The sequence below is a fragment of the Palleronia pelagia genome (genome assembly GCF_900110115.1).
In the GTDB taxonomy this organism is placed as follows: Bacteria; Pseudomonadota; Alphaproteobacteria; order Rhodobacterales; family Rhodobacteraceae; genus Palleronia; species Palleronia pelagia.
The window spans coordinates 110292-165970 of the sequence record NZ_FOCM01000002.1 but is presented as its reverse complement, the minus strand read 5'-3'; the positions used below and the strand labels follow the sequence as shown (position 1 = coordinate 165970).

Genomic DNA, 55679 nt, shown 5'->3' with positions numbered 1-55679 from the left:
CTGACCGCAGACGAGGTCATACTCCTGCGGGTCCGTCCCGGCGCGCGGCGCCACGGTGATCGGTCGCTTCAGGCCGATGCGCGAGATGTTCTCCACCATCGCCTCGAAGGTGCGCCGATTTCGGACGCGGGGGTTGAGGATCCGGATCCGGTCACAAGGGATCAGGGTCACCTGCTTCTGGCTGGTCGGCTCCATGTCGTCGGGCATCACGCCACCTCCGCGATCCTGGCCCGCGAGGCGAGCGCGTAGAAGAAATCGAGCGTGTTGAACCGGTACGCGTCCAGCGCGAGCCCATTCTGCTCGGCGAATTTCAGCTTCCCGAAGGTCATGTCGATGCTGGGCAGCACGTAGTAGTCGCGCGGTACCTCGTTCACCTCGTCCATGCGCACGGCGATCGTGATGTCGGGAACCAGGCCGGTGTCGAGACGGATGCGCCAGCGCAGCGAGCCGGCCGCCGTCGCCGTGCAGCGGGCCAGCACGATGGACACGGTGAACTCGTCGTTGACGCGAATAAGGTCGGTATCCGGGTCCTGGACAGCCCGCCCGCCGTGCCGCGTGACCCCGGCGATGATCTCGGCCACCACCTGCGGATGCGCCTGTCGCAGAGCGCGGTTGATCTCGATATAGCTGTAGTCGCGGTCTGGCTCGTAGCCGATCAGCCGGTAGGCGCGGAGCAGGCTGCCGAAGCGGCTGCGGTAGGCGCTCGAGGACGGAAGATCATCCTCCTCGTCGATGATCAGCCCCGAGAGCATGCCTTGCCGCTTGAGGATCGCGCGCAAGGCATCGAGAAGTTCTTCGTCGGAGAAATGGCGGCTGCGGGCGTCGACGATTTCCCGAGCCCGCAGGAAAAGGGCCTTGTCGACGATAGCCGGGAACGCGCCCTCCGCTCGGATCCACATATCCCGTGGGTTCACAACACGGCGCTGCTTCAGCTTGAACGACACCTTGTTGAAGACGTTGTTCCCGATGTACTTTTCGTTGGTCAGCACCTGATGGACAGTCGCCCGGGTCCAAGGCCGATCAAGATCGGTCCGGTGTCCTTCCCCGTTGAGGACCTCCGCGATCTCGCTCTCCGGCCGCCCCTCGTTGACGAACATCTCGTACATGCGCTGAACGACCCGCTGCTCCTCCTCGGGGCCGGGCACCAGGATCACGCGGTCGGTCTGGAGGCTTTTTTGCTCGCCGCGCGACAGCTCGCCCTTCGGATTGCCATGCTCGTCGATCAGCACTCGACGCAGGCCGTATCCGGCGGCACCGCCCTGGCGATAGCCGAGTTCCACCAGGCGGCACTGCCCGGCGAAGACCTTCACCGACAGCTCGCGGCTGTACTCGCCGGCCATGACCCGCTTCACGGTTTTCAGGAGGTTCGAGCCGATGCTGCCGTCGTTCTCGAACTGCTCGCCGCAGTAGTGGACCCGGATCCCGGCGCGGGAACAGACGTGCTCGTGATAGGCGCCCTCGTCGGCATCCTGAAACCGGCCCCAGCGGCTGACATCATAAACGAGGATCGCCTTGAAATCGGCCTGGCCGGATTGGACCTCGGCCATCAGGTTCTGCAAGGCCTCCCGGCCATCGAGCCGCAGGCCGGATCGCCCGGAGTCCTCGAAAGTTCGCAGGATCGTCAGGCCGCGGGTTTCGGCATACTTGCGAATGACGTCCAGCTGATTTTCGGTCGAGTATTTCTGGTGGTCTGTCGACATCCGGACGTAGGCGACAGCTGGGACGTCTTGTTCGGCCGCCGTGCTACCCGCTCCTGTGTTGCCGCTTTGACCTGCCATTCACCGTGCCCCTGTTCACAGCGCGAAGCCCCGGCAAGCCCGTTGCGGGTGCCGCGCTGTGCCTCGGCGGGCGGCGAGGCGCATTGGCCCTCTCATGCGTCCATGCGCCGGCGTTCCGGTTCTGCCGTTCATATTCCTCACCTTCGGAAGTGCGGATGCCCGCCGCAGCTTTCCAGACCGGCCCGTCACGGGCGCAGACGGATTCTGCGGTTTTCATGTCTCTCCAGACATTTAGCGGAGAAACACATGAAGATGCGGGTGAAGATGGGCACAGTTGTGCCGAAGATGGGCACATTTGTGCACCCCGAGGATGTTCCGGGCGATTATCGCGCGGCCGTGGCGATGGCGTTGCACGCGGAACTCGGATCGACCCACCGGGCGATCAAGTCCGCCATGAGGTGGACTGGGGCCAGCGAGAGGACGGTGAAATACTGGTTCGCAGGCGAGCGTGGGCCGAGCGGCGAGCACCTGGTGTCGCTCGCGCGGCATTCGGACGTTGTGCTGGTTCTGTTGCTGACGATGGCAGATCGCCTGGTTCTCGAGGATGGAGAAGGGTAGGCAGGACCGCCACCCGGCGAGCGTGCCCCTTGTTTCGTGTTCGATATTGGTTATCTTGAACACACACGACCTAGGGAGAGCGCCATGTCTCGGACCACCACCATGACCGTGCGCGTCAGCGGCGCGCTCAGCGAGTTCGTCGCGACCAATGTCGGCGAGGACGGCGCCTATGAGAACGTCAGCGAGTACATCCGCGATCTGATCCGTCGCGACAAGGAGCGCGTCGAGCGTGAGGCGTTCGATCGGCTGAAGGCCGAGTTGAACCGTGCCTTCGCCGCGCCCGAGGAGAGTTACAAGCCCCTGACGGCCGCCGAGGTGATCGTCCGGAACCGGATCTGAGCGCATGGCGATCCGGATCCAGGAGGCGGCGTCCGTCCGTCTCGACGAAATCTATCGATACACGCGTGACACGTGGGGCGAGGCGCAGGCCGAGACCTACATCACGGGCTTGTTCGCCGCGTTCGAGCAGATCGAAACGCGCGGTGTGCATTCGCTGGCCGTGCCAGCCGAATTCGGAGTGGAGGGGTATTTCTTGCGGTACGAGCGACATTTCGTGTATTGGAGGCACCTGTCGAATGGCGATATCGGCATCGTCACAATCCTTCACGAGCGGATGCACCAGATTGATCGTTTCAAGGAGGATTTCTTCGGATAGAGCTCGACAGACGGCGTCGCGCTGACCATCCTCTGTGGCCATGAACTGGCAATGGCGGACATAATGCTCTTGGTTTGTATCTGTTTTGATCATGCTTTGTTTCTCAATGAGCGCAAGCAAGCGTAGGCACGGGTGTTGAACAGAACCTCCTTGGATTCGCCGATTTCAGAATGGATCCCGACCGCTACTTCCAGCAGAGTTTTCAGGCGCTCCCTTCGCTCCGCCACGAAATTTGATAAATACATTTAAATTCAGGAAGGTGTACTTAAGGTGGCTTACCGCGTCCCCCATTTTGACCGCCAAGCCGAAGCTTGATGCTTGCCGACGTGTAACCTTGACCCTCAACACATGGCTCGCCAACGTGGGAGCATGACGTGCAGAAAGCTAAGAGCCATTGGCAACGCGATAGTTGCTATGACAACCTGCGCTCTTTCCTTGGCCCCGCCGCCGTTACCGGCGCAGCAGATCTCAGGGAACGAGTCATATCGCACATGCACCGCTCAGGATGATCTGGTGTTCGCAGGGTTTTGCGTCGGATACGTTGTTGCTCAGGTGGAAGGGCAAAGCTGGGGTGCTATGCTGGCGTTGAGAGGAACGATGCCCGACGCTAGCGTATCAGACCTTAATTCGGCCATTTCTTCGAGCTTGACGCACTGCACGCCGTCAGAGGCGTCCAACGAGCAGCTGGTTGCGGTAGTGGTGAATTACATGGATGAGTTCCCGGAGCTACGACATGAGTCAGCCCGGTTGATAGTATGGCGCTCGCTGCAAAACGCCTTTCCCTGCCCAGAGTAGCAGGGCACGAGACTTTCACTTTCACTTGCACGGCGACGCACCCCTGGTCGGATTATCCACGCGACTAGTCACGAGCCGTCCATAGGTACGTATGCATGCCGGTTTGCTGCTGGTCGAGTCCATGTACTATATCCGCATCCCGACCAAGTCTTTCGCGAATGGAGCCTACGTTGCGGGTTGCTCCTATCGTGGCGTTCGTTCTGTGACCGATAGGTGACGCGGTGAAAAGCGCTTAGAGCTAAGTTTGAAGGTTCGGCGTTTGTCGATGCAGGTTTTGTTTGGCTGACATGGAGTGAAATCGTGAACCTGATTACGCTTCTCGGAACTGACCTAGCGGTGGCTGCGCCCGCTCTCACCAGCGCGTCTGAAACTCTAATGTCCGGCAGCCGCTTGCACGAGCTGTGCTCGGCTCACCAAGATCAGCTAAGCACTGGATATTGCCTTGGCTACATAATCGGCCAAATCCATGGTCAGATCTGGGGCGCTCTCATAATGCAAGGTCACGCGACACCAACAGATCCGACTCGCAACACATATGAGGTTGCTCGGATGATCGGTATTTGCCTTCCGGGTCGTGTTGAAAGCGCGCAGATGGTCGAGGCTGTCCTTGAGGTGTTGTCGCAAGGCCCGGAGAAAGGCGAGCAAGAGGCTGGCGAACTGATATGGGAGACATTGCGGGTGCAATACCCGTGTGATGAATGACGCAATCAGCCAGAAATGCTCAAGCGCGCTAGACGACTGAGCATATCGGCGCAGGCCAAGTCGCACTGACCTGAGACCCGATCTCCCTCCATTCTTTGGGAGAATCCGTCGGTTGGTATCTGACCTCAAGCGGCCTTGGATTCCAGTCTCGATGTCAATGCAAGTTCCTGCGGCGTGAGATTGCACAGGGACGCCACCGCCGTGTCGGCGGACGCTGCGACGCGCGCTCAGTGCGAGCTCGTGTACCGGTAGTCGAGATCGCCTACGTTCAGCGAGGGGTTGTTCACCCTCTCGATCGACGTGACGGAAAAAGTCGTCATGACGATGTAGGTCCCAACCGCGAGGACCGCCGCGATTGTCGTTCCGGACAGGAAACCGATCATTTCGAAGCCCTCCCTTCGACCTCGTCGAGCCACAGGTCGTGGTGTTCCCGGGCCCAGTTGCGATCGACCTCGCCGTTCCACATGGCCCAGAAGGCGCCCTGCATGCCGACGCTGCCGATATAGATGTGACCGATGAAGATCGCGATCAGCAGCACCGCGAAGACCGCGTGCAGCAGCATCATCCAGCTCATCGCTTCGAGCCCGAGGAAGTAGAACGGGAACAGCAGAAAGAAGCCGGTCACGATCATCGCCCCACCGCCGAGGATCGCCGACCAGAAGATGAGCTTCTGGCCCGCGTTGAACTTGCGGGCCGACGGATGATCGGGCGTGTCGCTGAAGAACCCGCCACCGCGCTTCAGCCACGCGATGTCGAGTTTCGAGGGAATGTTCTTGCTCACCCACATGACGAACATGATCGCCAGGCCCAGGACGAAGGGCGTCACGAAAAGCGCATGCCCCCAGGTCGCCAGCCAGCCGACCGCCCCAAGAAAATCGTGGCCGAAGGGACGGATCAGGGTGTCGCCGTAGGCGATGGAGATGCCGGTCAACGCCAGCAGGATGAAGGACGCCGACGTCATCCAGTGCGTCGCGCGTTCGACGATGTTGAAGCGCTTGACCTTCTTGCCGGACTTGCCTTCCGCGATGGGCACCCGCCCGCGGATCGCCAGGAGCAGGGCGAGCATCAGGGAAAACCCGAGGATCGCGAAGGCCCCGATATGCGTCGCCACGTCGGCCAGGCCGAAGCGCCAGTCGCGGGCGAAGGGACGCTCGAACAGGTTGGCGTTCACGTAGGGCAGGGACGAGACGCCGATGACACGGTCCGACTGGCGCAGGATGGCCGAGGTCTCGTCGCTGGGAATACGCCAGCTTTCGGTCAGGATGCTCTCCGGGTCGTCCATCTCGACACTGTCCAGCAGCACCTCGGGCCCGATCTTGAAGGTCTCACCGGGGCCGTCGGGCGACGGGCCGGTCAGGAAGCGTTCGTTCTGCAGGCGCGTGCGGTTCTGCAAGAGCTGCGATGCCAGGGCGCTGCCGCCGTTTTCCTCGGCATTGACGCCCCATCGCACCTCGGGGGAGGTCCGGTTGAAGCCGTCGAACAGCATCCAGACCTGCACCGCCAGCGCGATCAGCAGCAGCACGGCCGCGATGGCGCCCGCGATACGGTAGCCCGTGAAGTCCTGCCCGCGCACGCGGACCGGTTCGTTCTCGTAGACGCTCATGACCGCTCCTCGGGATAGTATGCCGTCTTCCAGCCCCAAGCGCCGGATCCGTAGCCGCGCGAAATCACGCGCTCCTTGAAGATCTCGCCCACGACCTCGGCGTCTCCGGCCAGCAGCGCGCGGGTGGAACAGACCTCGGCGCAGATCGGCAGCTTGCCCTCGGCGATCCGGTTCGAGCCGTATTTGCGGTATTCCTCCTCGGATCCGTTCTCTTCCGGGCCCCCGGCGCAATAGGTGCACTTGTCCATCGTGCCGCGCGATCCGAACAGCGTGGATTTGGGGAACTGCGGCGCACCGAACGGACAGGCGTAGTAGCAATAGCCGCAGCCGATGCAGGTATCCTTGTCGTGCAGCACCACGCCGATATCGGTCTGGTAAAGGGTCGAGACGGGGCAGACCGCCACGCAAGGCGCGTCGGTGCAGTGCATGCACGAGATCGCCACCGACTTCTCGCCGGGCTCACCGTCGCCGATGGTCACGACCCGGCGGCGCACCATGCCCCAGGGCACTTCGTGCTCGTTCTTGCAGACCGTCGCGCAGGCATTGCACTCGATGCACCGGTCGGTGTCGCAAAGGAATTTCAGTCGGGCCATATTGCCATTTCTCCGGTTGGTCGGATGCGGCACAGGGAGCACTTGGTTTCCTGCATCTGTGTCACGACGTCGTATCCGTAGTTCCAGATCGTGTTCGCCGCCTCGCCCGAGACGTAGGGGGCGGCGCCTTCGGGATAGTTCCCGGTCAGGTCCTCGCCCATCCACATGCCGGCGAAGTGGAATGGCAGGAACACCGTCCCCGAGCCGACGCGGCGGGTCACGAGGGCCGCCACGCGGATCGCGCCCAGCGGGTTCTCGATCCAGACGAACTGTCCGTCCTTGATGCCCGCCGCCTCGGCGTCCGCGGGATTGATCTCGGCGAACATCTGCTGCTGGAACTCGGCCAGCCACTTGTTCGACCGCGTCTCGTCGCCGCCGCCCTCGTACTCGACCAGGCGGCCGGAGGTCAGGATCAGCGGGAATTCGTCGGCGTGGTTCACTTCCTGGATCGACTCGAACAGCATCGGCACACGCCATTTTCGCCGGTCCGGGTAGGTCGCGTATTCCGGAAGAAGGTCGCGGCGGGTGGTGTAGAGCGGCTCGCGATGCAGCGGCACCGCGTCGGGGAAGTTCCAGGCGACCATGCGCGCCTTGCCGTTGCCGTAGGGGGCCAGGCCGTGCGCCAGCATCACGCGCTGGATCCCGCCCGAAAGGTCGGTCTTCCAGTTCACCCGCGCGATCTTGTCCTGCAGGCTCAATTCGCCCTCGGGGTCGCTGCCCGGGTTGTTTTCCAGGTAGGCCTCGATCGCGGTCAGGGCGTTCTCGGGATAGTCGGGGAAGCGTTCCGGCACCGGCGCACGATCCTCGCTGTTCGAGCTGTTACCGCCACCGGCCTGCCAGGCCTCCTCGATCTGGCCGCTCTCGGATCCGCCGGACAGGGCGTCGAAGGCGCGGATCGGGTTTTCGCCCCGGCGCGCCAGTCTTTCGGCCTCGCGCTCGAGGTCGCGGAAGGCGGTCTGTGCCTCGTCCTCGGGCATGTCGAGCAGCCGGAGCGAGAACCGGTCGGCCCCGACCGCCGCGATGACGAGCTTTTCGCGCGAGGTCAGTTCCGACGCCCAGCCAAGCGCGTCGAGCATGCCAACCGTGCCTTCGGGATAGCCGTCGCGGATCTCGGACCCGACGGTGAAGCTGTCCTCGGCCAGCAGGTTCGCGCCCTCGTGTTCCACGCCCCAGCGCGCGCGGAACGGCAGGCCGCCTTCCGTCACGGGTTTAGATGTGTCGTAGAGCAGGGGCGTGCCGCAATGACTTTGCTCCGGCGTGCCCCAGGCGGGCCAGGGCAGGCAGTAGTACTCGCCCTTGACCGGTTCTTCCTTGCCGAGCAGCGTGATGCTGTCGAACTTCTCCTGGTGCTTCATGTGAAGCTTCAGCCGTTCGGGCGACTGGCCGGTGTAGCCGATGGTCCAGGTGCCCTTGTTCAGCTCGCGCAGGATGTCCTCGGCCACCGGCTCGGTGCCCTCGACCGCGATGTTGCGGAACATCCGGTCCTCGAAGCCCAGGGCGCGGGCCAGCAGGTAGGTGATCTCGTAGTCGGTCTTCGACTCCCACAGCGGTTCGAACACTTTGTCGCGCCACTGCACCGAGCGGGACGAGTTCGTGACCGAGCCGTGCATCTCGGCGGTGGTCGCGGCGGGAAGCAGGTAAAGCCCGTCGGTCTTTTCCGACATGATTGCCACCTGAGTGGGGTGCGGATCGATGACGCAAAGCAGTTCGGCGGTATCCAGCGCCTTGCGCTGGTCGGCCCCGCGCGTGATCGAGTTGGCGGCGTGGCCCCAGAAGATCATCGCCTTGACCGGGTGCGGCTGGTCGAGCGCTTCGGGGTCCTCGGTGATCGCGTCCATGTAGCGCGACAGCGGCATGCCGGGACGCTCCATCAGCTCCCGGTCCACGAAGCGGGATTGCAGCCAGTCGTAGCTTTCGCCCCAGACCCGCGACCAGTGCTTCCACGCGCCCTGTTCCAGGCCGTAATAGGCCGGAAGCGTGTCGCAGGCGACGCCGAGGTCGGTCGCGCCCTGCACGTTGTCGTGGCCGCGGAAGATGTTCGCGCCCCCGCCCGAGACGCCCATGTTGCCAAGGACGAGCTGCAGGATCGTCGCCGCGCGGGTCATGGACGACCCGATCGAGTGCTGCGTCAGGCCCATGCACCAGATGAGTGTTCCGGGCCGGTTCTCGGCCAATGTGCGCGCAAGGTTGCGAAGCTGTTCGGCGGGGATGTCGGTGACACGCTCGACTTCCTCTGGCGTCCACTTGTCGGCCTCGGCGCGGACTTCTTCCAGGCCGTAGACGCGCTGGTCGATGTATTCCTTCGCCTCCCAGCCGTTCGCCAGCACCTCGCGCACCAGGCCCATCAGAAGGGCCACGTCCGATCCGGGACGGATGCGGACGTATTCGTGGGCGTGGGCCGCGGTGCGGGTGAAGCGCGGATCGACCACGATCATCTTCGCGCCGTTTTCCTTCGCGTTCAGCAGGTGCAGCAGCGAAACGGGGTGGGCTTCGGCCGGGTTGCCGCCGATGATGAAGATCGATTTCGACTTGCGGATGTCGTTGAAGGTGTTGGTCATTGCGCCGTAGCCCAACGTGTTCGCCACGCCGGCCACGGTCGTCGAATGGCAGATGCGCGCCTGGTGATCGACGTTGTTGGTGCCCCAATAGGCGGCGAACTTGCGGAACAGGTAGCTCTGTTCGTTCGAGAACTTGGCCGATCCCAGCCAGTAGGCGCTGTCGGGGCCGTACTCGTCGCGTATCGCCATGAGGCGCTCGGAGATCTCGGAGATCGCCTGCTCCCAAGAGATCCGGACCCATTCGCCGCCCTCTTTCTTCATGGGATACTTGAGCCGCCGCTCGCCCAGACTGATCTCGCGCATCGCCGCACCCTTGGCGCAGTGGGTGCCCTGGTTGATCGGGCTTTCGAACGACGGCTCCTGGCCCAGCCACGCGCCATTCTCGACCTCGGCCCACATGGAACACCCAACCGAGCAGAACTGGCAGATGGTCTTGTGGTAGGTACGTCCCGTCGGCACCGGCGTGGACTGGTCCTGCGCCTGCACCAGCCCCGCGGGCGTCCCCGAGGCCGCCAGCCCGCCGATGGTCAGGCCGGCGCCGCGTAGGAACCCCCGCCGATCTATGCCCGACGTGTCGACGGAAGGGGGAACCTTGCGGGTCGGGCGGGCGGTGGTCTTGCGCTTCAGCATGGTGGTCTCGTCTTTCAGCCCTTGGCGCTGTCGTAGTAGGCGCGGATATGCGGCGTGTCCTGCAACCGGACTTGCCGGTGATCGGTGATCTCGGTCGGCGCTTCGGCCCGCGCGGGTCCCGAGGCCGCCAGCGCGGGCGCGGCCGCCCCGGCCATCAACAGCGACCTTCGGGTCAGGCCATTGCGATCATTGTCTTTCGCGGATGTCATGGTGCGGTCCCCTTCCGATGCCGGGAGCGCGACGTTTCGGCGCACTTGCAAGGGAAAGACATGGCGGTTCCCAACGGTTCCAAAATTCATCGGCAATTCTGAAAATCGAGGGAACCCATTGCCGGCCCGCGCTTTCTGCAACAGCAATGAAGACGGCCGGGTGATGACAATACTTTCCGAAATTCCGGCACGGATGCGTCGACCGTCCAGCGGGCATCGCATTGTTATTGCGATATTTTCCCTGGGGCTGCTCGCCGGGTGCATGGACAGCCCCGATGTGAATTTCCTCGATCCCGAAGGCTATGTCGCCCAGCAGCAGCGCGTGCATTTCTGGCGCATCGTCGCTTTGATGGGCCTGGTGGTGGGGCCGATTCTGGTCCTGACCCCATTAATCGCATATCGATACCGTTTCAGCGGAAATTCCACATACACGCCGGATTGGCATTTCTCGTGGATTTGGGAAGCCGCGATTTGGGGCGGGCCGATCGTGATCGTCACGATCCTGAGCTATTTCCTCTGGCAGAACACCACGGCCCTGGATCCGTTCGAGCCGCTGCCCATCGACGGTGAGCCGGTGCGGGTCCAGGTCGTGGGCTACGACTGGAAATGGCTGTTCATCTACCCCGACCACGGCATCGCCACCCTGGACGAACTGGTGTTCCCCGAGGGCCGCCCGCTGAACCTGGAACTCACCTCGGAGACAGTCATGCAATCCTTCCACATCCCCGTTCTCGGGGGGCAGGTCTACGCGATGGAAGGGATGGTTTCGAAACTGCACCTCGCCGCGGACCGTCCCGGTGTGTTCCGCGGGCGCAACACGCAATACAACGGCCACGGCTTCCACCGGCAGCAATTCGTCGCCCGCGCCCTGCCGGAGACCGCCTTTTCCGCCTGGCTCGACACGACGTCGTCCGAGGCCCGGCCGTGGAGCGACGCGGTCCACGACCGCATCGCCGAAAGATCGACGCTGCAGGAGATGACCGAGGCCGATGATACCGGCGCCGCCTTCCGCGACGTGCCCGCGGATCTCTTTTCCGGCATCGTCGGGCCCATGGACCGCGACCCCGACTGGCGCAGCCGCGATCGGCGGGACGCGTCCGTCGATGCCGGCCCGGCCGACGGATCCGCCGCGACCGCGACAGGCCAGGCCCCGGATCCCGCCCGATGAGCCTGACCGATTTCATCGACGCCCTGACGGGCCGCATGACGCTCGAGGCGCTTCCGTTCTGGAAGATGGTCCAGAACCCGACGCCGGAAAACATCGTCAACGGCGCGATCGCGACCAGCGTCGCCGCCATTCTCGTGCTCGCGGCGGTCGCCGTGCTGGCGGTGCTGACCTATTTCCGGCTCTGGCGCACGGTCTGGTTCGATTGGCTGACCACCGTCGATCACAAGAAGATCGGCATCATGTACATCGTCCTGTCGTTCGTGATGATGCTGCGCGGCGTGGTCGAGGCCAATTTCATGCGGGCCAACCAGGCCGTGGGCTTCGACGGGGGCTTCCTATCGGCGGACCATTTCGGCGAGCTTTTCACGACCCACGGCACGATCATGATCTTCTTCGTGGCGATGCCGTTCCTGTCTGGGGTCATCAACTACGTCCTGCCGCTCCAGATCGGGGCGCGGGACATGTCGTTCCCGGTCACCAACGCCATCGGGCTGGCGCTTACGGCGTCGGGCGCGATGCTGGTGATGGCGTCGCTGCTGTTCCTGCCGTTCTCGATCGGCGGCTGGACCGGCTATCCGCCGTTCACGGGCAAGGAATATAGCCCCGACGTGGGACCGAACTACTGGATCTGGGCGGTGACGCTGTCGGGCCTGGGCACCACGCTGACCGGCATCAACGTGGCCTGCACGGTCTACAAGAAGCGCTGTCCCGGCATGGATTTCTGGAAGATGCCGCTATTCGTCTGGGCCTCGGTAACCACCGCGATCCTGATGATCTTCGCGCTGCCGCCGCTGACGGTGGCGACCGCCATGCTCGCGCTGGACCGCTACCTGGACTTCCACTTCTTCACGACCGATGCCGGCGGCATTCCGATGCTGTACGCGAACCTCTTCTGGCTGTTCGGCCATCCCGAGGTCTATATCCTGGTCCTGCCCGCCTTCGGTGTCTGGTCCGAGGTCTTTGCCACCTTCTCGGGCAAGACGCTCTATGCCTACCGGACGCTGGTCTGGGCGACGCTGTCCATCGCCGTGATCTCGTTCCTGGTCTGGGTGCACCATTTCTTCACCATGGGGCAGAGCGCCGGCATGAACGCGGTTTTCGGCATCGCCACGATGCTTGTGGGCGTGCCCACCGGCGTGAAGATCTACGACTGGCTGCTGACGATGTATCGCGGGCGCGTGCGGATCACGACGCCCATGGTCTACGCGCTGGGCTTCGTCATGCTGTTCGTCATCGGTGGCGCATCCGGCATCCTGCTGGCCAATCCGAGCATCGACTACCAGGTCCACAACTCGGTCTTCCTGGTGGCGCATTTCCACAACATGGTGATCCCGGGCACGCTGTTCGGGATGCTGGGCGCCTACAGCTTCTGGTTCCCCAAGGCGTTCGGGTTCATGCTGGACGACTGGTGGGGCAAGCTGGCGGCATCGCTCTGGATCGTGGGGTTCATGCTGGCGTTCTTCCCGCTTTACGCCGTGGGTCTGTTGGGCCTGCCGCGCCGGTCGGTCGCCTATTCCGAAGCGTCCTATACGCCCTATACCGTGGTCGCCATGCTGGGGGCGCTGGTCGTGCTGGCCGCGCTGGGCGCGATGTTCTGGCAGCTTTACATCAGCATCCGCAACCGTGACGCGCTGAACGTCTACGCGGGCGATCCGTGGGACGGGCGCACGCTGGAATGGTCGATCTCGTCGCCGCCGCCGGTCTACAACTTCGCCGTCGGTCCCGAGGTCTTCGCGCGCGATGCCTTCTGGGAAGAGAAGCGGGCCGGTCATGCCTACCAGATCCCCGATCAATGGGAGGATATCGAGCTGCCCGCCAATTCCTGGCTGGCGCCCATCCTGTTCTTCTCCAGCTTCACCCTGACGTTCGGACTGGTCTGGCACATGTGGTGGCTCGTGATCCTGTCGCTTCTTGTCGTGGTGGGAGCGCTTGTTGCCCGCAGCTTCGTCATCGACCGTGAGCGTGTCATCCCGGCAGACGTCGTCCGCGAGGAGCACCTGCGCTGGCTCAAGGCCGTGCGCGAGGCGCCGAGCGCGCCGCGCGAGCTCGAGGTCGCGCCGGGCAACTGGGGCCGCCCGCAAAGCGAAGCGGGGGTTCCGGAATGAGCCAGGCACGTCATCCCGGCCTGAAGCTCGGCCATGAACACGATCCCGGATCGGGCGAGGTCGAGGCCCTCGTTTTCGGCTTCTGGATCTTCATGATGAGCGATCTGCTCATCTTCGGCTGCGTCTTCGCCACCTATGTCGTCATGCTGCCGCAGGTCGCGGACGGCCCAAGCGCCGCCGAGCTGTTCCACCTGCGCGGACCGCTGATCGAGACCACGCTGCTGCTGGCCTCCAGCGTCACCATCGGATTCGCCTTGCTTGAAACGAAGCACCGCGCCGACCAGCGCCGCACCACGCTATGGCTGGCGGTGACCTTCCTGCTGGGGGCGGGGTTCCTCTTCAGTTCCACGCATTCGCTGCTCGGGCACCTGGAGAACGGCGCGGGCCCGTCGCGCAGCGCTTTCTTGTCGGCCTACTGGCTGCTGGTCCCGCTGCATGCGCTGCATGTCGCCGTCGGGTGTCTCTGGATCGCCGTGGCGGCGGCACAGGTCTGGATACGCGGGTTCGACTGGGTCACCACCGGCGGCCTGCTGCGCTTGTCGATCTACTGGCATTTCCTGGACATCGTCTGGATCGGCATCCTGTCCGTCGTCTACCTGGGAGCGATGATATGAGCCATATGGACAAGATCGACGAGTCGGGCGGCCAGATGGAAAGCCGCGCCGACGAGCAATCATCCTATCTCAGGGGCGGCATCGCCAGCGTCGTACTGACGGTGATCGCGGTCCTTGCCGTGGTGTCCGATGTCCTGCCGGACTGGGCCGCCTGGACCACCATCGCCGTGGCCGGCATCCTCCAGGCGGTCGCGCAGCTTCACTGGTTTTTGCATATCCGTCTCCACGGCCAGGCGTGGGAAGACCTGCAACTGATCTTCTTCACCATCCTGATCCTGGTCCTGATGGTCGGCGGCACGATCTGGGTCATGGGCGACCTGTCCGCGCGCATGATGTGAAGCGGGCCCCCTTGTTTTTGGGGATCACCTTGTCAGCGAAACCTTGCTCTGGGCAGAACAGCTTGTTGATCAGACTTGGGAAGACTGAACGTTCGGGTCTTATCAGGGGAGCTTCGAATGAGGCGTGGCAGGGGGTCTTGTCAGAGTAAGTTCGCTGAGGCGGGGCAGGGCGGTGGCTAGTCTTCGGTGATGATCAAGCTTTCGCCTTTCCGCTACTTCAAGACCAGCCCGGAGATCATCCGGCTGGCGGTGATGCTGTACGTCCGGCCCCTCTGTCGCTTCGCAACGTCGAGGATCTGCTGAATGAACGAGGCATCGATGTCAGCCACGAGACGACCCGCTACAGGTGGCTCAGGTTCGGGCCGATGTTCGCCTCGGAGATCCCCAAGCGCGAAACCAAGGCCATGACGTCCAGCCGCTGGTGCTGGCACCTGGACGGGATCTTTGTGAAGATCAACGGCGATCAGCCCTATCTCTGGCGCGCCGTAGGTCACGGAACCGCACCGCCGCTCCTGCCGATTGGCGCGGTCTCTGTACGGGATAAAGGACAGCACCTCTGTCCTGACAGAGACTAGTTCGCATTCGTCTGACAGCACCAGTCGAAGGGGTGATCCGCGACAGGCTTGGTGTCTGGCAGGTGGTATTATTTGTGGTATCTTTTACTCAATTTGTAAGGAAAACTATATTTTTCATCATACTAAGACTTACATGTGGAGGAAGCCTCCTCCGCCAATATGCCATGCAGATTTTCAGACAAGAGATTGAAAATGAAAAATTCTGTCATGGTTTCGGCAGTCGGGCCCCGTCTCCGATGTGCTGAGGACGGGGCCGGAGGGGATTTTCAGGTGTGGTTCGGGCCGTCGTCGCGGCCGCGGCCCTTTCCGCCCTTGTCGTCACCGGGTGCGTCGTCTGCGCCACGGCCCTTCCCGCCTTTGCGGCCGCCCTTGTCATCGTTCATGTCATGACCGGGGCCGTCATCCGCGCCGCGGCCACGACGGATCTTGACGATCTGGGCATCGCCGCCCGCAGGCAGATCGATGCCGGGCAGCGACAGGTGCGGCGCCGCCGGCGCGGCGTCAGGGGCAAGAGATATCGCGAAGGCAGTCAGAATTGCGGCGGTGAAGCCGGTTTTGAGAATGGTTGTCATCGGGTGGTCCTCCTTTGGGCCAAGGCTCGGCGGCCTGGGCTGGACCCATCTGGCACAACCATGTCCGCCCTGACGACGGGACCCGGACCCCTGCCGCTCAGGCTCGGACCTGCGGAACCGGACCGCTCGACCAGGTGCCGGGAAAGCCTCGGACCTTGGTCCGATGGGGCTTGATTTCGGTATCGCGCCGCCGCCTTCTGACAAGGGGACTTCAGGATGTCGGACGTGGCGACCACAGAGCAGGATTTCAATCCGGCGCGCGGTGCGGGTCTCGCCGCGCCTCTCCCGCGTTGGCTCGCCGCACGGCCGCTGCACCACCGCTTCGCGCTGGCGGGCAGCCTCGTCACGCTTCTCGGCATGGCCGTGATCGGCTCCCTCGTCAGCACGAGCATCGAGACCAGCGTGGTCCGCAATTCCGCCATCTCCAGTGCCGTCTACATGGAGAGCTTCATCGCACCGATGTCGCAGGAACTCGCCGGTTCGGAACGCCTCTCGCCCGAGACCGTCGCACGCATGGACACCCTTCTGAAGCAGCCGCCTCTTTCGGAACGCGTGATCTCCGTAAAGATATGGCGACCGGACGGGCTGCTCGCCTTCAGCAGCGATGCGGACCTGATCGGCCGGACCTTTCCTCCGAGCGAGGATCTCATCGAGGCCTGGCAGGGGGACCTGAATGCGTCCTTCGATGAGCTGGAGGGCGCCGAGAGCCAGCGTGAACGTCAGGCCGGCGTGCCCTTGCTCGAGGTCTACAATCCCATCCACTCCATTCTCTCCGGCAAGATCATCGCCGTCGCGGAATTCTACCTCGACGCAACCGAGCTCGAGGCCGACCTACGCGCCGCACATGCCCGCGCCTGGGCGGTCGTGGCGCTGGTGACGGGCATGACCTTCCTTGCGCTGTTCGGCATTGTCCGGTCGGGCAGCCGCACGATCGAGGACCAGACCCGGCGCCTTACCGCGCAGCTGTCGGAACTCGCCCGCATCTCGGCTCAGAACGAGGCGCTGCGAACGCGGGTCGAGGGCGCCTCGCAGCGCGTGAGCGAGACCAACGAGCGGTACATGCGTCGGGTCAGCGCCGAGTTGCACGACGGCCCGGCACAGGCGCTGGCGCTGGCCTCCCTCCGGCTCGACGCCCTGATGCGGCGGGCCGGCGTGGCGCCGGGCGACCCGGAGGCACAGATGCTGCGCAACTGCCTCGGTGAGGCGCTGCGGGACGTGCGCGACCTTTGCAGCGGGCTGACGCTGCCAGAGCTCGAAGGGCTGTCGGTGGTGGACACGATCGACATCGCCATCCGAGCCCACGAGCGCCGGTCCGGTGTCGCGGTGGCGCGCGCGTTCCGTCGAGAGCCGGTGCTTGTGCGGCCCGCGCCGCATCCGTTCCTGATCTGCATCTACCGCTTCGTGCAGGAGGGGCTGATGAACGCCTTTCGCCACGCGCCGGGCGCAAGGGTCCGGGTCGAGGCGAGCACGGAGGCGGGCCGAGCGGTCATCCAGGTGCAGGACGACGGCCCCGGTTTCGACACCGCCGCGCGCACCCCCGGCGGTTTGGGGCTTCTGGGGCTGCGCGAACGGGTCGAGAGCATCGGCGGCCGGTTCGACATCGAAAGCCGTTCTCAGGGCGGCACGCGGCTGACCATGACCCTGCGCATGGACGCACCCCGTTGACTGCGAAGATCCATATCGTCGTTGCCGACGATCACCCGCTCTTTCGCGGCGGTGTCGTCATGACCCTGCAGGAACACGGCGGTTTCGTCGTTGTCGCGCAGGCAGGCACGGCGGACGAAGCTGTCGCCGCCGTCGAGGCGCACATGCCCGAGGTCATCCTGCTCGACATCTCGATGCCGGGCTCAGGTCTCGCCGCCGCGTCCGAGATCGCGCGCCGCTTTCCGGCCGTGGCCATCGTCATGCTGACCGCCTCGGAGGCTGATGAAGACCTGCTGACTGCGCTGAAGGCGGGGGCACGCGGGTATGCGCTCAAGGGCGTCAGCGAGGACGAGTTGACGGGGATCCTGCAGAGCGTGGCCGGAGGCGCATCCTATGTTCCGCCCGCGCTGGCCGGCCGCGTTCTAGCGGCGCTTCAGGACCGGCGCAGCGCGACTTTGCCCGAGGTCGAAGATCTGACGGATCGCGAGGCGGAAATCCTGCGCCATGTCGCCCACGGACAGAGCAACAAGGAAATCGCCCGCGCGCTCGACCTGCAGGAAAAGACCATCAAGCACTACATGACCAATATCCTGCAAAAGCTGCAGGTGCGAAACCGTGTCGAAGCCGCCATGAAGGCGCGCGATCTTGGCTTGTCCTGACCTCGCCAGCCATATGCGGTCGATCTCTACTCAGCGGGCAAAGATTTAGGTTCGATACCGAGCCGACTGCCCTTAATCCTCTGATGGCGAAAGTCTCACTGAGCAAGCGAAGCGAAAGCCCGGTTTGTCCGCAAACCCCTGGAATGTCAGTAAATCGTGCTGGCCTGCCTCCGCTTCACCGACGCGATCTGTAGATGGCGAGATGATCGAAGGGGGGGGCGAGATCCGAGCGGCTGCCACGACGGCTCGATCCATCGACGCGACCGAGCCCCTCTACGAGGCGCGGAGCCTCCACCTTTCGCTCGGGTATCTACAGAAAAAGCTCGGAAACTTACCGTCGGGCGCACGCTGTGGTACACTTTGCAGGAGCCGCCAGGGGGAGGACGGCATGCTCAGGTCTATCGGATTGATCGCCGGACTTTTGGCGGCCACCGCAAGTGTGGCAGGCGAGAAAGAGACTCTTTGTCAGACGGCAGGTCTCGTCGTGAAGGGCGAGACAACAGAAGCTCGGGACCGCATCTGCCATATTGCAGCACGCGAGATTCCAAAGCTCGCGGCCTGCAACGTCGCCGTGCCCGAGGGGGTCACGATCAAGTTCGAGCATACTTTGCCCGAGGGTTGCATGGGCATCTTCCATTGCGGCGAAGCACTCATCAGCTTGCTACCGCCAGACCTCATGGCCGAATGCCGCGCACCGGAGCGAGCCTTTGTCGACGTGCCGGATAGGCCCTTTTTCGATAGCGTGGTGGTGCATGAGTTGACGCACGCCGCCTACTACACCGTAGAATGCCCGTTCAAGGATTGCCTGGCGACGGCTGAATACGCCGCCTATGCGATGCAGGTCCGGTCACTGCCTCCAGATGCACGCGAGGCGTTCGAGGCGACGTCAGCTTATGATCAGCGCATCGCGCGGGATGAGCTGAACGCGATTTTTTACGCGTTCGCCCCCGACCGCTTTGCACAGAAGGCTTGGCTTCACTTCACTCAGCGAGACGACGGCTGCGAGCTTATAAGACAGATCATGGACGGCGCGGTATTCTTCGACTGGGAGCGTTTTTGACAGGCGCGCCAGCAATTCGTCGCAGCGTAGCTAAGGCGATGATTGAGCGGAAGATCGCGAGTGGATCGCAATCACGACGCGCCACTCTCCAGCGCGAGGAGCCATCGGGATACTTCGTCGCGGGCCCCCGCCATTCGCCAGCGCCAGACGGTATCGCGCGAGACGCCAAGTCCTCGCCCGAACTTGCGGCACGACAGCGGTTCTTCGACCGGGTCCAGCATGTTGCGAACCACTTCGATGAACAGGCCGGGCCGGTGGATGCGGGATACAGGCGAGCCCGTCCGTCCGGCCCAGGTCCGCCCGCAATTCTTGCACCGCCGGCCTCCGCGCCCGCTGCAACGGTCATATATTGGCCACGGGTCCTTAGCCTCGCGGCCGAAATCCGGGAGCCGCCTGAGCGAATCGCGATGTTGTAGGAAGCTGGCGGTGCCTGTATTCCGGCGACCGTGAACCGGCCAATGAAAGCTGGGGTTTGCGCGCGCGGTCAAATCATTCACCGGAGAAGTGTTTGCGATTTTCCACTCTCATCGCGTTGATCTGCGTGCTGTCGGCGGTCGGCCTGACCTACGAAATCGCGGCCGGCCGCGTGCTTGCGCCGTTCTTCGGCACGTCGCTCCTGACCTGGACGGCCGTGATCGCGGTGGTGCTGGCCGGCTTTTCCGTGGGCAGCGCCTGGGGTGGCCTATTGGCCGAGCGGCCCCGCCCCGAGGCCCTGGCCCATGCCCGCCGCGCGCTGATCTGGACCGCCGTGCTAGCGGCGCTGTCGCCAACGCTGCTGGCGCTGGTCTACGCGCTGGGCCTGCGCGGCACCTCCGGCATGCTGCTGAGCGTCGTGGTCGCGTTCTTCCCCGCCTCGGTGCTGGTCACGGTGCCATCGCCCCTGCTGGCCAAGCTGGCCGTCGAGGCGCGGCCGGGGCGCGAGGGATCGTCGCTGGGGCTGGTGTTGGCGGCAGGATCCTTGGGGGCCATCGTGGGGGCAATCGTCGCCGGGTTCGTCACGCTGCCTCTGGTGGGTTCGTCGGCCACCTTCGCGGGCTGTGGCGCGGTGGCGCTGATCTGCGCGGCGCTGCTGCGGGCGCCGGATGCAAGGCCGGACCTCGGCGCGCGGGCGGCCATGCTGACGGCGGCGGTGGTGGTGGCGGCCAGCCTGATGACCGGACCGCTGTGCCGGTTCGAGTCCGGGCTGTCCTGCATCGACGTGGTGCGCCGCGGCGCGACCGTCAGCCTGGTCTCGGATCGCACCCAGCAGGCGGCCGAGCGTGATCTTGCCCCCGGTGCCGATCCGGCCGAAGCTCTGACGCTGGAATATACCCGCTGGCTTTGGCAGCGGATGGCGCAAGACCTGGGCGCGGCGCCGTCGGTCCTGTTCATCGGCGGGGGCGGCTACAGCCTGCCCACGACCTTGCTGGCGACCCGCCCCGCGGCCACGGCCACCGCGGTCGAGATCGATCCGTTGGTCACCGAAGTTGTGCGCGACCACCTGCCGCGCGCCGGAGCCATGATCGACGCGGAAGGGCGGGGCGACATCGCCGAGCCAGCGCCGGACGGCAGGCTGCGCGTGGTTCACGAAGACGGCCGCGTCTTCCTGAACGAGACCGACAGGCGGTTCGACGCCGCGGTGATCGACGCCTTCTCGTCCGGCTCGGTCCCCGCGCATCTTGCGACGGTCGAGACCTACGCCCGGCTGCGCGACATCGTGGATGGGCCGGTCTACGTGAACCTGATCGACCGGCCCGATGGTGATCTGGCACGGGGGGTGCATGCGATCCTGGCGCAGCTTTATCCCCACGTGCAGGCAGCGCAGGGGCCGGTCAGCGGGCGCGGACTGGCCAACATCGTTCTTGCGGCGACCCGGACGCCGCAAGAAGAGCTGGACGCGCCGCCCGAGGGCTACGGCCCTGTCACGCTGTCGGATGCGCGCGCCTTCACCGACGATCGTGGCTGGGTCGGGCACCGCTGAGCCGCGTCAGCGCGCGCAATTGACCTGATCCGCGCGCCGTCCCATCGTCCTGGTGACGCTACGGAAAGGACGGCCATGGCCCAACGTTTCATCCCGCTCTGCACGGTCGCCCTGGGCGGTGCACTGGCGACCGGGGCCGGCGCGCTCGACCTGCGCGCCACCGGAACCTACCAGCTGAACCGCCCCGCCAGCCTGGAATACGACCCGACATTCTGCGGGCTGTGGATCGCGAACGAGGGGCCCGAGGCCATCCTCGTCACGCTTCAGGGGGACGAGTTGCGCCGCATCAGCAGCGATCTCTACCGCATCAAGGCCATCGCGATCGAGGGCGATAACCTGATCGTGGGCGACGGGCTGGGCCGGTTGCAGCGCCTGACCAAGGACGGCGCGCCCTTGGCAGCACCTTTCCGGCTGGGCGGCGGCGCGTCGGATACCGAGGGCATCGCGATCGACGCCGCCGGAGACATCGTGACGGTCGAGGACGACCCCGAGCGGCTGACCTGGTTCACGCCGGACGGCGCGTTGCGCATGCGGATCGACACGATGGATTTCGACCCGCCGATCAGCGAGGCGCAGGGCATCGCCATCGACCCGCGGACCGGTCACCTGCTGATCGTGGATGACTGGGAAGGCTCGAACAGCCTTTACGAGTTCACGGCGGACGGAGAGCTTCTGGGGCAGGCGAGCCTGATCGAGTACGGGACCGACCCCGAAGGCATCGCGATCCGGCCGGGCTCGGACCAGTTGTTCGTGGCCTTCGACGGCGGCGCGCGCATCGTCACGTTCGACTACACGCCGACCCTGCCCGAGGGCGCCGAGCCCCTGCCGCCCGGGGCCGACTGCATGCTGTTCTGAGCAAGGCGCCGCACCTGTCGCGGCCTTTCAGGCCGGTGCGGGCCCCAGCGTATCGCGCCACTTGATCGGGGCTTCCAGCCGGACCCGTTCGCCCGCGCTGTCACCGCCGCGCATGTCCAGAAGCAGGCGGGCGGCGCGGCGGCCCATTTCGCGGTGGGGCACGTGCACGGTGGTCAGCGCGGGGGTCACGATCTCGCACAGCTCGATATCGTCGAAACCGGTGATCGACACTTCGCCCGGCACGTCCAGCCCCATTTCGCGGGCCTGCCGCAGCGCTCCGGCGGCCAGCACGTCGTTGCCGCACAGCACGGCGGTGGGCCGGGGCGTCTGCCGCATCAGCCGGTCGAAGGCCGCTGCCCCGTGGTGAAAGCTGTACTCGGTCTCTTCCAGGGGCATGGCGGCGGGGTCCAGTCCCCGGGCGGCCAGGGCGGAGCGGGCGCCCTCGACCCGCAGGCGGGCGCGGTCGTTGCCGTTGGTCATGGCCGAGATGAAGGCGATCCGACGATGGCCCCGGTCCAGCACTTCCGCCGTCAGGGTGGCCATGGCCGCCCGGTTGTCGAAACCGATGGACGACCGGGGTGCGTCGGGGTCGAAGGCCCAGGTCACCACGTGGGGGATCTGGCGCCGCTCCAGCATGGCGTAGGACTCGGCCGTCCGGTCATGGCCGATCAGCAGCAGCGCATCCGCGCCCCGCGCGATCAGCGACCGGATCTGCTCTTCCTCGGCGGCCGGCCTGTAGCCCGAGCTTGCCACCAGCAGGGTGACGCCCTCGTCCGTCAGCACCTCCTGGAAGGCCTGAAGCCCACGCGCGAAGATCGCGTTCTCCATGGTGGGAATGATGGCACCGAACGTGTTGGTCCGCCGCGCCGCCAGCGCCTGCGCGCCGAAATTCGGCGCATACCCAAGCTCCTGCACCGCTGCCATGACACGCGCGCGCGTCACCGCCGACACCCGCTGCGGCGCGTTCAGGCAGCGCGATACCGTCGCGGTCGAGACGCGCGCGCGCTCGGCCACGTCTTCCAGAGTCGGCACGGGTTTCGATTGTGGTCGGCGGGACGTCACGAGGGCAGGTCCTTTCCGCAATCTCTCGCCACGTGCGATGGAACAGTCGGATCAATGCCGGTCACGAGACATGCGTCGGGCGCTCATGTAAAGGCTTGCCGGATGAAATGTAAGCGCTTACACTTCTCCAGAATCACATGCTTTTCGGGGAGGAGAAGCGGGTGGCCCTTTTGATTTCGATACTGCTTTTTGCCGTCTTCGCGCTGGACGTGGTCCTGGGCGCGACGTCGGGTGCCGAATTCCTGAGCGACGTGCAGGCGATGCTGCTGCTCTTCGCCACCTCGATCGCGTTCACGGTCGCCATCCTGCGGCGCGAACGCGAGGCGGGGAAACGCAAGCCATAACGACCAAGCTGTTCATAGGGAGGAACACCATGAGGAAAGAACTTGGACTGGCGTCGGAAGAGCGGCGCAATTTCCTGAAACTCGCGACGACCGGCAGTTTCACCGCCGCGCTGGTCGCGGGGGCGGGCGGCATGCTCTGGTCGTCCGAGGCCGCAGCCCAGACCGCGCAGGAGGAGCGCGCGCGGGAAGAGGCGGCCGAGCACACCATGACGCTGGCCACCGCCTACGTCCTCGGCGCCTCGCGCAGCTACCCGATCATGCAGCTGGACCTGAAGGAAAACATCCAGAACGCCACGGCCGGCAAGGTCTACGTCAAGCTGGCCCCGGGCGGGCAGCTGGGCGCGGGCGGCGCGCTGGCCCAAGGCGTGCAAAGCGGCACGATCCAGTGCGCTCAGCACTCGCTTTCTAACTTCGCACCCTTCGCCAGCGCGGTGGACCTCATCAACCTTCCCTATTTCTGCGGCTCGAACCAGCGCTTCACCAACCTGGTGACGTCGGACGCGTGGAAATCCGAGGTGCACCCCAAGATCGAAAGCTCGGGCTTCAAGGCGCTGTTCTATGTCGTCATCGATCCGCGCGTCGTCGCCATGCGCAAGGGCGGCGCCGGGCCGGTCCTGACCCCCGGTGACCTGGCGGGCGTGAAATTCCGCGTGCCGGGCAGCCAGATGCTCCAGCAATACTACCGGATGGTGGGCGCCAACCCGACCCCGGTGGCGTGGGGCGAAACCCCGTCGGCGATCAAGCAGGGCGTGGCCGATGCGCTCGATCCGTCGGTGGGCGCGCTGTATGTCTTCGGCTTCAAGGACATTCTCAGCCACGTAACCTTCACGCAGGCCGTGCCGGACAGTCAGGTCTACTCGGTCAACCTTGAGTGGTTCAACAGCCTGCCATCGGACGTGCAGATGGGGATCGAGTGGGCGGGCGAGATGACCGCGCACCAGAACCTGGCCAAGGTGCCGTCGGCCCGCGCCCACGCCATGGCCGAGCTCGAGAAGTCTGGCGTCGAGTTCCACACGCTGAACGACGACCAACTGGCCGAATGGCAGGACGCCGGAGGCTACCAGCGCAGCGAGTGGGACGAGTTCAAGACCGAGCTTGCCGGGTCGATGGAGACGTTCACCAAGCTGGAAGAAGCCGCGGGCACCATGGGCAAGTATTACGTCCACGACGCCTGACGGCAGCGACTGACCCGACCGGTGCGCGGTCCCGTCGCGCGCCGGCAGACGACCCCGAATTCACCCCAACGCCAGGACCACCCGGTCGGGCGCGACGATGGTCGCGTGTCCCGAAACGAAGGAGGCTTGCATGTCCCGCATCCTGTCCGAGCTGAACCGGAACGCCGAAAGATGGCTGCTCCTGGTTTTCTACGTGATGCTCGTCGCGACCATGTCGATCGAGGTGCTGCGGCGCGAGTTGCTGTCCTACTCGTCCATCTGGGGCGAAGAGATCGTCCGCTACAGCTTCATCTACCTCGCCTGGATCGGCGCCGCCGCGGCGGTGAAGGAGCGGGGGCACATCCGCATCGACGTGCTGATGCAGTATGTCGGGCCGCGGGTGAAGGCGGTTCTCTACATCTTCGGCGACCTGGTGATGCTCGGGGTGTCCTTCATCGCGCTCTACTACTCGTATGAAACGGCGCACGTGGCCGCCAAGTTCGGCAACGTGACCCACGGTTTGCGCATCGGGCAGGTCTGGTTCCTGGCCGCCGTGCCCATCGGCTTCTCGCTGGTGGTGCTGCGCCTCATACAATCGCTGATCCGCGACATTCGCGACCTTCGTGACGGCCGGCCCGTCTACGAGGGCGACAAGCTGTTCGACTGAGGAGGACGTCATGCTCTGGCAACAAATGGGCGCCCAGACGGTCGAGCTCGGCTGGGATTTCTACGGCCCGATCCTTCTGTTCGTCTTCCTCGTGGCGCTGGCGGTGCCGGTCTGGGCGGCGATCGGTGCGGCGGCCAGCCTGATGCTGGTGTGGTCCGGCGCGCTGCCGCTGGACCTAGTGGGCGAGAAGCTGTTTTCGGGCATCGACGCCTTCGCGCTGACGGCCGTGCCGCTGTTCATCCTGACGGGCGACGTGCTGGTGCGCACGGGCCTGTCCCGCAAGTTCCTGGACGTGGCCGAGGCGCTGACACAGTTCGCCAAGGGCGGCTTCGGCTCGGCCACGGTGCTGGTCTGCGGCATGTTCGCCGCGATCTCGGGCTCGGATGCGGCGGGCGCGGCGGCGGTGGGGCGCATGACCATCGACCGGCTGGTCGAAAGCGGCTACCCGCGCCCCTATGCCTGCGCTCTGGTGGCCGCGGGCGCCTGCACCGGCATCCTCATCCCGCCGTCGATCGCGTACATCATCATCGGGCTCGTGCTGGGGATCTCGGTGTCGACGCTGTTCCTGGCGGCGGTCATCCCCGGGCTGGCGATCCTGATCTCGATCCTTGCCACCAACATCATCATGAACCGCCTTTACGGCTGGGAGGGGGGCGGCAATATCGGCGCGGGCGAGTATTTCCGGCGGCTGGGATCGTCGCTGAAATCCGGCTGGTATGCCTTCATCGTGCCCGGCATCATCTTCTACGGCATCTTCTCGGGCCGGCTGACGCCGACCGAGGCGGGCGCCACGGCGGTCGTCGTGACCATCATCATGGGCTTTATCCTGGGCACGCTCAAGCTGTCGGATTTCCCGGCGATGCTGGTCAGTTCGGCCAAGGTCAACGGCGTCATCCTGCCTATCATTGCCTTCTCGATCCCGCTGGCCGAGGCGCTGGCGATCATCGGGGTGCCGCAGGGCTTCGTCGCCGTGGCCACGGGCGTCAGCGACGAGCCCTGGGTGCTGATCCTGATGATGATCGCCATCCTGATCGCCTCGGGCTGCGTGATGGAGACGACGCCCAACATCGTGATCCTGGCGCCGATCCTGAAGCCGTTGGCCGACAATATCGGCATGAACGAGATCCAGTTCTGCATCATGATGATCACCGCGCTGGGGGTGGGGTTCATCACGCCGCCGCTGGGGCTCAACCTTTTCGTGGTCGCCGGGCTGACGGGCGAGTCGATCCTGAAGATCGCCTATCGCGCGATCCCCTTCGTGCTGTTCATGCTGCTGGTCACGCTGCTGATCGGCTTCGTGCCCGCGATCTCGACCACGTTCCTTCCCGAGATCTACAAATAGGAGACGTCCGATGGTGCGCGAATACCTGAAGAAAGCCACACTCACCTCGCAAAGCGATGCCGGCGAGACCCAGGCCATCGTGCGCGGCATCCTCGACGACATCGAGGCGGGCGGCGATGCAGCCGCGCTGGAATACGCGGCCAAGTTCGACAAGTACGACGGCAACGTGCTGCTGACCGACGACGAGATCGCCGCCGCCATCGCTCAGGTGCCCGAGCGGCTGAAGCGCGACATCGATTTCAGCCATGCCAACGTGAAACGCTTCGCCGAGGCGCAGAAGAAGACCGTCGCCAATTTCGAGACCGAGGTGCTGCCGGGCCTGATCGCGGGGCAGAAGGCGATCCCGGTGAAGGCGGCGGGGTGCTACGTGCCCGGCGGGCGCTACAGCCATATCGCGTCGGCGATCATGACGGTGACCACCGCCAAGGTCGCGGGCTGCAAGCACATCGTCGCCTGTTCGCCGCCGCGTCCGGGCGTCGGCATCGCGCCGGCCATCGTCTATGCCGCGCATGTCTGCGGCGCCGACAGGATCCTGGCCATGGGCGGGGTGCAGGGCGTGGCGGCGATGACCTTCGGCCTGTTCGGGCTGCCCAGGGCCAACATCCTCGTCGGGCCCGGCAACCAGTTCGTGGCCGAGGCCAAGCGCATCCTTTTCGGCCGGGTGGGCATCGACATGTTCGCGGGCCCCACCGACAGTCTTGTCCTGGCCGACAAGACCGCCGATCCCGAGGTCGTGGCGGTGGATTTGGTGGGGCAGGCCGAGCATGGCTACAATTCGCCCGTCTGGCTGGTGACGGACGACCGCGGAGTCGCCGAGACGGTGATGAAGCGCGTGCCCGAGCTGATCGAGGAGTTGCCCGAGCTCAACCGCGACAACGCTCGCGCGGCCTGGCGCGACTATGCCGAGGTGATCCTGTGTCCCGATCGCGAGGACATGGCCGCGACCTCGGACGAGTATGCACCCGAGCACCTGACCGTGCAGGCGGCTGACCTCGACTGGTGGCTGGACCGACTGGAATGCTACGGCTCGCTGTTCCTGGGCGAGGAGACGACCGTGGCCTTCGGCGACAAGGCTTCGGGCACCAACCACGTACTGCCCACCAGCGGCGCGGCGAATTACACCGGTGGTCTGTCGGTCCACAAGTACATGAAGATCGTCACCTGGCAGCGGTCCACCAGGGAAGGGGCCAAGCCGGTGGCCGAGGCGACGGCGCGCATCTCGCGGCTGGAAGGGATGGAGGGCCACGCCCGCACCGCCGATATCCGGTTGAAGAAATACTTCCCGAACGAAACCTTCGATCTGACGGCGGAGGCCTGAGAAATGGCCGCGCCCGATCTCTTCGGCGTAGCGGGCCGCGTGGCCCTGGTCACCGGCGCAAGCTCGGGGCTGGGGCGCCGCGCGGCCGACACGCTGGCGGGCGCGGGCGCGAAAGTCGTGGGCGTTGCCCGCCGGCGCGAAGCGCTTGGGGACTGGCAGGCCGAGGGGCCCGAGGCGCGCGTCGCCGTGGCGGGCGACGTGGCCGCGCGCGCGGATTTCGATGACCTGGTCGAGCGGATCCGTGCGCCCTTCGGCGCGCCGGAGATCATCGTGAATGCCGCGGGCCTCAATACCCGGCAGGCGGCCGACGACGTGACGGCCGAGGGTTGGGACGCGACGCTGGCGGTGAACCTGTCGGCGCCGTTTTTCCTGGCGCAAGCCTTCGCACCCGAAATGCGAGCAAAGGGCTGGGGCCGGATCGTTAATTTCGCGTCGCTGCAGTCCTTCCGCGCCTTTCCTGGCGGTATCGCCTACGGCGCGTCCAAGGGCGGGGTGGCGCAGCTGACCCGCGCCATGGCGCAGGCGTGGTCGGGCCATGGCATTACCGCCAACGCCATCGGCCCGGGCTTTTTTCCCACCGAACTGACGGCAGCGGTGTTCGACGATCCGGAACGCGCGGCCGGCAACGCGGCGCAGACCTGCGCGGGCCGGAACGGGCGGCCCGAGGACATGGATGGGCCACTGCTCTTTCTATGCTCCGACGCATCGGCTTATGTGACCGGGCAGATCCTGATGGTCGACGGGGGGTTCACCGCGAAATGAAAGCTTTGGTCTATCAAGGTCCCGAGGATCTGGTCTACCGCACCGTGTCCCCGCCACACGTGGCGCACGGCGCGCAGGTCGTCCACATCCAGTCGTCGGGGATCTGCGGGTCGGACATGCACGCCTACCTGGGCCACGACGAACGGCGCCCGCCGCCGCTGATCCTTGGTCACGAGGTGTCGGGCGTTACCGATGGCGGGCGGCGGGTCACCGTCAACCCGCTGGTCGGCTGCGGCGTCTGCCGGGCATGCCAGTCGGGGCGCGACAACCTGTGCCCCAACCGGCAAATCATCTCGATGCCGCCGCGCGAGGGCGGCTTTGCCGAGGCGGTGGCGCTGCCGCCTGACAATCTGATCGACATTCCCGACACGCTCAGCTTCGACCAGGCCGCGCTGGCCGAGCCCATCGCCTGCGGCTGGCACGCGGTGCGGCTGGCGCGCGAGGCGGGCGGCAGCGCGCCCGCGCTGGTCATAGGCGGCGGAACCATCGGTGTCGGCGCGGCGCTGTGCCTCGCCGCGCAGGGCGTGGACGAGATCACGCTGGTCGAACCGTCGGTCACGCGGCGCGACTACCTGGCGCGCCACGTGGGGATCGATGCGCTGGACGCCGCGGCGCTGCACGACACGCCGCGCTTCAACCTGGTCGTCGACGCCGTGGGCATCGCCGCCACCCGCGCCATGGCGTCCAGCCACGTGCGCCCCGGCGGGGTGATCGCCCATATCGGGCTAGGCTCGGCCGAGGGTGGGCTCGATATCCGGCGGATGACGTTGCAGGAAATCACCTTCATCGGCACTTATACCTACACCGCCGCCGACTTCCGCGCGACCGTCGCGGCCATGGGCGAAGGGCGGCTCGGGCGGCTCGACTGGACCGAGACGCGGCCGCTGGCCGAGGGCGCGCGCGCCTTCAGCGATATCCGCGCGGGCACCGTGGCCGCGCCCAAGATCATTTTGAAACCACAACTTCCCGAAGGAGACTGAAATGGCCGAAATCCCCCATCTTCTGGTGCACGCGCACGACGACAACGTGGGCGTCGTCGTCGTCGAGGGCCTGACCGCGGGCACCGACATGCTGTGCTGCGTGACCCACGACAATTCCACCTTCCGCCTGAAGGCCGAGGCCGACGTGCCCATCGGCCACAAGATCGCCCTGAAGGATTTCAAGGCGGGCGACACGGCCATGAAATACGGCGAGGACATCGGCAAGATCGTCGCCGACATCCCCAAGGGCCACCACGTCCACACCCACAACTGCAAGACCAAGCGCTGGTAAGCCGCGCGGCCGCCCCGGCGGCGCGCCATCCCGAGAGGACACTGATATGGCATCGAAATATTCCAACATGACCGTCAAGGCCTACCGGCGCGAGAACGGTCGCGTGGGCGTGCGCAACCACGTCATCATCCTGCCCGTCGACGATATCTCGAACGCCGCCTGCGAGGCGGTGGCGAACAACGTCAAGGGCACGCTGGCCCTGCCGCACGCCTATGGCCGCCTGCAATTCGGCGAGGATCTGGACCTGCATTTCCGCACCATGATCGGCACCGGCGCGAACCCCAACGTCGCCGCCGTGGTCGTCATCGGGATCGAGCCGGGCTGGACCAAGCGCATCGCCGACGGCATCCGCGAGACCGGCAAGCCCGTGGCCGAGTTCAGCATCGAGCAGAAGGGCGATTTCGAAACGATCCGCGCCGCGAGCTGGGCCGCCAAGGAGTTCGTGCACAAGACGACCGAGTACCAGCGCGAAGAGGTCTCGATTTCCGAGCTGTGGGTCTCGACCAAGTGCGGCGAAAGCGACACGACCACCGGCCTCGGATCCTGTCCCACGGTGGGCAACATGTACGACAAGCTGCTGCCCGAGGGCATCACCGGCTTCTTCGGCGAGACCTCCGAGATCACGGGTGCCGAGCACATCTGCAAGACCCGCGCCATCACCGAGGAAGTGGGCGAGCGGTGGTACAAAATGTGGAAGGCCTACCAGGACGACGTCATCTTCGCGCACCAGACCGATGACCTCTCCGACAGCCAGCCCACCAAGGGCAATATCGAGGGCGGCCTGACCACGATCGAGGAAAAGGCGCTGGGCAACCTCGAAAAGATCGGCCGCACGTCGCAATATATCGACATCCTCGGCCCAGCCGAACGGCCGAACTCGGGTCCCGGCCTCTACTTCATGGACAGCTCCTCGGCGGCGGCGGAATGCGTCACGCTGATGGCCGCGGGCGGTGCCGTGATCCACACCTTCCCCACGGGGCAGGGCAACGTGGTGGGCAACCCCATCGTGCCGGTCATCAAGATCACCGCGAACCCGCGCACGGTGCGCACCATGGGCGAGCACGTGGACGTTGACGTGAGCGGTATCCTGCGGCGCGAGATGACCATCGACGAGGCGGGCGACGCGCTGATCGACAGCATCTGCCGCACCGCCAACGGGCGCTTCACCGCGGCCGAGGCGCTGGGTCACCGCGAATTTTCCATGACCAAGCTCTATCGCAGCGCTTGATCCCGCGGGCGGTCGCCCCCACACGCGGGGGCGACTGCAACAGACCTTACGGATGACCCGATGCCCGACCCGATCCGCCTTGGCCTTGCCGAGGCCACCGAGCTTCTGACCCAAGTCTTCGCCGCCTGTGGCTGCACACCGGCCGCCGCGGTGTCGGTGGCCAGCGCGCTGGTCGCGGCCGAGGCCGAGGGGCAGTCGGGCCACGGCTTCAGCCGCGTGTCGGACTATGCTGCCCAGGCGCGCAGCGGCAAGGTCGTCGCCGATGCGCACCCGGTCCTGGAGCGCGCCGACGGCACGGCGCTGACCGTCGACGCGGGCTTCGGCTTCGCCTATCCGGCGCTGGACCTGGCGCTGACCGCGCTGGTCGAAGCCGCGAACACCCACGGCACCGCCTCGGTCGCGATCCGCAATTCGCACCATTGCGGCGCGCTGTCGGTGCAGGTCGAGAAGATCGCGCGGGCCGGGCTGGTGGGGCTGATGGTCGCCAATGCGCCCGCCGCCATCGCGCCCTGGGGCGCGCGCACGCCGATCTTCGGCACCAATCCCATCGCCTTCGCCGCGCCGCGCGCCGGGGGCGCCGCGCCACTGGTCATAGACCTTTCGCTGTCGAAGGTGGCGCGCGGCAAGGTCATGCATGCCCGCAAGTCCGGCCAGCCGATCCCCGAGGGATGGGCCTTCGACTCCGATGGCAATCCCACCACCGATCCCGAGGCCGCGCTGGCCGGCACCATGGCCCCCATCGGGGGCGCGAAGGGCACGGCGCTTGCGCTGATGGTCGAGGTGCTGGCCGCGACCCTAACGGGCGCCAACGCCTCGCGCGAGGCCGGGTCGTTCTTCACCGCCGATGGCGAGCGCCCCGGCACGGGGCAGTTCCTGCTGGCGTTGCGCCCGGGCGATCCGGGCGGGTTCGCGGAGCGGCTCGAGTCGGTTCTGACCGACATTGCCGCGCAGGAGGGCGCCCGTCTGCCCGGCACCCGCCGCGCCACCGCCATCGCCCGGGCCGAGGCCGAGGGCATCGACGTGCCCGCCGCCTACGTGGACGAGGCGCGCGCGCTGGCCAGCAGCCATGGATGACGCCGTAAGAAGTTCGCGTCTCGCCGCGCTGCAGGACCGGGCGCGCGTGGTCTTTCCGGGCCTGCTGGTTGCGCTGCTGATCGCGCTGGCGTCGAAATTCGTGTCGGAGCATTACGGCGCGCCCGCCATGCTTCTGGCGCTGCTATTCGGGATGTCGTTGAATTTTCTCGGGACCGAGGATCGAACGCGCCCGGGCGTCGAATTCGGTGCGCGACAAGTACTGCGTCTGGGGGTGGCCCTTTTGGGCGCAAGGATCAGCGTCGAGCTGTTGTCGAGCCTGGGGGCGACCGTGGTCCTGCTGGTCGTCGCCGGGGTGCTGCTGACCATCAGTTTCGGGATGCTGTCGTCGCGCATTTTCGGCTTCCGCTACCGCTTTGCCTTCCTGTCGGCCGGAGCCGTGGCGATCTGCGGCGCGTCGGCGGCCATGGCCATCGCCGCCGTCCTGCCGCGCGATGACCGGTCGGAACAGCGGCTGATCTTCACCGTGGTGGGCGTGACGCTCCTCTCGACGCTGGCGATGATCGTCTATCCGATCCTCGCGCAGGCCATGGGTATGAGCGACCGTATCACCGGCATCTTCATCGGTGCGACCGTCCACGACGTGGCGCAGGTCGTCGGCGCGGGCTTTTCCGTCAGCCAGGAGGCCGGGGATACCGCGACACTGGTCAAGCTGTTGCGCGTGGTCATGCTGGCGCCGGTCGTGCTGGTCACGACGCTGGTGGTCCGCTCGGTCGCGGGGGCGGAACCGGGGGAGGGCAAGCGCCCGCCGCTGGTGCCGGGCTTCGTTCTGGGCTTCATCGCGCTGGCCGTGCTCGCATCGCTTGGCGCCATCCCAGCGCCAGTGGTCGGCGCGGCCTCCACGGCCTCGGGCTGGCTGCTTCTGGCCGCGATCGGGTCGGTGGGGATGAAAACCATGCCGAAGGACATCATGAACGTGGGCGCGCCCGCGGCCCTGTTCCTCGTGGCCGAGACCGCCTTCCTGGCGGTCTTCATCCTGCTGGGCCTGACGGTCCTGACCGGATCGGCGCCCGGCTGAATCCCTGCGCAAGGAGGCATCGCAGATGTATGGCAGTATCCTGATCGCCGTGGCGCTGGACCACGAAGAGCTGGTCCCCGGCAAGATCGCCCTGGCCCGAAGGCTTCTGGCCGACGGGGGACACATCACGCTTCTGACGGTGCTGGAGAACGTGCCGGGCTTCGTGGCCGAATTCGTGGACATGAAGCCTGAGAACCACCTGCGCGCGAAGGTCCTGCAACGGCTCGAGGCGGCCCATGGCGGCGCGCCGGATATCAAGGTCGCGGTCGAGACCGGCAAGTCGGGCGTGGTGATTTCCCACTATGCCGAAGCGCAGGGCACCGACCTCATCATCGTCGGATCGCACAAGCCCGGGCTACAGGACTACTTCCTCGGCTCGACCGCCGCGCGGGTGGCGCGGCGTGCGCCATGCTCGGTCATGATCTTCCGCGGGGACTGACAAATTGACGAACTGGCGGCACAGGCCGTCCGCGGTCTAGTTGCCGAAGTTCAGGCCAGGCGTGGAGTCGCTCTCGCTGGCCTCCGGTTCCGCCTCGCCGCCGCTCGTGTCTCCACCGCTGCCGCCGAAGTTGAACCCGCCCGTCGCGTCGCCGCTGGTTCCGGCGTCCTCCGCGCCGCTGCTGCTGTCGCCGGAGGTCTCGCCGCCGGCCCCACCGAAGTTGAAGCCGCCGTCACTGCTGCCGGACCCACCGGACGACGTGCTCCCGCCGGACGCCCCGCTCTCGCCGCTCGACGCGCCGCCCCCGAAGTTGAAGCCGCCGGTCGCGTCGTTCGAGCCGTCCGACGAGCTGCTGTCGCCGTCCCCGCCGCCGCCGCCGAAGTTCAGCCCGCCGGTGGGATCACCGCTGGGGGCCGGGGCCGACTGGCGCGCGGCTTCGCGGTCGGACTTGTAGTGGGTGACCAGCGACGGGACCGAGATCACCAGGATGATCAGCAGGAAGTTGATCGCGATGAAGGGCAGCACGCCCTTGTAGATCTCGTTGGTGCGGATGCGCGGCATGGTCTGGCCGGTCTGCTTGTCCTGCCAGTCCTCGGTCGGCGCCACGGATCGAAGGTAGAACAGCGCGAAGCCGAAGGGCGGTGTCAGGAACGAGGTTTGCAGGTTCATCGACAGGATCACGCCGAACCAGATCAGGTCGATGCCCAGCGTATCGGCCACCGGCGCCAGCAGCGGCACCAGGATGAACGCGATCTCGAAGAAATCGAGGAAGCATCCCAGGATGAAGACCACGACGGTCACCACGACGAGGAAGCCGAACTGGCCACCGGGCAGGCCCAGCAACAGCTCTTCCAGCCAGACCTGTCCGTTGACGCCGTAGAAGGTCAGGCCGAAGACCCGCGCGCCGATCAGGATGAACAGCACGAAGGCGCTGAGCTTGGCCGTCGCCTCGACCGCCGAGCGCAGCATGGGGAAGGTCAGCCGCCGCTTGCCGATGGCCAGCAGCAGCGCGCCCACCGCGCCCATGGCACCGCCCTCGGTCGGCGTCGCGATCCCGAGGAAGATCGTGCCCAGCACCAGGAAGATCAGGGCCAGCGGCGGGATCAGGACGATGACCACCGTCTCGGCCAGGCGCGACAGGAGGTTCAGGTTGAAGAAGCGGTTGGCCAGCGCGATGCCGTAGCAGATCAGCACCGAGAAGGCCGAGGCGAAGACGATCCGCGTGGCATTCGCGTACTCGGTGAACAAAACCCACATCCCGAGGTAGTAGAGCACCACCGACAGCACCGCCATGACGACCAGCGACAGGACGCCCGAGCCCAGCTTGCGTTCTTCCGGGGGAAGGGCCGGGACGGCGTCGGGTTTGATGAACGTCAGCAGCAGGATGTAGGCGCAGTAGGCCGCGATGATGATGAGCGCCGGATAGATCGCGCCCAGGTACATGTCGCCGACGCTGACGCCCAGCTGGTCGGCCATGACGATCAGCACCAGACTGGGCGGCACGATCTGCGCCAGGGTGCCCGCCGCCGCGATGGTGCCCGTGGCGGCGGGCGCATCGTAGGAATAGCGCTGCATGATCGGGAGCGAGATCAGGCCCATGGCGATGACCGACGCCGCCACGACCCCGGTGGTCGCCGCCAGAAGCGCGCCCACCAGCACCACCGCGAAGGCCACGCCACCGCGCAGGGGGCCGAACAGCTGGCCCACCGTGTCGAGCAGGTCCTCGGCCATGCCGGATCGTTCGAGGATCAGGCCCATGAAGGTGAAGAACGGGATCGCCAACAGCGTGTCGTTCGACATGATCCCGAAAACCCGTTCAGGCATCGCGCGAAGAAGCGGCCAGAACAGGTTGATTTCGTTCGAGTAATCGGAAAGCCCCACGCCGACCACGAAGTAGAACAGCCCGCCCGCGGCAAGGGTCAGCGCGACCGGGTAGCCGAGGATCAGCATACCCATCACCGAGATGAACATGATCGGGGCGAGGTTGTGTGCGATAAGCTCGATCATGGCCTTACCCCCGGTTTCCGGCTTCTTTCGCCGCGGGCGGCAGGTCGTCTTCCTTCTGCGGCGGATCGGGCAGGTCGAGATGACCGGTCAGCATCGCGGCCTTCTTGATGATCTCCGACACGCCCTGCGCCGCGAGCACGATGAACCCCAGCAGCACCCAGATCTTGGCGGGCCAGCGGACCAGCCCGCCCGCGTTCGAGGATTGCTCGCCGCTGGTGTAGGACGACACGAAGAATGGCCAGGCGAGGTAGACCATCAGCACCGCGAAGGGCATCAGGAACAGGATGTGACAGATCAGGTCGATCCGGACCCGGGCGCGCGGGCTCAGCCGCTGCGACAGCACGTCGACGCGCACATGCTCGTCCTCGCGCAGGGTCCAGGCGGCGCACATCATGAAGACCGCGCCGAACAGGTACCACTGCGCCTCGAGCCAGGCATTGGACGATACATTAAGGGTTTTCCGGATGATCGCGTTGCCGGCCGAGACTAGGACGGCGACGAGGATGAGCCAGGCGAAAGATCGGCCGATGATGCCGTTCACGCGGTCGATGGCACGGGCGATCCCCAGCAGTCCGGACATCAGCGTCTCCTCCCAATTCGTCCGCGCCTGCGCGCGTTTGCCGGGAAAAGGGTGGGCCGCGTCCCGGCTGCGTCAAGGGCGCGCGGGCGGGCACTGGCGCGGGACCGCTGCCATCGCGGATTGCGGGGATTCCGGCTGGAAAGGCGCGGGCCTGACCCTAGGTCGATCGCCATCAATCGAAGCAATTCGCAAGGGAGAGAGCTATGGATCGTCGTCGTTTTCTGAAGACGGCCACGCTGGGCAGCGCGGGGGCCACGGGCCTTGCCGCACCGGCCATCGCACAGGAGAATCCGCAGATCAGCTGGCGGATGACATCATCCTTCCCCAAGTCGCTGGACACCATCTACGGCGGCGGGGCGGACGTGGCGCAATACGTGCGCGAAGCCACCGACGGGGCCTTCGACATCCAGGTCTTCGCGGGGGGCGAGATCGTCCCCGGCCTGCAGGCCGCCGACGCGGTCCAGAACGGCACGGTCGAGATGTGCCACACCGCCGCCTACTACTACGTCGGCAAGTCGCCGACCTGGGCGCTGGGCGGCGTGATCCCCTACGGCCTGAACAACCGGGGCATGAACGCCTGGCTGTATTACGGCGGCGGCCTGGACCAGCTGAACGAGTTCTACGGCAAGAACGGCCTGCATTACCTGCCCGCCGGCAATACCGGCGCGCAGATGGGTGGCTGGTTCCGCAACGAGATCAACAGCCTGGCCGACATGGAAGGCCTGCAGATGCGCATCGGTGGCCTTGCGGGCCGCGTGATGGAGCGCGTGGGCGTGGTGCCGCAGCAGGTCGCGGGCGGTGACATCTACCCGTCGCTGGAGCGTGGGACGATCGACGCCGCCGAATGGGTCGGCCCCTACGATGACCAGAAGCTCGGCTTCTACCAGGTCGCGCCCTATTACTACTATCCCGGCTGGTGGGAGGGGAACCTGACCCTCTGCTGCTTCGTGAACCAGGAACAGTGGGACGGTCTGCCCGACCGCTACAAGGCGCTGCTCCAGAGCGCGAGCCGCGCCGCCAATACCGAGATGATGGCGGAATACGACTACAAGAACCCCACCGCCCTGCGCGAGCTTGTGCAGAACGGCGCGCAGCTGCGCCGCTATCCCGACGAGGTGCTGAACGCGACCTATGACGCGGCGATGGAGCTTTATTCCGAACTGCGCGAGAGCGAGCCCGACTGGGGCCCGATCTACGACAGCATGATGGCGTTCCAGGCCGAGCATTTCTTGTGGCAGCAGGTGTCGGAATCGACCTTCGCCCAGTTCATGCAGGCCAAGCAGAGCGCGGGCGAACTGCCGGCCCAGCAGCAGTAAACCGCGCCCCTGCGCGCGACACCGGCCCCCGGCGCGACTTGCGCCGGGGGCCTTTTTGTTCCTATCGCTGTCGGGGTCACAGCTGGAAGGAACGCGCCATGAAACGATCCCGCATCAACCAGATCATGGCCGAGGGCGACGCGATGATCTCGCGCCACGGCTTCACCCTGCCGCCCTTCGCGCGCTGGTCGCCGGAAACCTTCCGCGACCGGGCCGATGCGGCCGCCCACGTGATCGACAGCCGCTGCGGCTGGGACATCACCGATTACGGACGGGGCGATTTCGACGGGATGGGCCTGTTCCTGTTCACCCTGCGCAACGGCATCCTGTCCGACCTGCAGGGCGGTGGCGGCATGTGCTACGCCGAGAAACTGCTGATCTCGCGCCGCGACCAGCTCAGCCCGCTGCACACCCATGTCATCAAGGCTGAGGACATCATCAACCGGGGCGGCGCGACCCTGGCCGTGCAGCTTTACGGGTCGGACGGCGCGGGCAACCTGGCGCGCGACCGCGGGGGCAGGGTGCTTTGCGACGGCATCGCCCGCGATTTCGCCGCCGGCGAGGTGCTGACCTTCGCGCCGGGCGAAAGCATCACCCTGCGTCCCGGCGACTGGCACGCCTTCTGGGGCGAGGGCGGCGACGTTCTGATCGGCGAGGTCAGCACGGTCAACGACGACGAGACCGACAACATCTTTGCCGAGCCCATCGGCCGGTTCTCGGAGATCGAGGAAGACGAGCCCCCGGTCCACCTACTGGTCAGCGATTACGCCCGCTGGCTGTGATCGAGGTTCTGGAAATCGGTGCGAAACCTGTCAGGGTGGCGCCGAAACACGCGGGGAGGAAAGCGTAACCATGTCACTTCTTTCGGGAAAATTCGCCATCGTCACGGGGGCCGCGTCGCCGCGCGGGCTGGGCAAGGCCACGGCCAGGGCCTTTGCCGATCACGGCGCCACCGTTGCCATCCTGGACCTCGACGAAGGGAACGCGAAGGCCGCGGCGGCCGACCTGGGCGACGGCCATGTCGGGATTGCCTGCAACGTGACCGACAAGGCCGCGTGCGAGGCGGCGGTGGCGCAGTTGCTGGATACCTGGGGCCGCATCGATGTCCTGGTGAACAACGCAGGCATCACCCAGCCCCTGAAGATCATGGAGATCGAGCCCGGCAATTACGACGCGGTGCTGGACGTGAACCTGCGCGGGACGCTTTACATGACGCAGGCCTGCATCCCGGCGATGCGCAAGCAACAGGCGGGCAGCGTCGTCAATCTCAGCTCGGTTTCGGCACAGCGGGGCGGGGGTATCTTCGGCGGACCGCACTATTCGGCCGCGAAGGCTGGCATCCTGGGGCTGACCAAGGCGATGGCACGGGAACTGGCGCCCGACCAGGTGCGGGTGAACGCCATCTGCCCGGGCTTCATCGACACCGACATCACCGCCGGCAAGCTGACCGACGAGATGCGCGCGCAGGTGCTTGCGGGCATTCCCATGGGCCGGGCGGGAACGGCCTCGGACGTGGCGGGCTGCGCGCTGTTCCTGGCCTCGGACCTGTCGGCCTATTGCACCGGGACCGAGGTTGACGTGAACGGCGGTTCGCTCATCCACTAGGGCGTCAGCCACCTGTCTTTTGCAGCAGCGCGATGAGTTCGTTGAACTTTTCGCGCTGCTCTTCCGCGTCACCGGACGCGATGGCGTCGGTCACGCAGTGCCGCGCGTGGTTCTCCAAAAGCAACCGCTCCACCCCTTTCAGGGCCGACCGCACGGCGGCGGTCTGCGCGAGGATATCGACGCAATAGCGGTCGTTCTCGACCATCCTGGCGATACCGCGCACCTGGCCTTCCAGCCGGGCCAGCCGATCCAGCGTCTTTTGCTTGTTTTCCTGCATCCTGGTCCATCCCCGGTCTGCTGCCTGTTGCATATACCTATAGGGGGTATATGTATGCGACAAGAGAGAGTGCAACACGACCGCGAAGGAGATCCCCGTGAAGGACCTGACCGATACGCCCGAGGTCGACAGCCCCGACACCGCCCGCAACAAGAGCCGGGGCGCCGGCAAGACCGCCGCGCTCTACCGGATGGCCATGCCCGGCCACCTGTGCCCCTTCGGCCTGAAGTCGAAATCCCTGCTCGAGCGGAAGGGCTACACGGTCGACGACAACCACCTGACCAGCCGTCCGCATATCGACGCCTTCAAATCAGCGCATGGCGTGCAGACCACGCCGCAGGTCTTCATCGACGGTGAGCGCATCGGCGGATACACCGAGCTGAAGGAACATTTCGGCCAGCGCGTGCTGAAGAAGGGCGAAACGACCTATCGTCCCATCGTGGCGATCTTCGGTTCAACCTTCCTGATGGCGCTGGCGGTGGTGCTGAACCTCTACGAGGGCTTCCCGATCCTGACGTTGGCCAAGTGGTTCTTCGCGATCTCGATGGTGGCGCTGGCGATCCAGAAACTCCAGGACGTGGGCGGCTTCGTGAACGGATTCTTGGGCTACGACCTGCTGGCGCGCCGCTACGTGCCATACGGCTATGCCTATCCGTTCCTGGAACTCTGGGCCGGCGTGGGGATGATGGCCCTCATCGGCACCGGAAGTGCGCTGATCTGGGCGGTGGCGCCCGTGGGCCTGTTCATCGGCACCATCGGCGCGATCAGTGTCATCAAGGCGGTCTATATCGACAAGCGGGAACTGACCTGCGCCTGCGTCGGCGGCGGATCGAACGTGCCGCTGGGCTTCGTATCGCTGTCGGAAAACCTCATCATGATGCTCATGGGCGTCTGGATGCTGGGCGCCTGGGTCGCGGCGTCGTAAACGGCACGGCAAGGGGCGCGCTTTGGCTTGCCGAGCGCGCCCCCCCGAGATGACAAGGCGCAAAACGCCCACCCTTTCGGAGCCTTGCGCCCACATGACATATGCCCTTCGCGTCCGCTGCCCCTCGACCCGCGGTATCGTCGCCGCCGTCTCAACCCTGCTGGCCGAACAGGGCTGCAACATCATCGACAGCGCCCAGTTCGATGACCAGAAGACCGGCAATTTCTTCATGCGCGTCAGCTTCGTGTCCGAGAAGGGCGCCAGCGCCACGGATGTCGAAACGGCCTTCGCCCCGGTGGCGAAGAGCTTCGACATGGAGCTCGAGATCTTCGACGAGGCGATCAAGCGCCGCGCGATCATCATGGTCAGCCGCTTCGGCCACTGCCTGAACGACCTGCTGTATCGCTGGCGCATTGGCGCGCTGCCCATCGACATCGTGGGCGTGATCTCGAACCACCTGGATTACCAGAAGCTGGTGGTGAACCACGACATCCCGTTCCACCACATCCGCGTCACGCCCGAGAACAAACCGCAGGCCGAGGCGCGGATCATGGAAGTGGTCGAGGATACGGACGCCGAGATGGTGGTCCTGGCCCGGTACATGCAAATCCTATCGGACCGCATGTGCCGCGAGATGTCTGGCCGCATCATCAACATCCACCACTCGTTCCTGCCCAGCTTCAAGGGCGCCAACCCCTACAAGCAGGCGTTCGAGCGTGGCGTGAAGCTGATCGGGGCCACCTCGCACTACGTCACCGCCGACCTGGACGAAGGCCCGATCATCGAGCAGGACACGGTGCGCGTCACCCACGCCCAGTCGGCCGGCGACTACGTTTCGCTGGGTCGCGATGTGGAGGCGCAGGTGCTGGCCCGCGCGATCCACGCCCACGCCCATGGCCGCGTCTTCCTGAACGACGACAAGACGGTCGTTTTCCCGCCGCAGCCGGGATCCTTCGTGTCCGAGCGGATGGGCTGAGCCGGGATCAGTCGAAGATCACGACCTGGCGCACGGCCTGCCCTGCGGCGAGCCGTTCGAACCCCTCGTTGATCTCGTCGAGCCGCAGCCGGTGGGTGACCAGCTTTTCCACCGGCAGCTTGCCCTGCATCATCATGCGGGCGAAGCGCGGGATATCGCGCACCGGCACGCAGGATCCCACGTAGGATCCCTTGAGCGTCCTTTCCTCGGCCGTCAGCGATACCGGGGGCAGCGCCATCCGCGCGTCGGGGTGGGGCAGGCCGGCCGTGACGGTCGTGCCGCCGCGCCGGGTGATGTCATAGCCGAATTGCAGGGCAGGGGCCGCGCCCGCCAGCTCCACCGCCAGGTGGACGCCGCCGCCGGTGATCTCGCGCGCGGCCGCGACCGCGTCCGGCGCGGCGGGGTCGATGGCGTGGGTGGCGCCCAGCTCCAGCGCCAGCGCGCGTTTTGCCGGGTCAAGGTCGGCCGCGACGATCTCGCCCGCGCCGGCCGCCACCGCGCCCAGAAGCCCGGCCAGCCCGACGCCGCCGAGCCCCACGATCGCGCAGGCCTCGCCCATGCGCAGCGCGCCCGAGTTCAGCACCGCCCCCACGCCCGTCAGCACCGCGCAGCCCAGCAAAGCGGCGCGGTCCAGCGGGATCTCCTTGTCGATCCTGACGCAGGAGTTCTCCGACAGCACCGCGTGGGTCGAGAACGCCGAGACGCCCAGGTGGTGGTGGATCTTGTCGCCCTCGACCGCGATCCGGCGGTGGCCACCCAGAAGCGTCCCCGCCGCACCGGCCGCCGCGCCCGGTTCGCACAGGGCAGGGCGGCCCTCGGCACAGGGCACGCAGTGGCCACAGGACGCGATGAAGACCGTCACCACGTGGTCGCCGGGCGCCAGCCGCGTGACGTGGGGGCCGACCGCCTCGACCACGCCCGCGCCCTCGTGACCCAGCGCCAGCGGCGTGTCGCGCGCGCGGTCGCCGTTGATGACCGACAGGTCCGAATGGCACAGCCCCGCCGCCGACATCCTAATCCGCACCTCGCCCGGTCCGGGCTCGGCCAGCTCGGCTTCGACCAGCTCCAGCGGGCGGCTCTCGGTATAGGGCCGCGCGGCGCCCCGTTCGCGCAGGATCGTGATGGTCGTCTTCATGGCCCCTCCCGTGGCTCGCCTCGCGGGCATGAAGCCACACTGCCGGCCCCACGGCAATGTCGGCAGAGGGGGCGGAGCCCGTCTCCGAATTTTCCAACATTTCGCCTTGCACCCGCTCGCGCGGGGCAGTATCCCGCCCGCAACGCGCTGGTAGCTCAGTTGGATAGAGTATCTGACTACGAATCAGAGGGTCGGGGGTTCGAATCCTCCCCAGCGCGCCACTTTCCTCTACGAGACGAAATTGAACCCGCCTTCCGGTAGGGTCCGCGTGCCCGCGCTCTTGTGGCGTCGGTATCTCGGTGAAAGGCGGCCACAATGCTGACCGCCCAGCCGCCCTGCCGCGTCTTGGTCAGGCGCCCGGGACCACGCAGAGCATTTCGTAGAGCAGGTTCGCCCCGATCAGCGCGGTGTTGCCCGTGGGGTCGTAGGGGGGCGAGACCTCGACCAGATCGGCGCCCACCAGGTTCAGCCCGGCCATGCCGCGCACGATCTCCAGCGCCTGCCAGGTGCTGAGACCGCCCAGCTCGACCGTGCCGGTGCCGGGGGCGAATGCGGGGTCGAGGCTGTCGATATCGAAGCTCAGGTAGACCGGCGCGTCGCCCACCGTCTCGCGCACCTGCGCCATGAGGGGGGCGAGCGATTTCATCCAGCACTCTTCGGCCTGCACCACCGTCCAGCCCTTGTCGCGGCCCCAGTCGAAATCCTCGGGCGCGTAGCCGGTCCCGCGCAGGCCGATCTGGAACACCTTGTCGTTCTGCAGGCAATCCTCCTCCCACGCGCGGCGGAAGGGACAGCCATGGGCGACGGTTTCGCCGAACATGTGCTCGTTGATATCGGCGTGGGCGTCCACGTGGACCAGCGCCACGGGTCCGTGGCGTTCGCGGATCGCGCGCAGGATCGGCCAGGTCAGCGTGTGATCGCCGCCCAGGGTCAGCGGCACTGCGCCTTGGCCCAGGATCCCGCGGTAATGCTGGGCGATGATCTCCACCGATTTCTTCAGATCGAAGGTGTTGATCGGCACGTCGCCGATATCGGCCACCTGCATCCGGTCGAAGGGCGCGGCGCCCGTGGCCATGTTGTAGGGCCGGATCATCCGGCTTTCGTCGCGGATCTGGCGCGGACCCAGCCGGGTGCCGGGCCGGTTCGACGTGCCGATATCCATGGGCACGCCGACGAAACAGGCGTCGAGCCCCGCCGCATCCTGTTGCGCGGGCAGGCGCATCATCGTCGCGGGGCCGCCGAAGCGGGGCATGTCGTTGCCGCCAAGCGGCTGGTTATAGGCGCTCATGCGTCCTCCATTGCGATCATCCGGGCCAAGGGGCGCATCTGCGCCGCGATGGACCTGCGCAGCTCTTCCAGGGTCATGGCGTCGTTCTTCACGAACTCGATGAAGGCCATGTTCAGGTTGTTGAAGATCAGCTCGCCCAGCGGCACGGGGTCGATCCTGGGCCGCACCTCGCCACGGTCGCGCAGCCGGGCGATGAGGGCGATGACCTGCCCGCGCAGCTTGTCGTCGAGATCGGCGTAACGGCGGCCGTTCGGCGTGTCCGGCGCCTCGATCGAGATCGCCATGGCGGTGCGCCACATCTCCTTGCTGAGGTATTTCAGCGAGTGGTCGTAGTATTGGTGGATCAGCGCCAGGATCGCCGCCTCGACCCCGCGTGGCGGATCTTCGACGATGCCCTGGCCCATGGCGACGACCTCTTCCACCTCGAGCGCGACGGTGGCGATCAGGATGTCGCCCTTGGCGTGGTAGTAGTTGTAGACCGTGCCGACCGACACGTCCGCACGGTCGGCCAGGTCCTCGAGCCGCACGGCACGATAGCCCCGGTCGCGGAACAGCGTCACCGCCGCGTGAAGGATTCGCCGTTCGCGATCCGCCTTCTGCCTATCTCGTAAGCCCGTCACGGGATCTCTCGGTCATTCTGAAACAGAACTCAAAAATAGTGTTGACTACAAAAATGAGGCTGTTCAAGTTTTTTCTCAGGAGCCGCCGAAAGCGCGGTCGAAAGAACCACAGGGAGACGCGAATGACTGCCAAGATTCTTTTCCGATCGGTGGCCACGACCGCGCTGGTCGGCGCCGGCACCGCCGCGACCGCGCAGGACGAACTGAACGCGCTGGTCTGGTGCGACCACACAGACCCCGCGCTGATCGAACCCTTCGAGGCCGAGCACAACGTCACGGTGAACCTGCGCGAATACGAAGGCACCGGCGCGGCCCTCGCGCTGCTGGAGCAATCGCGCCCCGGCGACTGGGACGTCCTGGTGATCGACGGCATCGACGTCTTCCGTGCCATCGACGCGGGCCTTCTGGCCGAGCTGCCGACGGACGAATTGCCGACCGACGCCTTCTTCCCCGAAGTCGTGATGTCCGAGAACAACGGCCGCGACGGCGCAATCTACGCCGTGACCGAGAAGTTCGGCTACAACACGATTTCCTACAATTCGGACGCGGTGGACGCTGCGGACATGGAAAACCTGTCGAGCGTCTGGTCCGAGAAATACGACGGCCGCATCTCGATCTACGACTACTACCTGCCGGTGATGGGCCTTGCCGCGCTGGAGCAGGGGATCGACACCGCCGCCATCGACGCCGCTGCGCTCGAGCCCATCGGCGAGACGTTGTCGCAGATGCGCAGCCGCGCGGCCTCGGTCGCGGGTGTCGTCGCCGCGCAGACGGCGCTGGCCACGGGCGAGGTCGATATCGTCGTGGGCGGTGGCGAATGGCTGACCGCCGTTCTGGCCGAAGAGCGGCCCGAGCTTACATGGACGATCCCCGAGGAAGGCGCCGTGCGCTGGACCCAGTCCATCGGCGTGCTGGCCGACAGCGAGAAGACCGACCTGGCGACCGAGTTCGTCAAATACATCGTCAGCGCCGAAGGACAGGCGCGGCTGGCGACCTCGTCCTGCTTCTGGGGGATGCCGGCCAACGCCGAGGCGGGCGATTTCCTGAGCGACGCGCAGAAGGACGTCCTGCGCTGGGACGACCAGGCCGACTACCTGGCGCGCACGCAGCTGTATCCCGCGCCCGACACCGATCTTGATATCGAGATGCAGGATCTCTGGCTGAACACGCTCCAGCAGTGAGCGCAGGATCCGACCAGGCCAGGGGCTGGGGCTTCGCGGCCCCGGCCTTGCTGTGGACCCTGGCCTTCTTCGTCGTGCCCTTCGTCGTCATGGGCGCGATGAGCCTTGCCACGCTGGACGGCCGCACGCTGGTCTGGGGTCTGCATCTCGACAACTACGCCGAGCTGGCCAGCAAGGCCTACCTGGCGCGGGCGATCTTCGTGTCGCTGGAAATCACCCTGACGGTCACGGTGGTGTCGATCCTGCTGGCCTATCCGCTGGCCTGGATCATCGCCTTCCGGGTGCCGCAGCGCTGGCAGCGGCTGGCGCTGCTGCTGGCGATCCTGCCGTTCTGGACCTCATACGTCGTGCGGTCCTACGCGTGGCTGCTGGTGCTGGCGCGCGAGGGGGTGGTCAACCAGACGATGCTGGGCCTGGGCCTGATTTCCGAGCCGCTGACGCTGGCCAATACCCGCTTCGCCACTGTGACCGGCTTCGTCCACTTCTTCGTCATGCTGCTGACGCTGACGATCTATGCCAACCTGGTGCAGCTTTCGCCGAACTATCGCCGCGCGGCCATGGACCTGGGCGCGAGCGCCTTCCAGACCTTCCGCCACGTGATCCTGCCGCTGACCCTGCCGGGCATCATGACCGGCGCGTTCCTGACCTTCGTGCTGTGCATCGGCGACTATATCACGCCGCAGATCCTGGGCGGCAATACCGAGCTGACGGTGCCGCAGGTCATCATGGTGCAACTCGGGCGCCGCGCCGACTTCCCGCTGGCCGCCGCGCTCGCCATCGTGCTGATGGGCATCGTGACGCTGGCCTACCTTGCCATGGCCCGGTGGCTGCGGCTGGATCGGCTGTGATACGCCACGTCCTTCCCTGGGCCTACGGCCTCGCGGCCTTCGCCTTCATCTACCTGCCCGTGGGCGCGCTGGTGCTGTTCTCGTTCCAGGACGGTTCGCTGCCGGTGCCCCCCTTCGAGGGGCCCAGCCTGCGCTGGTACGCGGACGTTCTAGGCGATGACGATCTCGTCGCGGCGCTACTCCATTCGCTGACGGTCGCGCTGGGCTCGGCCGCCGTCGCGGTGGCGCTGGGGTTCGGCGCGGCCTACGGGCTGGCGCGGCACCACCTTCCGGGCTCCGCCGTCCTGCGGGGGCTGCTGATCGCGCCGTTGACCGTCAGCTACCTGATCGTGGGTCTAGGTCTTCTGATCGTCGTGCAGCGGGTCGGGCTGGGCCTGTCGCTCTGGACCGCGGGGATCGGGCACGTGGTCATCAACCTGCCGCTGTGCTTCGCGATCATCTATGCCTCGATGGGCGCGCAGCAGCAGAACGCCGAGCGTGCCGCGCGCGACCTGGGCGCGGACGAGGCGCGGGTCGTGTTGCTGGTCACCATCCCGATGCTGGCGCCCGCGATCCTGGCCGCCTTCTTCCTGTCGGTGACGCTCAGCTGGGACGAGTTTATCATCGCCTTCCTGCTGACCCGCTTCGACGTGACCCTGCCGGTCGAGATCTGGTCGATGCTGCGCTCGGGCCTGTCGCCGCGGCTGAACGCCATCGGCAGCCTGGTCTTCCTCGTCTCGGTCGCGGCGATCCTCGTCATCGAATTCACCCTGTTCAGGAGGCGTCGCAAATGACCGCGCCCGTCACGCTCGACCGGATCGGACACCGCTACGGCACGGTGCAGGCGCTGCACGGCATCGACCTGACGATCGAGGCGGGCGAATACATCACGCTGCTGGGCCCGTCGGGCTGCGGCAAGACCACGCTCCTGTCGATCCTCGGCGGGTTTCTCGTGCCCAGCGCGGGCAAGGTCCTGATCGGCGGCAGGGACGTGACCGCCGTGCCGCCCGCCAGGCGCCCCACGGCCACGACCTTCCAGGACTACGCACTGTTCCCGCATATGAGCCTGCGCGACAACGTGGGCTTCGGGCTGCGCATGGCCGGCGTGGGACGGCGCGAGAGGGATCGGCGCGCCGAGGAAAAGCTGGACATGGTGGGCCTGAAGCACTCCGCCGGGAGCCGCCCGCACGAACTGTCTGGCGGCCAGCGGCAGCGCGTGGCGCTAGCCCGCGCGCTGGCGGTCGAGCCGGACGTGCTGCTGCTGGACGAGCCTTTGGGCGCGCTGGACCTGAAGCTCAGGCGCGCCATGCAGGACGAGTTGAAGAACATCCAGCGCCGCGTCGGCACCACCTTCGTCCATGTCACCCACGACCAGGAAGAGGCCATGGCCATCGCCGACCGGATCGTCGTGATGAATGCCGGCCGCATCGAGGACGTGGGCCCGCCCGCGCGGATCTATCGCCGCCCTGACAGCCTGTTCGCGGCCGAGTTCATGGGCGAGATGAACCGCTTCCCGGGGCAGGGCGGGGCCGACGCCATCACCACGCCGTTCGGGCGCATCGCGCAGCAGGATCCGCCGGCGGGAGAGCTTGTGCTGTGTGTCCGGCCCGAGGCGATCTGCCCCGGCGCGGGGCAGCTGGCCATCGGGCCGTCCCGCGTGCTGGACGCGGCCTTTTTCGGGACCCATTGCCGGGTCCACGTCCAACCCGAGGCCGCCCCCGAGCTGACGCTGATCGCGCACCTGCCGCCCACGAACCTGCCCGAGCCGGGCGCGATGCTGGACCTGTCGGCCCGCACCGATGATCTGAACATCTTCCGAAAGGAGTGAGCCATGGACCGCGTCGCCGCCCGGGACTGGTACGCCACCGAAACCAGGTCCGACGACATCACCCTGATCCACGAGCCCTTCATCCAGCCGTTCTTCCGCTGCAACATGTGGCACGTCCGCGGGCGCGACCGTGACATGCTGGTGGATAGCGGCATGGGGGTCGTGTCGCTGCGCGAATGGGTGCCGCTGGTCACCGAGCGCGACCTGACGGCGGTCGCCAGCCACACCCATTTCGATCATATCGGCTGCCACCACGAGTTCGCCGACCGGGTGGTTCACCGGCTCGAGGCGGATATCCTCGCCGATCCCGACAATGCCCGGACGCTCGCCGATCCCTACGTGACCGACGATATTTTCGACCGGCTGCCGCCCTTGCCCTACAGCTCGGACACCTACACTGTGAAGGGCGCGCGGGCGACGCGGCTGGTGGATGATGGCGACGTGATCGACCTGGGCGACCGGCATTTCGAAGTCATCCACACGCCCGGCCATTCCCCCGGCGGCATCGCGCTGTGGGAGGCTGCGACCGGCACGCTGATTTCGGGTGATATCGTCTATGACGGCCCGCTGATCGAGGATACCTACCACGCCGATGCCGCGGATTATCATCGCTCGATGGTCCGGCTCTACGACCTGCCGGTGCAGGTCGTGCACGGCGGCCATTTCGCCAGCTACGGGCGTGCGCGCCACCGCGAGATCATCGGCACCTGGCTGAAAGAACGGGAGAAGGCCTGAGCGGCCCTCTCCGGGTCGCGGGCCCTACTTCTCGGGGATCAGCCCGCGCGGGCTGAAACGCAGCACCAGCAGCAGGACGAGGCCCATGGTGAACAGCCGGATATGCGCGGTCGAGGCCAGCAGGTGGTCGCGCAGCGCGCTGCCTTCGGGCAGCGGCGATGCGATCACCGACATGAGCGCCTGGCCCACCGGTTCGACCTGCACCCACAAAAGCCAGATCAGGAACCCGCCCAGCACCGCGCCGAGGTTGGACCCGGAGCCGCCGACGATCACCATCACCCAGACGAGGAAGGTGAAGCGCAGCGGCTGGTACGAACTTGGCGTCAGCTGACCGTCCAGCGTGGTCATCATCGCGCCGGCCAGTCCGCAGACCGCGCTGCCCAGGATGAACACCTGCAGGTGGCGGCGCGTCACGTCCTTGCCCATGGCCCGCGCCGCCGTTTCGTTGTCGCGGATTGCGCGCATCATGCGTCCCCAAGGCGACGCCAGCGCAAGCTGCGCCAGCACGAAGACGATCAGCAGGACGATGGCCAGCAGAATGCCGTAATTGGCCTTCACCCACAGCCCCGAGGCGGTCACGGGATCGAGGCCGAGCGACATCGCGCGCTCGGCGAAGGTGTCCGACTGCTGCAGGTCGACCTCGTATGGCACGGGCCGCGGCAGGCCGATCACGTTCTTGACCCCGCGCGACAGCCAGTCTTCGTTCTTCAGGACCGCGATGATGATCTCGGCGATGCCCAGGGTGGCGATGGCGAGGTAGTCCGAGCGCAAGCCGAGGGCGATCTTGCCGATGATCCACGCGGCGCCGGCAGCCAGCAGACCGCCCACGGGCCAGGCCACTATGACCGGCAGTCCGAGCCCGCCGAGATATCCGGTCGACGCCGAGTCGACGCTTTCGATCGCCTCGACCGCCGGGTCGAAGACCGCGCGGTAAAGGAAGAAGCCGACGAGGATGATCGCGGTGACGGCCACGCCCCGCGTCCGGCCCGACAGGGCCCGCCACGCGAAAATTGCCGCCGCGATGCTGCCGGCGCCCAGCAGCAGCCCGAGGATCACGCGCCCGCCGCCCGCGGCCCAGGCCGCGCCCACCGGCGGCATCGACACCAGGACGGCCGCAAGACCCCCCAGCGCGACGAAGCCCATGACGCCCACGTTGAAGAGGCCCGCAAAGCCCCATTGCAGGTTCACCCCCAGCGCCATCACCGCCGAGACGAGGCCCATGTTCAGGATGACCAGCGCCGTGTTCCAGCTTTGCACCACGCCTGTCAGGACGATCAGCGCGGCGACAAGGCCAAACAGGCCGATATTGCGTGCCGTCTCGCTCATACCGATTTCCCCCGGAAAAGGCCCGTGGGCCGGAACAGAAGCACCACGACAAGGATCATGAAGCTCACCGCGAACTTGTAGTCGGTGGACAGAAGCTGAACGAGCCCGTCGGGCGCCATTTCGTCGGGCAGGGCATAGGTCAGCACCCGTTTCCAGGCGTAGGTTATCGTCACCTCCGAGAACGCGATGACGAAGCCGCCCGCGATGGCGCCCAGCGGGCTGCCCAGCCCGCCCACGATGGCCGCCGCGAAGATCGGCAGCAGCAGCTGGAAATAGGTGAAGGGCTTGAACGACTTGTCGAGTCCGTAGAGCACCCCAGCCAGCGTGGCCAGCGCGGCCACGATGATCCAGGTGACCCGGACCACGTATTCGGGGTTGATGCCCGAAAGCAGCGCCAGGTCCTCGTTGTCGGAAAACGCGCGCATGGACTTGCCGGTGCGGGTGCGGTTCAGGAACCAGAACAGCAGCATCACCGCCGCGATGGCGACGACCAGCGTGATCGCCTGGCTCGACCGCAGGCCAAAGCCTTCCTCGAGTCCGGTCCATTCCTTGAAGTCCCGCACGGTGAACAGGAACCGCGCGCCGTCGTCGAAATTGCGGTCGTCGGGGCCGATGATCAGCCGGGTGATGCCGTTGTAGATGAACATCACGCCCATGGACACGATCACCAGGATCACCGGGTTGGCCTTCTGCGCGCGGTAGAAGCGATAGACGGCCCGGTCGGTGCCCAACAGGAAGGCCGCCGTCACGGCGATCCCCAGCGGCAGCGCCAGCAGCGCCGTGGGCAGCGGGCCCAGCGACACGCCCAGCGCCTGCAGACCCCAGGTGAACAGGATCGTCGCCATCGCCCCGAACGCCATCGAGTCGCCATGGGCGAAGTTCGAGAAGCGCAGGATGCCGTAGATCATCGTCACGCCCAGCGCGCCCAGGCTCAGCTGCGCGGCATAGGCCGTGGCCGGCACGATGACGAAGTTCATCAGAACCATGAAGGCGTTGATCAGGTCCATCTTCAGTCTCCTGTGGCGACGGGGGCGAAGGTACAGCTGCCCGATTGGGTCAGGGCGCGCATGCCGCCATAGACGACGCTGTGTTCGGTGAGGACCGCGTCCCCGTCCGAGCGGACCGAGAACAGGGCGGTCGAGAGCCGCGGGTCGGACAAAGTCTCCGGCGCGGGATCCGCGAGGCGGAAATGTGCGACGAAGCGCAGACCGTCGCGCCAGGCGAACCCGGGGATCTCGACAAGCGGGGCAGTCGCCTGGGCGGGTTGGTCGGGCGCGCGCGCCTCGGCACGGTCGAGATCCCAAATCAGGGCGATGCGTTTGGGCTCCGGAAACCAGCCCTCGCTTTCGGAGCGGTCGAGCAGACAGTCCAGCGACAGCATAGACACGGCGGGAAACGGGTCGGCGACCGATGTCAGCTCGCGCGCCAGCCCCGGCGCCGCGGCGAACGCCACCAGCAGCCCGAGCACCATACGATGTGGCCCTCGACGCATCATCAGCCCCCCAGGAAGCTCCGGCGCACCTCGGCGTCGGCCAGCAGGTCCTTGCCGGTGCCGGTATGCGCGTTGGCGCCCTGCACGAGGACGTACCCGCGGTCGGCGATCTCCAGCGCCTGGCGGGCGTTCTGCTCGACCATCAGGATGGGGATGCCGGTGCGCGCAACCTCGATGATGCGGTCGAAAAGCTCGTCCATGACGATGGGGCTGACGCCGGCGGTGGGCTCATCCAGCATCAGCACCTTCGGCTCGGTCATCAGCGCGCGGCCCACGGCGACCTGCTGGCGCTGGCCGCCCGACAGCTCGCCCGCCATCTGGCGGCGCTTGTCGCGCAGGATCGGGAAGAGGTCATAGACCTGCTCCATGGTGCGGCGGATGTCGTCGCGGCGGATGAAGGCGCCCATCTCGAGGTTTTCCTCGACGCTCATGGACGGGAAGATGTTGCTGGTCTGCGGCACGAAGCCCATGCCCGCGCCCACGCGGTCCTGCGGCGACAGGGCCGAGATGTCGGTGCCATCCAGCACGACGGATCCCTGGCGCAGGTCCAGCATCCCGAAGATGGCCTTCATGGCGGTGGACTTGCCCGCGCCGTTTGGGCCGACGATGACCGCGATCTCGCCCGGGTTCACCGCGATGGTACAATCGTGCAGGATGTCCGGTCCCTTGCCGTAGCCGCCCGACATGTTGCGCCCGGCGAGGAACGCGTTGTCCGTCGCGGGCGTGGTCTCGCCGCTGGTCTCGTGCGCGGGGCTGAGCGTGCTGCCGCCGCGCGGATTGACGATGCTGGCGTCCTTGTTGCCGCGCCCGCCGTAGCCTGCGTCGCTCATGCCGGCACCTCGGTCTTGTTCTTGAGACCGGTGCCCAGGTAGGCCTCGATCACGTCCTCGTTGGCCTTGATCTCGTCCAGCGTGCCCTCGGCCAGGACCTTGCCCTCCGCCATGCAGATCACCGGATCGCAAAGGCGGCCGATGAAATCCATGTCGTGCTCGATCACCACGAAGGTATAGCCGCGCTCGGCGTTCAGCCGCTGGATCGCGTCGCCGATGGTGTTCAGCAGGGTGCGGTTCACGCCCGCGCCGACCTCGTCCAGGAACACGATACGGGCGTCGACCATCATGGTGCGGCCCAGCTCCAGGAGCTTCTTCTGCCCGCCCGAGACCTGTCCGGCCTTGTGGTCGGCCAGGTGCTCGATCGTCAGGAATTCCAGCACCTCGTCGGCCTTGGCGCGCAGGGCGCGTTCCTCGTCGGCGATGCGCTTGCGCCCGAACCAGGTGTTCCAAAGCCGCTCGCCCGACTGGCCCGGGGGCACCATCATCAGGTTCTCGCGGCAGGTCATGGACGAGAACTCGTGCGCGATCTGGAAGGTGCGCAGCAGGCCCTTGTGGAACAGCTCGTGCGGGGGCAGGCCGGTGATGTCCTCGCCCTCCATGGTCACGCGGCCCGAGGTGGGGCCGAGCACGCCCGCGATGACGTTGAACAGGGTGGTCTTGCCCGCGCCGTTCGGGCCGATCAGCCCGGTGATCGACCCCTTCGCGATGGAAAGAGACGCGCCGTCGACGGCGTGGAAGCCGCCAAAGGTCTTGCGCAGGTTTTCGACCACGATCATTCGGCTTGTCCCCATAGCCATCGGGCGGATGCCATCGGGCCCGCCATCATTGGCGGTGTGTTTTATCCGCTCTGGCGCGGTTGTCCATCAATTAGCCGGTCTCCCCGGTCCCGGGCGGGGATGACAAGGTGGCACGGCCGGCCCTAGGCTCGGCGCCACGCCCCATTGCCCGAAAAGGATGCGCCCCATGTTCGACCTGGTCCTTCGCAACGCCACGCTGCCCGACGGACGGCAGGGCCAGGACATCGCCGTCACCAAGGGCCGCATCGCCGCGATCCAGCCCGGCATCACCGCCGAGGCGGGGCAGGTCATCGACGCCGCCGGTCAACTGGTCAGCCCGCCCTTCGTCGACCCGCATTTCCACATGGATGCCACCCTGTCGCTGGGCCTGCCGCGCATGAACCTGTCGGGGACGCTCTTGGAGGGCATCGCGCTCTGGGGCGAATTGCGGCCCATCGTGACGCGGGAGGAACTGGTCGAGCGCGCCATGCGCTACTGCGACCTGGCGGTGACCAAGGGCGTGATGGCGGTGCGCAGCCATGTGGACGTGTCCGACCCGCGCCTCGTGACGGTCGAGGCGCTGCTCGAGGTGCGCGAGCGGGTGGCGCCCTACCTGGAATTGCAGCTCGTGGCCTTTCCGCAGGACGGGTATTACCGCGGCCCCGACGCGGCAGAGGCGCTGGGCCGCGCGCTGGACATGGGCGTGGATATCGTGGGCGGCATCCCGCATTTCGAGCGCACGATGGAAGACGGCGCCGCATCGGTCGAGGCGCTGTGCCGGATCGCCGCCGACCGGGGCCTGCCGGTCGACATGCATTGCGACGAGACCGACGATCCCCTGTCGCGCCATGTCGAGACACTGGCCGCGCAGACGGTGCGCTTCGGGCTGCAGGGGCGGGTGGCCGGATCGCACCTGACCTCGATGCACTCGATGGACAACTACTTTGTCTCGAAGCTGCTGCCCCTGATCGCCGAGTCGGGCATGGCGGTCATCCCCAACCCGCTCATCAACATGATGCTGCAGGGGCGCCACGACACCTATCCCAAACGCCGTGGCCTGACCCGCATCCCGCAGATGATGGAGATGGGGATCCCCGTGGGGCTGGGGCAGGATTGCGTGATGGACCCGTGGTATTCCATGGGCACGGGTGACCTCCTGGACGTGGCGCACATGGCCGTGCACGCGACGCAGATGGGGTCGGTCGCCGACAAGCGCGCGCTGTTCGACGCGGTCACCGTGAACTCGGCCCGGATCATGGGGCTCGAGGGCTACGGGCTGGAGGTCGGGTGCCACGCGGACATGGTCCTGCTGCAGGCCCGAGACCCGGCCGAGGCGATCCGCCTGCGCCCCAATCGCCTGAAGGTTATCCGGCGCGGCCGCGTTGTCGCCGAGACCGCGCCCGAGCAGTCGCGCCTGTCGCTGGAGGGCCGGCCCCCGCTGATCGTCCCGGCCGCCTATGCCCCGCGCCAAGCCGATTGACCAAACGGTCAGGATTTGCCCAAATAACTGGCAGGGCGCGTTTTTGTTCGGCACTCGCACCGGGCCCCGCGCTTGACAGGCCGGGGGTGCCGGGGCCGACTGCGCGCACCAGCGCATCCATGCGCGACATGCCCGGACCGGATCCGGGCCAATAAGGGGAGATTTCCATGACCAGATTGCCGATGAACCGCCGCCGCCTGCTGGGCACCGGGGCCGCCGCGCTGGGGGCCGCGACGCTGGCCACGCCGGGGCTGCTGCGCGCGCAGACCCGCGTGAAGGTCGCGGGCATCCACGCCTCGCCGGTCGAGAACGCCTGGAACTCGGTCCTGCACGCCGCGATGGTGCAGGCCAACGAGGAAGGCGTCATCGACTACACCTTCTCGGAAGGCGTGTCGGGCACCGACTATCCGCGCGCCATGCGCGAATATGCCGAGGCGGGCAACGTCCTGATCGTGGGCGAATCCTACGCGGTCGAGCGCGAGGCGCGGCAGGTCGCGGGCGACTATCCCGACACCGCCTTCCTAATGGGGTCGTCCGGCGAGGCGGCGGGCGACAATTTCGGCGTCTTCGGCACCTGGAACTGGGAGGCCGCGTACCTGTGCGGCATGCTGGCCGGCGCCATGACCGAGACGGGCCAGGTGGGCACCGTCGGCGCGATCCCGATCCCGGAAGTGAACATGCTGATCAACGGCTTCGCCGATGGCGTGAAGGCGGTGAACCCGGACGTCACCCACTCGGTCAGCTTCATCGGCACCTTCTTCGACCCGCCCAAGGCGCGCGAGGCGGGGCTGGCGCAGATCGACAGCGGCGCCGACATCCTGTTCGGCGAACGCATCGGCACGGCGGACGCGGCGGAAGAGCGCGGGATCCGGGCGATCGGCTCGCTCATCAATTACACGCCGCGCTACCCCGAGACCGTCTTCGCCAACGCGCTGTGGTCCTTCCGCCCGCTGATGGACGCCGCGCTGGCCGACGCGGCGGCGGGCAACCCCACCGGCAAGACCTACACGCCGCTGAGCCTGATGGAGGATGGCGGCAACGACATCGCCTATGTCGAAGGCGTCGCCCCGGCCGAGGCCGTGGCGCGCATGGAAGAGGTCCGCGCGGCCATCAAGGCGGGCGAGTTCGAGGTGCCGCGCAATT

58 protein-coding genes, 1 tRNA gene and 1 pseudogene (2 of these 60 cut by a window edge) are annotated in these 55679 nt (G+C 66.3%); 40 read left to right on the top strand and 20 right to left on the bottom strand.

Annotated features, from left to right (window positions below; genetic code table 11):
- Positions 1–207: the 5' portion of a plasmid partitioning protein RepB C-terminal domain-containing protein gene (locus BMX96_RS05075; RefSeq protein WP_091844532.1), read on the bottom strand. Its footprint begins 702 nt before the window's first position; only the first 207 of its 909 coding nucleotides appear in the window; the start codon lies at positions 205–207; its stop codon lies beyond the left edge, outside the window.
- A complete protein-coding gene (locus tag BMX96_RS05070; protein WP_091844531.1) occupies positions 207–1778 on the bottom strand; it encodes a recombinase family protein in 1572 nt (523 codons plus the stop codon). The genes BMX96_RS05075 and BMX96_RS05070 overlap by 1 nt, the downstream gene beginning before the upstream one ends.
- A gap of 246 nt (positions 1779–2024) precedes the next feature.
- On the opposite strand from BMX96_RS05070, the gene BMX96_RS05065 reads away from it, so the two are divergent.
- From BMX96_RS05065 to BMX96_RS19220, 5 genes are all read left to right on the top strand, one after another.
- On the top strand, positions 2025–2336 hold the full coding sequence (locus BMX96_RS05065) for a hypothetical protein (RefSeq protein WP_091844530.1): 312 nt from the start codon (positions 2025–2027) through the stop codon (positions 2334–2336).
- An 84-nt stretch (positions 2337–2420) separates the two neighbouring features.
- Positions 2421–2675 carry a ribbon-helix-helix domain-containing protein gene (locus BMX96_RS05060; RefSeq protein WP_091844529.1) on the top strand — a complete coding sequence of 85 codons (255 nt, stop codon included), beginning with the start codon at positions 2421–2423 and terminating at the stop codon, positions 2673–2675.
- Between the two features lie 4 nt (positions 2676–2679).
- Positions 2680–2991, top strand: coding sequence for a type II toxin-antitoxin system RelE/ParE family toxin (locus BMX96_RS05055; RefSeq protein ID WP_091844528.1), 312 nt, complete (start codon positions 2680–2682; stop codon positions 2989–2991).
- 348 nt (positions 2992–3339) lie between these two features.
- Entirely contained in the window at positions 3340–3786 is a 447-nt protein-coding gene (locus BMX96_RS20165; RefSeq protein WP_407944652.1) for a Rap1a/Tai family immunity protein, read from the top strand.
- Positions 3787–4086: 300 nt separating this feature from the next.
- Positions 4087–4488: a Rap1a/Tai family immunity protein gene (locus BMX96_RS19220; protein WP_139209975.1), complete on the top strand. Its 402-nt coding sequence runs from the start codon at positions 4087–4089 to the stop codon at positions 4486–4488.
- Positions 4489–4715: 227 nt separating this feature from the next.
- On the opposite strand, the gene BMX96_RS19580 is transcribed toward BMX96_RS19220, so the two are convergent.
- The 5 genes from BMX96_RS19580 to BMX96_RS05030 are packed head-to-tail and all read right to left on the bottom strand — an operon-like array spanning position 4716 to position 10081.
- Complete coding sequence (locus BMX96_RS19580; protein WP_175481662.1) at positions 4716–4871, bottom strand: hypothetical protein; 156 nt, start codon at positions 4869–4871, stop codon at positions 4716–4718.
- On the bottom strand, positions 4868–6091 hold the full coding sequence (locus BMX96_RS05050; RefSeq protein ID WP_091844527.1) for a formate dehydrogenase subunit gamma: 1224 nt from the start codon (positions 6089–6091) through the stop codon (positions 4868–4870). The genes BMX96_RS19580 and BMX96_RS05050 overlap by 4 nt, the downstream gene beginning before the upstream one ends.
- Entirely contained in the window at positions 6088–6684 is a 597-nt protein-coding gene (gene fdh3B / locus BMX96_RS05045; RefSeq protein WP_073126436.1) for a formate dehydrogenase FDH3 subunit beta, read from the bottom strand. The genes BMX96_RS05050 and fdh3B overlap by 4 nt, the downstream gene beginning before the upstream one ends.
- Positions 6672–9872, bottom strand: a complete 3201-nt coding sequence (locus tag BMX96_RS05035; RefSeq protein ID WP_236736964.1) for a formate dehydrogenase subunit alpha — start codon at positions 9870–9872, stop codon at positions 6672–6674. Before BMX96_RS05035 ends, fdh3B begins: the two co-directional genes overlap by 13 nt.
- Positions 9873–9886: 14 nt before the next feature.
- Entirely contained in the window at positions 9887–10081 is a 195-nt protein-coding gene (locus tag BMX96_RS05030) for a hypothetical protein (RefSeq protein WP_091844526.1), read from the bottom strand.
- A gap of 262 nt (positions 10082–10343) precedes the next feature.
- On the opposite strand from BMX96_RS05030, the gene BMX96_RS05025 reads away from it, so the two are divergent.
- The 5 genes and pseudogenes from BMX96_RS05025 to BMX96_RS19865 form a co-directional block, all read left to right on the top strand.
- Positions 10344–11249, top strand: coding sequence for a cytochrome ubiquinol oxidase subunit II family protein (locus BMX96_RS05025; protein ID WP_175481661.1), 906 nt, complete (start codon positions 10344–10346; stop codon positions 11247–11249).
- The gene (locus BMX96_RS05020; RefSeq protein WP_091844524.1) at positions 11246–13354 is read left to right on the top strand and encodes a cbb3-type cytochrome c oxidase subunit I; all 2109 of its coding nucleotides are present in this window, start codon (positions 11246–11248) and stop codon (positions 13352–13354) included. Before BMX96_RS05025 ends, BMX96_RS05020 begins: the two co-directional genes overlap by 4 nt.
- Complete coding sequence (locus tag BMX96_RS05015; RefSeq protein WP_091844523.1) at positions 13351–13968, top strand: cytochrome c oxidase subunit 3; 618 nt, start codon at positions 13351–13353, stop codon at positions 13966–13968. The genes BMX96_RS05020 and BMX96_RS05015 overlap by 4 nt, the downstream gene beginning before the upstream one ends.
- Positions 13965–14306, top strand: coding sequence for a cytochrome o ubiquinol oxidase subunit IV (locus tag BMX96_RS05010; protein ID WP_175481660.1), 342 nt, complete (start codon positions 13965–13967; stop codon positions 14304–14306). The genes BMX96_RS05015 and BMX96_RS05010 overlap by 4 nt, the downstream gene beginning before the upstream one ends.
- A gap of 189 nt (positions 14307–14495) precedes the next feature.
- Positions 14496–14800 (top strand): annotated as a pseudogene (locus BMX96_RS19865) (IS6 family transposase); the annotation flags it as partial.
- A 347-nt stretch (positions 14801–15147) separates the two neighbouring features.
- Here the strand turns inward: BMX96_RS19865 and BMX96_RS05000 are convergent.
- Positions 15148–15453: a hypothetical protein gene (locus BMX96_RS05000; RefSeq protein ID WP_091844521.1), complete on the bottom strand. Its 306-nt coding sequence runs from the start codon at positions 15451–15453 to the stop codon at positions 15148–15150.
- 225 nt (positions 15454–15678) lie between these two features.
- Between BMX96_RS05000 and BMX96_RS04995 the strand changes: the two genes are divergently transcribed.
- From BMX96_RS04995 to BMX96_RS04975, 5 genes are all read left to right on the top strand, one after another.
- The gene (locus tag BMX96_RS04995) at positions 15679–17118 is read left to right on the top strand and encodes a sensor histidine kinase (RefSeq protein WP_175481659.1); all 1440 of its coding nucleotides are present in this window, start codon (positions 15679–15681) and stop codon (positions 17116–17118) included.
- On the top strand, positions 17115–17756 hold the full coding sequence (locus BMX96_RS04990; protein WP_091844519.1) for a response regulator: 642 nt from the start codon (positions 17115–17117) through the stop codon (positions 17754–17756). Before BMX96_RS04995 ends, BMX96_RS04990 begins: the two co-directional genes overlap by 4 nt.
- Before the next feature lie 388 nt (positions 17757–18144).
- Entirely contained in the window at positions 18145–18816 is a 672-nt protein-coding gene (locus tag BMX96_RS04985) for a DUF6639 family protein (RefSeq protein WP_139209974.1), read from the top strand.
- 508 nt (positions 18817–19324) lie between these two features.
- Positions 19325–20776 carry a fused MFS/spermidine synthase gene (locus BMX96_RS04980; RefSeq protein WP_236736963.1) on the top strand — a complete coding sequence of 484 codons (1452 nt, stop codon included), beginning with the start codon at positions 19325–19327 and terminating at the stop codon, positions 20774–20776.
- A 75-nt stretch (positions 20777–20851) separates the two neighbouring features.
- Positions 20852–21631 carry an NHL repeat-containing protein gene (locus BMX96_RS04975; protein ID WP_236736962.1) on the top strand — a complete coding sequence of 260 codons (780 nt, stop codon included), beginning with the start codon at positions 20852–20854 and terminating at the stop codon, positions 21629–21631.
- Between the two features lie 27 nt (positions 21632–21658).
- Here BMX96_RS04975 and BMX96_RS04970 read toward each other — a convergent pair whose 3' ends face one another.
- On the bottom strand, positions 21659–22693 hold the full coding sequence (locus tag BMX96_RS04970) for a LacI family DNA-binding transcriptional regulator (protein WP_236736961.1): 1035 nt from the start codon (positions 22691–22693) through the stop codon (positions 21659–21661).
- A 161-nt stretch (positions 22694–22854) separates the two neighbouring features.
- Here BMX96_RS04970 and BMX96_RS04965 point away from each other — a divergent pair, with 161 nt between their 5' ends.
- The 12 genes from BMX96_RS04965 (at position 22855) to BMX96_RS04910 (ending at position 33329) form a co-directional block, all read left to right on the top strand.
- Positions 22855–23037, top strand: a complete 183-nt coding sequence (locus BMX96_RS04965) for a hypothetical protein (protein ID WP_073130199.1) — start codon at positions 22855–22857, stop codon at positions 23035–23037.
- Positions 23038–23066: 29 nt separating this feature from the next.
- Entirely contained in the window at positions 23067–24212 is a 1146-nt protein-coding gene (locus BMX96_RS04960) for a TRAP transporter substrate-binding protein (protein WP_091844516.1), read from the top strand.
- Positions 24213–24342: 130 nt separating this feature from the next.
- On the top strand, positions 24343–24858 hold the full coding sequence (locus tag BMX96_RS04955; RefSeq protein WP_091844515.1) for a TRAP transporter small permease: 516 nt from the start codon (positions 24343–24345) through the stop codon (positions 24856–24858).
- Between the two features lie 10 nt (positions 24859–24868).
- Positions 24869–26200: a TRAP transporter large permease gene (locus tag BMX96_RS04950; protein ID WP_091844514.1), complete on the top strand. Its 1332-nt coding sequence runs from the start codon at positions 24869–24871 to the stop codon at positions 26198–26200.
- 10 nt (positions 26201–26210) lie between these two features.
- On the top strand, positions 26211–27518 hold the full coding sequence (hisD, locus tag BMX96_RS04945; protein WP_091844513.1) for a histidinol dehydrogenase: 1308 nt from the start codon (positions 26211–26213) through the stop codon (positions 27516–27518).
- Positions 27519–27521: 3 nt separating this feature from the next.
- Positions 27522–28280 carry an SDR family NAD(P)-dependent oxidoreductase gene (locus BMX96_RS04940; RefSeq protein WP_091844512.1) on the top strand — a complete coding sequence of 253 codons (759 nt, stop codon included), beginning with the start codon at positions 27522–27524 and terminating at the stop codon, positions 28278–28280.
- Positions 28277–29260 (top strand): alcohol dehydrogenase catalytic domain-containing protein, encoded by a 984-nt coding sequence (locus BMX96_RS04935; RefSeq protein WP_091844511.1) that lies wholly within the window; start codon positions 28277–28279, stop codon positions 29258–29260. The genes BMX96_RS04940 and BMX96_RS04935 overlap by 4 nt, the downstream gene beginning before the upstream one ends.
- Position 29261: 1 nt before the next feature.
- Positions 29262–29552: a UxaA family hydrolase gene (locus tag BMX96_RS04930; RefSeq protein ID WP_091844510.1), complete on the top strand. Its 291-nt coding sequence runs from the start codon at positions 29262–29264 to the stop codon at positions 29550–29552.
- Between the two features lie 46 nt (positions 29553–29598).
- Entirely contained in the window at positions 29599–30780 is a 1182-nt protein-coding gene (locus BMX96_RS04925; RefSeq protein ID WP_091844509.1) for a UxaA family hydrolase, read from the top strand.
- A 60-nt stretch (positions 30781–30840) separates the two neighbouring features.
- The gene (locus tag BMX96_RS04920; RefSeq protein WP_091844508.1) at positions 30841–31854 is read left to right on the top strand and encodes an Ldh family oxidoreductase; all 1014 of its coding nucleotides are present in this window, start codon (positions 30841–30843) and stop codon (positions 31852–31854) included.
- The gene (locus BMX96_RS04915) at positions 31847–32890 is read left to right on the top strand and encodes a YeiH family protein (protein ID WP_091844507.1); all 1044 of its coding nucleotides are present in this window, start codon (positions 31847–31849) and stop codon (positions 32888–32890) included. Before BMX96_RS04920 ends, BMX96_RS04915 begins: the two co-directional genes overlap by 8 nt.
- Positions 32891–32915: 25 nt before the next feature.
- Positions 32916–33329, top strand: a complete 414-nt coding sequence (locus tag BMX96_RS04910; protein WP_091844506.1) for a universal stress protein — start codon at positions 32916–32918, stop codon at positions 33327–33329.
- 36 nt (positions 33330–33365) lie between these two features.
- Here BMX96_RS04910 and BMX96_RS04905 read toward each other — a convergent pair whose 3' ends face one another.
- Together BMX96_RS04905 and BMX96_RS04900 are read right to left on the bottom strand one after the other, a co-directional pair.
- Complete coding sequence (locus BMX96_RS04905; protein WP_091844505.1) at positions 33366–35336, bottom strand: TRAP transporter large permease; 1971 nt, start codon at positions 35334–35336, stop codon at positions 33366–33368.
- A 4-nt stretch (positions 35337–35340) separates the two neighbouring features.
- Positions 35341–35916 carry a TRAP transporter small permease subunit gene (locus BMX96_RS04900; RefSeq protein ID WP_091844504.1) on the bottom strand — a complete coding sequence of 192 codons (576 nt, stop codon included), beginning with the start codon at positions 35914–35916 and terminating at the stop codon, positions 35341–35343.
- Positions 35917–36119: 203 nt separating this feature from the next.
- Here BMX96_RS04900 and BMX96_RS04895 point away from each other — a divergent pair, with 203 nt between their 5' ends.
- From BMX96_RS04895 to BMX96_RS04885, 3 genes are all read left to right on the top strand, one after another.
- A complete protein-coding gene (locus BMX96_RS04895; RefSeq protein ID WP_091844503.1) occupies positions 36120–37232 on the top strand; it encodes a TRAP transporter substrate-binding protein in 1113 nt (370 codons plus the stop codon).
- A gap of 98 nt (positions 37233–37330) precedes the next feature.
- Positions 37331–38014, top strand: a complete 684-nt coding sequence (locus BMX96_RS04890) for a D-lyxose/D-mannose family sugar isomerase (protein WP_091844502.1) — start codon at positions 37331–37333, stop codon at positions 38012–38014.
- A 70-nt stretch (positions 38015–38084) separates the two neighbouring features.
- A complete protein-coding gene (locus BMX96_RS04885) occupies positions 38085–38837 on the top strand; it encodes an SDR family NAD(P)-dependent oxidoreductase (RefSeq protein WP_091844501.1) in 753 nt (250 codons plus the stop codon).
- A gap of 4 nt (positions 38838–38841) precedes the next feature.
- On the opposite strand, the gene BMX96_RS04880 is transcribed toward BMX96_RS04885, so the two are convergent.
- Positions 38842–39114 (bottom strand): metal-sensitive transcriptional regulator, encoded by a 273-nt coding sequence (locus tag BMX96_RS04880; protein WP_091844500.1) that lies wholly within the window; start codon positions 39112–39114, stop codon positions 38842–38844.
- Positions 39115–39304: 190 nt separating this feature from the next.
- Here BMX96_RS04880 and BMX96_RS04875 point away from each other — a divergent pair, with 190 nt between their 5' ends.
- Both BMX96_RS04875 and purU read left to right on the top strand, forming a co-directional pair.
- Entirely contained in the window at positions 39305–40039 is a 735-nt protein-coding gene (locus BMX96_RS04875; protein ID WP_091844832.1) for a MauE/DoxX family redox-associated membrane protein, read from the top strand.
- 94 nt (positions 40040–40133) lie between these two features.
- Entirely contained in the window at positions 40134–41015 is an 882-nt protein-coding gene (purU, locus tag BMX96_RS04870) for a formyltetrahydrofolate deformylase (RefSeq protein WP_073130179.1), read from the top strand.
- A gap of 7 nt (positions 41016–41022) precedes the next feature.
- On the opposite strand, the gene BMX96_RS04865 is transcribed toward purU, so the two are convergent.
- The gene (locus BMX96_RS04865) at positions 41023–42150 is read right to left on the bottom strand and encodes a zinc-binding dehydrogenase (protein WP_091844499.1); all 1128 of its coding nucleotides are present in this window, start codon (positions 42148–42150) and stop codon (positions 41023–41025) included.
- Positions 42151–42294: 144 nt separating this feature from the next.
- Between BMX96_RS04865 and BMX96_RS04860 the strand changes: the two genes are divergently transcribed.
- Positions 42295–42371: transfer RNA gene (locus BMX96_RS04860), tRNA-Arg, on the top strand.
- A 128-nt stretch (positions 42372–42499) separates the two neighbouring features.
- Here the strand turns inward: BMX96_RS04860 and speB are convergent.
- Together speB and BMX96_RS04850 are read right to left on the bottom strand one after the other, a co-directional pair.
- Positions 42500–43438, bottom strand: a complete 939-nt coding sequence (gene speB, locus BMX96_RS04855) for an agmatinase (protein WP_091844498.1) — start codon at positions 43436–43438, stop codon at positions 42500–42502.
- On the bottom strand, positions 43435–44058 hold the full coding sequence (locus BMX96_RS04850; protein WP_073129371.1) for a TetR/AcrR family transcriptional regulator: 624 nt from the start codon (positions 44056–44058) through the stop codon (positions 43435–43437). Before BMX96_RS04850 ends, speB begins: the two co-directional genes overlap by 4 nt.
- Before the next feature lie 122 nt (positions 44059–44180).
- On the opposite strand from BMX96_RS04850, the gene BMX96_RS04845 reads away from it, so the two are divergent.
- The 5 genes from BMX96_RS04845 to BMX96_RS04825 are packed head-to-tail and all read left to right on the top strand — an operon-like array spanning position 44181 to position 48629.
- Positions 44181–45239 carry an ABC transporter substrate-binding protein gene (locus tag BMX96_RS04845; protein ID WP_091844497.1) on the top strand — a complete coding sequence of 353 codons (1059 nt, stop codon included), beginning with the start codon at positions 44181–44183 and terminating at the stop codon, positions 45237–45239.
- Positions 45236–46087: an ABC transporter permease gene (locus BMX96_RS04840; protein ID WP_091844496.1), complete on the top strand. Its 852-nt coding sequence runs from the start codon at positions 45236–45238 to the stop codon at positions 46085–46087. The genes BMX96_RS04845 and BMX96_RS04840 overlap by 4 nt, the downstream gene beginning before the upstream one ends.
- Entirely contained in the window at positions 46084–46860 is a 777-nt protein-coding gene (locus BMX96_RS04835; protein WP_236736960.1) for an ABC transporter permease, read from the top strand. The genes BMX96_RS04840 and BMX96_RS04835 overlap by 4 nt, the downstream gene beginning before the upstream one ends.
- The gene (locus BMX96_RS20160) at positions 46857–47894 is read left to right on the top strand and encodes an ABC transporter ATP-binding protein (RefSeq protein WP_091844495.1); all 1038 of its coding nucleotides are present in this window, start codon (positions 46857–46859) and stop codon (positions 47892–47894) included. The genes BMX96_RS04835 and BMX96_RS20160 overlap by 4 nt, the downstream gene beginning before the upstream one ends.
- 3 nt (positions 47895–47897) lie before the next feature.
- Positions 47898–48629, top strand: coding sequence for an MBL fold metallo-hydrolase (locus BMX96_RS04825; RefSeq protein ID WP_091844494.1), 732 nt, complete (start codon positions 47898–47900; stop codon positions 48627–48629).
- A 24-nt stretch (positions 48630–48653) separates the two neighbouring features.
- Here BMX96_RS04825 and BMX96_RS04820 read toward each other — a convergent pair whose 3' ends face one another.
- The 5 genes from BMX96_RS04820 to BMX96_RS04800 are packed head-to-tail and all read right to left on the bottom strand — an operon-like array spanning position 48654 to position 53056.
- Positions 48654–49955, bottom strand: coding sequence for a branched-chain amino acid ABC transporter permease (locus tag BMX96_RS04820; protein WP_091844493.1), 1302 nt, complete (start codon positions 49953–49955; stop codon positions 48654–48656).
- Positions 49952–50962 (bottom strand): branched-chain amino acid ABC transporter permease, encoded by a 1011-nt coding sequence (locus BMX96_RS04815; RefSeq protein WP_091844492.1) that lies wholly within the window; start codon positions 50960–50962, stop codon positions 49952–49954. Before BMX96_RS04815 ends, BMX96_RS04820 begins: the two co-directional genes overlap by 4 nt.
- 2 nt (positions 50963–50964) lie before the next feature.
- Entirely contained in the window at positions 50965–51426 is a 462-nt protein-coding gene (locus BMX96_RS04810; protein ID WP_091844491.1) for a hypothetical protein, read from the bottom strand.
- A 23-nt stretch (positions 51427–51449) separates the two neighbouring features.
- Positions 51450–52277 carry an ABC transporter ATP-binding protein gene (locus BMX96_RS04805; protein WP_073129362.1) on the bottom strand — a complete coding sequence of 276 codons (828 nt, stop codon included), beginning with the start codon at positions 52275–52277 and terminating at the stop codon, positions 51450–51452.
- Complete coding sequence (locus BMX96_RS04800; RefSeq protein ID WP_091844490.1) at positions 52274–53056, bottom strand: ABC transporter ATP-binding protein; 783 nt, start codon at positions 53054–53056, stop codon at positions 52274–52276. Before BMX96_RS04800 ends, BMX96_RS04805 begins: the two co-directional genes overlap by 4 nt.
- 187 nt (positions 53057–53243) lie before the next feature.
- Between BMX96_RS04800 and BMX96_RS04795 the strand changes: the two genes are divergently transcribed.
- Both BMX96_RS04795 and BMX96_RS04790 read left to right on the top strand, forming a co-directional pair.
- On the top strand, positions 53244–54536 hold the full coding sequence (locus BMX96_RS04795) for an amidohydrolase family protein (RefSeq protein ID WP_091844489.1): 1293 nt from the start codon (positions 53244–53246) through the stop codon (positions 54534–54536).
- Positions 54537–54703: 167 nt separating this feature from the next.
- A protein-coding gene (locus tag BMX96_RS04790) for a BMP family protein (RefSeq protein WP_091844488.1) crosses the window boundary here: on the top strand, positions 54704–55679 show its 5' portion. Its footprint extends 17 nt past the window's final position; only the first 976 of its 993 coding nucleotides appear in the window; it begins with the start codon at positions 54704–54706; the stop codon falls past the right edge of the window.

Coding starts and splice junctions, on each gene's coding strand:
- BMX96_RS04865 (WP_091844499.1), bottom strand. CDS start 42,150: ATGAAGACGACCATCACGATCCTGCGCGAACGGGGCGCCGCGCGGCCC.
- BMX96_RS04820 (WP_091844493.1), bottom strand. CDS start 49,955: ATGAGCGAGACGGCACGCAATATCGGCCTGTTTGGCCTTGTCGCCGCG.
- BMX96_RS04920 (WP_091844508.1), top strand. CDS start 30,841: ATGCCCGACCCGATCCGCCTTGGCCTTGCCGAGGCCACCGAGCTTCTG.
- BMX96_RS04815 (WP_091844492.1), bottom strand. CDS start 50,962: ATGGACCTGATCAACGCCTTCATGGTTCTGATGAACTTCGTCATCGTG.
- BMX96_RS05065 (WP_091844530.1), top strand. CDS start 2,025: ATGAAGATGCGGGTGAAGATGGGCACAGTTGTGCCGAAGATGGGCACA.
- BMX96_RS20160 (WP_091844495.1), top strand. CDS start 46,857: ATGACCGCGCCCGTCACGCTCGACCGGATCGGACACCGCTACGGCACG.
- BMX96_RS04925 (WP_091844509.1), top strand. CDS start 29,599: ATGGCATCGAAATATTCCAACATGACCGTCAAGGCCTACCGGCGCGAG.
- purU (WP_073130179.1), top strand. CDS start 40,134: ATGACATATGCCCTTCGCGTCCGCTGCCCCTCGACCCGCGGTATCGTC.
- BMX96_RS04950 (WP_091844514.1), top strand. CDS start 24,869: ATGCTCTGGCAACAAATGGGCGCCCAGACGGTCGAGCTCGGCTGGGAT.
- BMX96_RS04880 (WP_091844500.1), bottom strand. CDS start 39,114: ATGCAGGAAAACAAGCAAAAGACGCTGGATCGGCTGGCCCGGCTGGAA.
- BMX96_RS04795 (WP_091844489.1), top strand. CDS start 53,244: ATGTTCGACCTGGTCCTTCGCAACGCCACGCTGCCCGACGGACGGCAG.
- BMX96_RS04960 (WP_091844516.1), top strand. CDS start 23,067: ATGAGGAAAGAACTTGGACTGGCGTCGGAAGAGCGGCGCAATTTCCTG.
- BMX96_RS04975 (WP_236736962.1), top strand. CDS start 20,852: ATGGCCCAACGTTTCATCCCGCTCTGCACGGTCGCCCTGGGCGGTGCA.
- BMX96_RS04895 (WP_091844503.1), top strand. CDS start 36,120: ATGGATCGTCGTCGTTTTCTGAAGACGGCCACGCTGGGCAGCGCGGGG.
- BMX96_RS05025 (WP_175481661.1), top strand. CDS start 10,344: ATGGACAGCCCCGATGTGAATTTCCTCGATCCCGAAGGCTATGTCGCC.
- BMX96_RS19580 (WP_175481662.1), bottom strand. CDS start 4,871: ATGATCGGTTTCCTGTCCGGAACGACAATCGCGGCGGTCCTCGCGGTT.
- BMX96_RS05015 (WP_091844523.1), top strand. CDS start 13,351: ATGAGCCAGGCACGTCATCCCGGCCTGAAGCTCGGCCATGAACACGAT.
- BMX96_RS05035 (WP_236736964.1), bottom strand. CDS start 9,872: ATGCTGAAGCGCAAGACCACCGCCCGCCCGACCCGCAAGGTTCCCCCT.
- BMX96_RS05060 (WP_091844529.1), top strand. CDS start 2,421: ATGTCTCGGACCACCACCATGACCGTGCGCGTCAGCGGCGCGCTCAGC.
- BMX96_RS04940 (WP_091844512.1), top strand. CDS start 27,522: ATGGCCGCGCCCGATCTCTTCGGCGTAGCGGGCCGCGTGGCCCTGGTC.
- BMX96_RS05055 (WP_091844528.1), top strand. CDS start 2,680: ATGGCGATCCGGATCCAGGAGGCGGCGTCCGTCCGTCTCGACGAAATC.
- BMX96_RS04905 (WP_091844505.1), bottom strand. CDS start 35,336: ATGATCGAGCTTATCGCACACAACCTCGCCCCGATCATGTTCATCTCG.
- BMX96_RS04885 (WP_091844501.1), top strand. CDS start 38,085: ATGTCACTTCTTTCGGGAAAATTCGCCATCGTCACGGGGGCCGCGTCG.
- BMX96_RS04910 (WP_091844506.1), top strand. CDS start 32,916: ATGTATGGCAGTATCCTGATCGCCGTGGCGCTGGACCACGAAGAGCTG.
- BMX96_RS04810 (WP_091844491.1), bottom strand. CDS start 51,426: ATGGTGCTCGGGCTGCTGGTGGCGTTCGCCGCGGCGCCGGGGCTGGCG.
- BMX96_RS04935 (WP_091844511.1), top strand. CDS start 28,277: ATGAAAGCTTTGGTCTATCAAGGTCCCGAGGATCTGGTCTACCGCACC.
- BMX96_RS04875 (WP_091844832.1), top strand. CDS start 39,305: ATGGCCATGCCCGGCCACCTGTGCCCCTTCGGCCTGAAGTCGAAATCC.
- BMX96_RS04955 (WP_091844515.1), top strand. CDS start 24,343: ATGTCCCGCATCCTGTCCGAGCTGAACCGGAACGCCGAAAGATGGCTG.
- BMX96_RS05000 (WP_091844521.1), bottom strand. CDS start 15,453: ATGACAACCATTCTCAAAACCGGCTTCACCGCCGCAATTCTGACTGCC.
- BMX96_RS04800 (WP_091844490.1), bottom strand. CDS start 53,056: ATGATCGTGGTCGAAAACCTGCGCAAGACCTTTGGCGGCTTCCACGCC.
- hisD (WP_091844513.1), top strand. CDS start 26,211: ATGGTGCGCGAATACCTGAAGAAAGCCACACTCACCTCGCAAAGCGAT.
- speB (WP_091844498.1), bottom strand. CDS start 43,438: ATGAGCGCCTATAACCAGCCGCTTGGCGGCAACGACATGCCCCGCTTC.
- BMX96_RS04915 (WP_091844507.1), top strand. CDS start 31,847: ATGGATGACGCCGTAAGAAGTTCGCGTCTCGCCGCGCTGCAGGACCGG.
- BMX96_RS04805 (WP_073129362.1), bottom strand. CDS start 52,277: ATGAGCGACGCAGGCTACGGCGGGCGCGGCAACAAGGACGCCAGCATC.
- BMX96_RS04825 (WP_091844494.1), top strand. CDS start 47,898: ATGGACCGCGTCGCCGCCCGGGACTGGTACGCCACCGAAACCAGGTCC.
- BMX96_RS04845 (WP_091844497.1), top strand. CDS start 44,181: ATGACTGCCAAGATTCTTTTCCGATCGGTGGCCACGACCGCGCTGGTC.
- BMX96_RS05030 (WP_091844526.1), bottom strand. CDS start 10,081: ATGACATCCGCGAAAGACAATGATCGCAATGGCCTGACCCGAAGGTCG.
- BMX96_RS05070 (WP_091844531.1), bottom strand. CDS start 1,778: ATGGCAGGTCAAAGCGGCAACACAGGAGCGGGTAGCACGGCGGCCGAA.
- BMX96_RS04890 (WP_091844502.1), top strand. CDS start 37,331: ATGAAACGATCCCGCATCAACCAGATCATGGCCGAGGGCGACGCGATG.
- BMX96_RS04985 (WP_139209974.1), top strand. CDS start 18,145: ATGCTCAGGTCTATCGGATTGATCGCCGGACTTTTGGCGGCCACCGCA.
- fdh3B (WP_073126436.1), bottom strand. CDS start 6,684: ATGGCCCGACTGAAATTCCTTTGCGACACCGACCGGTGCATCGAGTGC.
- BMX96_RS05010 (WP_175481660.1), top strand. CDS start 13,965: ATGAGCCATATGGACAAGATCGACGAGTCGGGCGGCCAGATGGAAAGC.
- BMX96_RS05020 (WP_091844524.1), top strand. CDS start 11,246: ATGAGCCTGACCGATTTCATCGACGCCCTGACGGGCCGCATGACGCTC.
- BMX96_RS04930 (WP_091844510.1), top strand. CDS start 29,262: ATGGCCGAAATCCCCCATCTTCTGGTGCACGCGCACGACGACAACGTG.
- BMX96_RS05050 (WP_091844527.1), bottom strand. CDS start 6,091: ATGAGCGTCTACGAGAACGAACCGGTCCGCGTGCGCGGGCAGGACTTC.
- BMX96_RS20165 (WP_407944652.1), top strand. CDS start 3,340: ATGGCTCGCCAACGTGGGAGCATGACGTGCAGAAAGCTAAGAGCCATT.
- BMX96_RS04900 (WP_091844504.1), bottom strand. CDS start 35,916: ATGTCCGGACTGCTGGGGATCGCCCGTGCCATCGACCGCGTGAACGGC.